This window comes from Pasteurella oralis (assembly GCF_042681465.1).
Taxonomy (GTDB): Bacteria; Pseudomonadota; Gammaproteobacteria; order Enterobacterales; family Pasteurellaceae; genus Pasteurella; species Pasteurella oralis.
Genome location: NZ_JBHUFP010000025.1, coordinates 212,952 through 270,622, shown reverse-complemented (window position 1 = coordinate 270,622; position 57,671 = coordinate 212,952). Strand labels below are relative to the sequence as shown.

General features: G+C 38.1%; 59 protein-coding genes (2 of these 59 cut by a window edge). 8 read left to right on the top strand and 51 right to left on the bottom strand.

Going from position 1 to position 57,671, the window contains the following annotated elements; translation table 11 throughout:
• The 7 genes from ACFSAV_RS10700 to ACFSAV_RS10670 form a co-directional block, all read right to left on the bottom strand.
• Window positions 1–111, bottom strand: the 5' portion of a protein-coding gene (locus ACFSAV_RS10700) for a DsbE family thiol:disulfide interchange protein (RefSeq protein WP_379099480.1). Its footprint begins 417 nt before the window's first position; only the first 111 of its 528 coding nucleotides appear in the window; its start codon is at window positions 109–111; its stop codon lies beyond the left edge, outside the window.
• A 49-nt stretch (window positions 112–160) separates the two neighbouring features.
• Window positions 161–2,065 carry a heme lyase NrfEFG subunit NrfE gene (gene nrfE, locus ACFSAV_RS10695; RefSeq protein ID WP_379099477.1) on the bottom strand — a complete coding sequence of 635 codons (1,905 nt, stop codon included), beginning with the start codon at window positions 2,063–2,065 and terminating at the stop codon, window positions 161–163.
• Window positions 2,066–2,175: 110 nt separating this feature from the next.
• Entirely contained in the window at window positions 2,176–3,135 is a 960-nt protein-coding gene (nrfD, locus tag ACFSAV_RS10690) for a cytochrome c nitrite reductase subunit NrfD (RefSeq protein ID WP_379099474.1), read from the bottom strand.
• The gene (nrfC, locus tag ACFSAV_RS10685) at window positions 3,132–3,812 is read right to left on the bottom strand and encodes a cytochrome c nitrite reductase Fe-S protein (RefSeq protein ID WP_101775353.1); all 681 of its coding nucleotides are present in this window, start codon (window positions 3,810–3,812) and stop codon (window positions 3,132–3,134) included. The genes nrfD and nrfC overlap by 4 nt, the downstream gene beginning before the upstream one ends.
• Entirely contained in the window at window positions 3,809–4,456 is a 648-nt protein-coding gene (gene nrfB / locus ACFSAV_RS10680) for a cytochrome c nitrite reductase pentaheme subunit (protein WP_379099471.1), read from the bottom strand. Before nrfB ends, nrfC begins: the two co-directional genes overlap by 4 nt.
• Before the next feature lie 85 nt (window positions 4,457–4,541).
• On the bottom strand, window positions 4,542–6,002 hold the full coding sequence (gene nrfA / locus ACFSAV_RS10675) for an ammonia-forming nitrite reductase cytochrome c552 subunit (RefSeq protein WP_379099468.1): 1,461 nt from the start codon (window positions 6,000–6,002) through the stop codon (window positions 4,542–4,544).
• A gap of 479 nt (window positions 6,003–6,481) precedes the next feature.
• Window positions 6,482–6,952, bottom strand: coding sequence for a surface-adhesin E family protein (locus ACFSAV_RS10670; protein WP_379099465.1), 471 nt, complete (start codon window positions 6,950–6,952; stop codon window positions 6,482–6,484).
• Between the two features lie 232 nt (window positions 6,953–7,184).
• Between ACFSAV_RS10670 and purM the strand changes: the two genes are divergently transcribed.
• The 5 genes from purM to hda all read left to right on the top strand — a co-directional run bounded on the left by purM (window position 7,185) and on the right by hda (window position 11,775).
• On the top strand, window positions 7,185–8,222 hold the full coding sequence (gene purM / locus ACFSAV_RS10665; protein ID WP_379099462.1) for a phosphoribosylformylglycinamidine cyclo-ligase: 1,038 nt from the start codon (window positions 7,185–7,187) through the stop codon (window positions 8,220–8,222).
• The gene (gene purN / locus ACFSAV_RS10660) at window positions 8,222–8,866 is read left to right on the top strand and encodes a phosphoribosylglycinamide formyltransferase (RefSeq protein WP_101775348.1); all 645 of its coding nucleotides are present in this window, start codon (window positions 8,222–8,224) and stop codon (window positions 8,864–8,866) included. The genes purM and purN overlap by 1 nt, the downstream gene beginning before the upstream one ends.
• A 145-nt stretch (window positions 8,867–9,011) precedes the next feature.
• On the top strand, window positions 9,012–9,638 hold the full coding sequence (gene upp / locus ACFSAV_RS10655; protein ID WP_101775347.1) for a uracil phosphoribosyltransferase: 627 nt from the start codon (window positions 9,012–9,014) through the stop codon (window positions 9,636–9,638).
• Window positions 9,639–9,733: 95 nt separating this feature from the next.
• Window positions 9,734–10,990 carry a nucleobase:cation symporter-2 family protein gene (locus ACFSAV_RS10650; protein ID WP_379099459.1) on the top strand — a complete coding sequence of 419 codons (1,257 nt, stop codon included), beginning with the start codon at window positions 9,734–9,736 and terminating at the stop codon, window positions 10,988–10,990.
• Window positions 10,991–11,073: 83 nt separating this feature from the next.
• On the top strand, window positions 11,074–11,775 hold the full coding sequence (hda, locus tag ACFSAV_RS10645; protein WP_379099457.1) for a DnaA inactivator Hda: 702 nt from the start codon (window positions 11,074–11,076) through the stop codon (window positions 11,773–11,775).
• Between the two features lie 45 nt (window positions 11,776–11,820).
• On the opposite strand, the gene ACFSAV_RS10640 is transcribed toward hda, so the two are convergent.
• The 18 genes from ACFSAV_RS10640 to rsuA all read right to left on the bottom strand — a co-directional run bounded on the left by ACFSAV_RS10640 (window position 11,821) and on the right by rsuA (window position 27,018).
• Window positions 11,821–12,108, bottom strand: a complete 288-nt coding sequence (locus ACFSAV_RS10640; protein WP_101775344.1) for a hypothetical protein — start codon at window positions 12,106–12,108, stop codon at window positions 11,821–11,823.
• 18 nt (window positions 12,109–12,126) lie between these two features.
• Window positions 12,127–12,732 (bottom strand): DUF8095 domain-containing protein, encoded by a 606-nt coding sequence (locus ACFSAV_RS10635; RefSeq protein ID WP_379099454.1) that lies wholly within the window; start codon window positions 12,730–12,732, stop codon window positions 12,127–12,129.
• An 8-nt stretch (window positions 12,733–12,740) separates the two neighbouring features.
• Entirely contained in the window at window positions 12,741–13,133 is a 393-nt protein-coding gene (gloA2, locus tag ACFSAV_RS10630) for an SMU1112c/YaeR family gloxylase I-like metalloprotein (RefSeq protein WP_379099452.1), read from the bottom strand.
• A 129-nt stretch (window positions 13,134–13,262) separates the two neighbouring features.
• Window positions 13,263–14,189 carry a c-type cytochrome biogenesis protein CcmI gene (ccmI, locus tag ACFSAV_RS10625; protein ID WP_101775341.1) on the bottom strand — a complete coding sequence of 309 codons (927 nt, stop codon included), beginning with the start codon at window positions 14,187–14,189 and terminating at the stop codon, window positions 13,263–13,265.
• On the bottom strand, window positions 14,186–14,650 hold the full coding sequence (locus ACFSAV_RS10620) for a cytochrome c-type biogenesis protein (protein WP_379099449.1): 465 nt from the start codon (window positions 14,648–14,650) through the stop codon (window positions 14,186–14,188). The genes ccmI and ACFSAV_RS10620 overlap by 4 nt, the downstream gene beginning before the upstream one ends.
• On the bottom strand, window positions 14,650–15,195 hold the full coding sequence (locus tag ACFSAV_RS10615) for a DsbE family thiol:disulfide interchange protein (protein ID WP_379099446.1): 546 nt from the start codon (window positions 15,193–15,195) through the stop codon (window positions 14,650–14,652). Before ACFSAV_RS10615 ends, ACFSAV_RS10620 begins: the two co-directional genes overlap by 1 nt.
• Window positions 15,195–17,147, bottom strand: coding sequence for a heme lyase CcmF/NrfE family subunit (locus tag ACFSAV_RS10610; RefSeq protein WP_379099443.1), 1,953 nt, complete (start codon window positions 17,145–17,147; stop codon window positions 15,195–15,197). The genes ACFSAV_RS10615 and ACFSAV_RS10610 overlap by 1 nt, the downstream gene beginning before the upstream one ends.
• Entirely contained in the window at window positions 17,144–17,683 is a 540-nt protein-coding gene (gene ccmE, locus ACFSAV_RS10605) for a cytochrome c maturation protein CcmE (protein ID WP_101775337.1), read from the bottom strand. The genes ACFSAV_RS10610 and ccmE overlap by 4 nt, the downstream gene beginning before the upstream one ends.
• Window positions 17,680–17,883 carry a heme exporter protein CcmD gene (ccmD, locus tag ACFSAV_RS10600; RefSeq protein ID WP_379099440.1) on the bottom strand — a complete coding sequence of 68 codons (204 nt, stop codon included), beginning with the start codon at window positions 17,881–17,883 and terminating at the stop codon, window positions 17,680–17,682. Before ccmD ends, ccmE begins: the two co-directional genes overlap by 4 nt.
• 15 nt (window positions 17,884–17,898) lie before the next feature.
• Window positions 17,899–18,639: a heme ABC transporter permease gene (locus ACFSAV_RS10595; protein WP_101775335.1), complete on the bottom strand. Its 741-nt coding sequence runs from the start codon at window positions 18,637–18,639 to the stop codon at window positions 17,899–17,901.
• A 12-nt stretch (window positions 18,640–18,651) separates the two neighbouring features.
• Window positions 18,652–19,317, bottom strand: coding sequence for a heme exporter protein CcmB (ccmB, locus tag ACFSAV_RS10590; protein WP_101775334.1), 666 nt, complete (start codon window positions 19,315–19,317; stop codon window positions 18,652–18,654).
• A gap of 45 nt (window positions 19,318–19,362) precedes the next feature.
• Entirely contained in the window at window positions 19,363–20,004 is a 642-nt protein-coding gene (ccmA, locus tag ACFSAV_RS10585) for a cytochrome c biogenesis heme-transporting ATPase CcmA (RefSeq protein WP_379099435.1), read from the bottom strand.
• Between the two features lie 477 nt (window positions 20,005–20,481).
• Complete coding sequence (treC, locus tag ACFSAV_RS10580) at window positions 20,482–22,122, bottom strand: alpha,alpha-phosphotrehalase (protein WP_379099432.1); 1,641 nt, start codon at window positions 22,120–22,122, stop codon at window positions 20,482–20,484.
• Window positions 22,123–22,249: 127 nt separating this feature from the next.
• The gene (locus tag ACFSAV_RS10570; RefSeq protein WP_379099426.1) at window positions 22,250–22,501 is read right to left on the bottom strand and encodes an MmcQ/YjbR family DNA-binding protein; all 252 of its coding nucleotides are present in this window, start codon (window positions 22,499–22,501) and stop codon (window positions 22,250–22,252) included.
• 93 nt (window positions 22,502–22,594) lie between these two features.
• Window positions 22,595–24,013 (bottom strand): PTS trehalose transporter subunit IIBC, encoded by a 1,419-nt coding sequence (gene treB / locus ACFSAV_RS10565; RefSeq protein ID WP_379099423.1) that lies wholly within the window; start codon window positions 24,011–24,013, stop codon window positions 22,595–22,597.
• A gap of 153 nt (window positions 24,014–24,166) precedes the next feature.
• Window positions 24,167–25,111 carry a trehalose operon repressor TreR gene (gene treR, locus ACFSAV_RS10560; RefSeq protein ID WP_379099420.1) on the bottom strand — a complete coding sequence of 315 codons (945 nt, stop codon included), beginning with the start codon at window positions 25,109–25,111 and terminating at the stop codon, window positions 24,167–24,169.
• Window position 25,112: 1 nt separating this feature from the next.
• Complete coding sequence (locus tag ACFSAV_RS10555; protein ID WP_379099417.1) at window positions 25,113–26,315, bottom strand: Bcr/CflA family multidrug efflux MFS transporter; 1,203 nt, start codon at window positions 26,313–26,315, stop codon at window positions 25,113–25,115.
• Between the two features lies 1 nt (window position 26,316).
• A complete protein-coding gene (rsuA, locus tag ACFSAV_RS10550) occupies window positions 26,317–27,018 on the bottom strand; it encodes a 16S rRNA pseudouridine(516) synthase RsuA (RefSeq protein ID WP_379099414.1) in 702 nt (233 codons plus the stop codon).
• A gap of 213 nt (window positions 27,019–27,231) precedes the next feature.
• Between rsuA and ACFSAV_RS10545 the strand changes: the two genes are divergently transcribed.
• From ACFSAV_RS10545 to cpdB, 3 genes are all read left to right on the top strand, one after another.
• Window positions 27,232–29,508 carry an NADP-dependent malic enzyme gene (locus ACFSAV_RS10545; RefSeq protein WP_379099411.1) on the top strand — a complete coding sequence of 759 codons (2,277 nt, stop codon included), beginning with the start codon at window positions 27,232–27,234 and terminating at the stop codon, window positions 29,506–29,508.
• 152 nt (window positions 29,509–29,660) lie between these two features.
• Entirely contained in the window at window positions 29,661–30,305 is a 645-nt protein-coding gene (gene sodA / locus ACFSAV_RS10540) for a superoxide dismutase [Mn] (protein ID WP_379099408.1), read from the top strand.
• Window positions 30,306–30,489: 184 nt separating this feature from the next.
• The gene (gene cpdB / locus ACFSAV_RS10535) at window positions 30,490–32,463 is read left to right on the top strand and encodes a 2',3'-cyclic-nucleotide 2'-phosphodiesterase (RefSeq protein WP_379099714.1); all 1,974 of its coding nucleotides are present in this window, start codon (window positions 30,490–30,492) and stop codon (window positions 32,461–32,463) included.
• A gap of 63 nt (window positions 32,464–32,526) precedes the next feature.
• On the opposite strand, the gene ACFSAV_RS10530 is transcribed toward cpdB, so the two are convergent.
• The 26 genes from ACFSAV_RS10530 to bamA all read right to left on the bottom strand — a co-directional run.
• Complete coding sequence (locus ACFSAV_RS10530; protein WP_379099405.1) at window positions 32,527–32,970, bottom strand: methyltransferase family protein; 444 nt, start codon at window positions 32,968–32,970, stop codon at window positions 32,527–32,529.
• A 9-nt stretch (window positions 32,971–32,979) separates the two neighbouring features.
• Entirely contained in the window at window positions 32,980–34,767 is a 1,788-nt protein-coding gene (locus ACFSAV_RS10525) for a hypothetical protein (RefSeq protein WP_379099402.1), read from the bottom strand.
• A 21-nt stretch (window positions 34,768–34,788) separates the two neighbouring features.
• Entirely contained in the window at window positions 34,789–36,495 is a 1,707-nt protein-coding gene (locus ACFSAV_RS10520; protein WP_379099399.1) for a molecular chaperone HscC, read from the bottom strand.
• Between the two features lie 65 nt (window positions 36,496–36,560).
• Complete coding sequence (locus ACFSAV_RS10515) at window positions 36,561–37,721, bottom strand: ATP-grasp domain-containing protein (RefSeq protein ID WP_101775321.1); 1,161 nt, start codon at window positions 37,719–37,721, stop codon at window positions 36,561–36,563.
• Between the two features lie 8 nt (window positions 37,722–37,729).
• A complete protein-coding gene (locus ACFSAV_RS10510; protein WP_379099396.1) occupies window positions 37,730–38,470 on the bottom strand; it encodes an esterase family protein in 741 nt (246 codons plus the stop codon).
• A 1-nt stretch (window position 38,471) separates the two neighbouring features.
• Complete coding sequence (locus ACFSAV_RS10505) at window positions 38,472–39,296, bottom strand: alpha/beta hydrolase (protein ID WP_379099393.1); 825 nt, start codon at window positions 39,294–39,296, stop codon at window positions 38,472–38,474.
• A 140-nt stretch (window positions 39,297–39,436) separates the two neighbouring features.
• Window positions 39,437–40,048: a YfgM family protein gene (locus ACFSAV_RS10500; protein ID WP_101775318.1), complete on the bottom strand. Its 612-nt coding sequence runs from the start codon at window positions 40,046–40,048 to the stop codon at window positions 39,437–39,439.
• A gap of 18 nt (window positions 40,049–40,066) precedes the next feature.
• Window positions 40,067–41,338: a histidine--tRNA ligase gene (gene hisS / locus ACFSAV_RS10495; protein WP_379099390.1), complete on the bottom strand. Its 1,272-nt coding sequence runs from the start codon at window positions 41,336–41,338 to the stop codon at window positions 40,067–40,069.
• A gap of 32 nt (window positions 41,339–41,370) precedes the next feature.
• Complete coding sequence (gene ispG, locus ACFSAV_RS10490; protein ID WP_379099387.1) at window positions 41,371–42,474, bottom strand: flavodoxin-dependent (E)-4-hydroxy-3-methylbut-2-enyl-diphosphate synthase; 1,104 nt, start codon at window positions 42,472–42,474, stop codon at window positions 41,371–41,373.
• Between the two features lie 26 nt (window positions 42,475–42,500).
• Window positions 42,501–43,448, bottom strand: a complete 948-nt coding sequence (locus ACFSAV_RS10485; RefSeq protein ID WP_379099384.1) for a RodZ domain-containing protein — start codon at window positions 43,446–43,448, stop codon at window positions 42,501–42,503.
• Window positions 43,449–43,562: 114 nt separating this feature from the next.
• Window positions 43,563–44,114, bottom strand: coding sequence for a type IV pilus biogenesis/stability protein PilW (gene pilW, locus ACFSAV_RS10480; protein ID WP_379099381.1), 552 nt, complete (start codon window positions 44,112–44,114; stop codon window positions 43,563–43,565).
• Between the two features lie 23 nt (window positions 44,115–44,137).
• Complete coding sequence (gene rlmN / locus ACFSAV_RS10475) at window positions 44,138–45,313, bottom strand: dual-specificity RNA methyltransferase RlmN (protein WP_379099378.1); 1,176 nt, start codon at window positions 45,311–45,313, stop codon at window positions 44,138–44,140.
• A gap of 175 nt (window positions 45,314–45,488) precedes the next feature.
• Window positions 45,489–46,562, bottom strand: coding sequence for an AI-2E family transporter (locus ACFSAV_RS10470; protein ID WP_379099375.1), 1,074 nt, complete (start codon window positions 46,560–46,562; stop codon window positions 45,489–45,491).
• A 2-nt stretch (window positions 46,563–46,564) separates the two neighbouring features.
• The gene (gene glnB / locus ACFSAV_RS10465; RefSeq protein ID WP_101775311.1) at window positions 46,565–46,903 is read right to left on the bottom strand and encodes a nitrogen regulatory protein P-II; all 339 of its coding nucleotides are present in this window, start codon (window positions 46,901–46,903) and stop codon (window positions 46,565–46,567) included.
• 26 nt (window positions 46,904–46,929) lie between these two features.
• Window positions 46,930–47,517, bottom strand: coding sequence for a molybdopterin adenylyltransferase (mog, locus tag ACFSAV_RS10460; protein WP_101775310.1), 588 nt, complete (start codon window positions 47,515–47,517; stop codon window positions 46,930–46,932).
• 23 nt (window positions 47,518–47,540) lie between these two features.
• Window positions 47,541–48,470: a phosphatidate cytidylyltransferase gene (locus ACFSAV_RS10455; RefSeq protein WP_379099371.1), complete on the bottom strand. Its 930-nt coding sequence runs from the start codon at window positions 48,468–48,470 to the stop codon at window positions 47,541–47,543.
• Window positions 48,471–48,472: 2 nt separating this feature from the next.
• Entirely contained in the window at window positions 48,473–49,102 is a 630-nt protein-coding gene (locus ACFSAV_RS10450) for a lysophospholipid acyltransferase family protein (protein ID WP_101775308.1), read from the bottom strand.
• Window positions 49,092–49,778, bottom strand: a complete 687-nt coding sequence (locus ACFSAV_RS10445; RefSeq protein ID WP_379099368.1) for a CDP-alcohol phosphatidyltransferase family protein — start codon at window positions 49,776–49,778, stop codon at window positions 49,092–49,094. The genes ACFSAV_RS10450 and ACFSAV_RS10445 overlap by 11 nt, the downstream gene beginning before the upstream one ends.
• A gap of 14 nt (window positions 49,779–49,792) precedes the next feature.
• Window positions 49,793–51,649, bottom strand: coding sequence for an SLC13 family permease (locus tag ACFSAV_RS10440; RefSeq protein WP_379099366.1), 1,857 nt, complete (start codon window positions 51,647–51,649; stop codon window positions 49,793–49,795).
• 31 nt (window positions 51,650–51,680) lie between these two features.
• On the bottom strand, window positions 51,681–52,274 hold the full coding sequence (gene rnhB, locus ACFSAV_RS10435; protein ID WP_379099363.1) for a ribonuclease HII: 594 nt from the start codon (window positions 52,272–52,274) through the stop codon (window positions 51,681–51,683).
• A 9-nt stretch (window positions 52,275–52,283) separates the two neighbouring features.
• The gene (gene lpxB / locus ACFSAV_RS10430; protein WP_379099360.1) at window positions 52,284–53,453 is read right to left on the bottom strand and encodes a lipid-A-disaccharide synthase; all 1,170 of its coding nucleotides are present in this window, start codon (window positions 53,451–53,453) and stop codon (window positions 52,284–52,286) included.
• Between the two features lie 76 nt (window positions 53,454–53,529).
• A complete protein-coding gene (gene lpxA, locus ACFSAV_RS10425; RefSeq protein ID WP_101775303.1) occupies window positions 53,530–54,318 on the bottom strand; it encodes an acyl-ACP--UDP-N-acetylglucosamine O-acyltransferase in 789 nt (262 codons plus the stop codon).
• Window positions 54,319–54,335: 17 nt separating this feature from the next.
• Window positions 54,336–54,794 (bottom strand): 3-hydroxyacyl-ACP dehydratase FabZ, encoded by a 459-nt coding sequence (gene fabZ / locus ACFSAV_RS10420; protein WP_101775302.1) that lies wholly within the window; start codon window positions 54,792–54,794, stop codon window positions 54,336–54,338.
• Between the two features lie 108 nt (window positions 54,795–54,902).
• Window positions 54,903–55,931 (bottom strand): UDP-3-O-(3-hydroxymyristoyl)glucosamine N-acyltransferase, encoded by a 1,029-nt coding sequence (gene lpxD / locus ACFSAV_RS10415; RefSeq protein ID WP_379099356.1) that lies wholly within the window; start codon window positions 55,929–55,931, stop codon window positions 54,903–54,905.
• Window positions 55,931–56,512, bottom strand: a complete 582-nt coding sequence (locus ACFSAV_RS10410) for an OmpH/Skp family outer membrane protein (protein WP_101775300.1) — start codon at window positions 56,510–56,512, stop codon at window positions 55,931–55,933. The genes lpxD and ACFSAV_RS10410 overlap by 1 nt, the downstream gene beginning before the upstream one ends.
• Before the next feature lie 110 nt (window positions 56,513–56,622).
• Window positions 56,623–57,671 carry the 3' portion of an outer membrane protein assembly factor BamA gene (gene bamA, locus ACFSAV_RS10405; protein ID WP_379099353.1) on the bottom strand. The gene runs 1,324 nt beyond the window's last position, so the window shows 1,049 of its 2,373 coding nt (coding positions 1,325–2,373); its start codon lies beyond the right edge, outside the window; the stop codon is at window positions 56,623–56,625.

Below are 57,671 nucleotides of genomic sequence, written 5' to 3'. Positions count from 1 at the left end.
ATCAATCAACGCAGAAGCGATTTTTTTAGGATCTTGTTGTAAACCGATAAATAGCAATAAACAAACAGCTAAAATGACCAAAATAGGCAAAAATAAAAGTACTCTTTTCATATTATTATGCGGCATAAGGTTTCTCTTACTCTGTATTATTTTGCTTAGGCTACTCTGGTTTTGAGCGCCGTAATCCGAAGGTTGCTAATAATGCACCTAACGCCATTAAAATTCCACCAAACCATAACCAGCGAATGAAGGGTTTATATTGTAAACGGAAAGTGAATTCCCCCTCACCAAGCTTATCTCCCATGACAATATACACATCACCAAACCAGCCCCAATCAATGCCTACTTCACTCATATTCATCGTACGTACAGCGTAATGACGGCGCTCTGGGTAAATGCTCGCATACTTTTGCTGATCTTTATAAACCACAAATTGGGCTTTTTCACTGGTGTAATTCGGACCAATTTCATTGTTAAAACCTAAGTAATGAAATTGATATTGTCCTAACTGTTGCTGTTGATTTGGGGCAAGCCGCACACCAATTTCACTACTATAATAGCTGCTCATAATAGCGCCTATAGCGGTGACAGCAACACCTAAATGTGCGAATACCATTGCCAATTGTCTGAGATACAATTTACGCCAATTTACACAAAGCGTTGCCAATAACAACCACAAACTTAAACTTAATAAAATATAAGCATTCAAATTAAAGTGTAGCCCTTCATCGGCTTCTACATATTGCTTGATCATTAAATAAGCAATAACTAAAGCAGGTATAAATAATAGGCTATGCTGCAACAAAAGACGTTTATGATAAGTTTTCCAGCGTAATGACAAGGCAATAATCATCGCCAGAACTGTAATGACAAACAGTGGTAAAAAAATCGTATTAAAATATGGCGCACCAACTGAAATTGACCCCCACTGAAAAGCCGTAAACAAAATAGGATAGAAAGTGCCAAGAAATACGCTTAATGTCGCAACAGTTAACAGAATATTCAGCAATAGCATTACGTTTTCTTTTGAAATTATGCCAAAACGAACCGCACTTTGCTGCAAATTCACTCGTAATGCAAACAACGTTAATGCACTGATTGTCAACAGAAAGAAGAAAATCAGTAAGGCAATCCCACGTTCACCATCAACGGCAAATGCATGAACAGAAGTTAATACGCCAGAGCGGACAATGAATGTGCCAAGTAAGCTAAAAGAAAAAGCAAGCAAAGAAAACAAAATAGTCCAATAATTAAAAATACCACGCTGCTCAGTAATAGATAAGCTATGCAACAAAGCTAATCCTAACAACCAAGGCATTAAAGAGGCATTCTCTACAGGATCCCAAAACCACCAGCCTCCCCAACCTAATTCGTAATATGCCCACCATGAACCGAGTACAATGCCTAAGGTGAGAAATAACCAAGAAACTAAGACCCAAGGACGCATTGTGCGAGCTAAGGCTGCATCTAAATGACCACTTAGTAAGGCAGAAACGGTAATAGCAAAATTCACCGCAAAACCGACATAACCCAGATACAATAATGGTGGATGAAAAATTAACCCCACATCCTGTAACATCGGGTTAAGATCACGTCCCTCAAAAGCTTGCGGGAAAACACGTTCAAATGGATTAGAGAAAAAGAGAATAAATAAACAAAAGCCTAAACAAATCAGTCCTAAAACAGACAAAGTTCGTGCAGCAATAATAGGATCCATCTTACGGCTAGCAAAAGCAAACAGCATAGTCCAAAATGCGAGGGCAAATAGCCAAAACAACATGGAACCTTCGTGTCCACCCCATGTTGCTGACAGTTTAAAAAATAAAGGTAATTGAGAGTTAGAATGATGGGCAACATATTGTACCGAGAAATCATCTACCGCAAAAGAATAAGCTAAACTGATTAAGGCAATTGAAGTAAAGATCCCGAGCAAATAGCTCAAATTCCATGCAAAACTAATCGTGGTTGGTTTACGCTGAACAATACCGACCTGCGGCACGACGGCAAGTAATAACGCAGTAAAAGTTGCAATAATCAGTGCATAAAAACCGAGTTCAGGGATCATATCATTCAACTCATGACTATAGATAAATTGAGTATTACATTCTTACTAATTAAAAAGGCGAATCCAATGTGATACAAAGAAATCCGCCTTTATCATTAACTATGACGACATTATGCCAATGTCATTTGTCCTGCATAGAGGATAAAGAAGCGCAAACATAGCACGCCAATTAATCCTAAGCAAGAAACCAATAACATAAAGCCTTTATTATGTTTTAAATTGTCGGTTGCAATCGTATTGAGGAAAAGCGGTAATAACAACCCAATTGCCACAACGCCAATCCAAAATACATTTGACCAGAAACCACCTAAAAGTGCGGTTTCAAATGCAACTGTTTTCTGTCCACCACCTAAATACAAACCAATAAAGAATGCCGCAAGTAAGAAGATTTCGATGCAAATCACTGGCAGTTCAAACTTATGTAAAAAACTAAGTGACTTAGAATGCGTATCTTCTTTGGTAAAGAGTAACGTACAGAAAATCAATGCAGCAATACCAGATGATGTACCAGAGGCTAAGAACAAAATTGGCAACACTGGATTATTCAGCATTGGATAGCTTATTAAAGCAGATAATAAAAAGCCAGTATAAGCGCCAAGTAATACAGATAAAACAATTAAAATAATCTCAATTAGACCTGTAAATTTTGCCGCAATCGCAATCAATTTGTTCACAAATGCTAATGGTTTTGCATATTTCTCAATTAAATTTGCTACCAATTTATGGAAAATAATCGCTAGCCAAACAATTAAGAACAGCATATATACTTGGAATAGCATTACCCCCATCGACATAATGGATGTTGTGCTGTAATTAAACATCAAATACCAGAATGTCCAAGGCTTAGTTAAGTGGAAAATCAAAATCACTAACCCAATAATAATGCTAATTGGTGCCAACAAGGCTGTACAACGAAGCACATTATTTTCAGCAGGATCATCACCAGCTAGACCAGCTCGCTTTAACAACACCGCTAACATCGCAGCACCTGCTGAAATGCCAAGTAAGAACAAGTAAACCGCAATGGTATGATCCCATACTAAAGACGGGAAATGAAATGGACTATTCATCGTCTTAGCTCCCCTCTTTTCGCTGGTACATGATAAAGATTCGGATCAGTACCTAACTCTACTTTTGTACGATACACTTGTTTTTCTTTCACTTTTTGCACAATTTCACTGTTTGGATCATTCATATCACCAAAGGTCAATGCTTTCGTCGGGCAAGATTCTACGCAAGCTGGTTGTTTACCTTGCGCAAGATTTGTATCACGACAGAAGTTACATTTATCCGCAGATTTATATACTGGATGAATGAAACGTACACGATATGGGCACACTGCAATACAATATTGGCAGCCTACACACAAGTCTTTATGAACGTCGACAATGCCAGTTTCTGGGTCAACAAAAGATGCGCCTGTTGGGCATACATGAACGCAAGGTGCATTACTACAATGTTGACAGGAATGGCGGAAAAACTCATATTCCGCATTTGGAAATTCGCCATAAGGTTCACTACGGATAATCTCCAAACGTGAAACACCTTCTGGAACTTGGTTTGTTTCGCGACAAGCGTCCATACAAGCAGTACACCCGATACAAGCAGTTTCGTCATGTAACATGGCGTAACGAATGGGCTTTTTCTCATCACTAACCTGTTGTCCCACTGATTTAATTGATGTTCCCGTCATGAGGATTAACGCTCCCATGCCGGAAACAAAGTTTCGGCGTGAGCAAGCTGTCATTTTTTATCCTTTTGTTCGGTCGCATAAATATGTGGCGATTTTAACGCCGCTTTACGTTTTTGCTGTTCACCATGGCAGTCAACACAAAGTTTCACTTGTTCTTTTTGTGGAATACCTGACATCTTATCATTTGCAGGATGTAACGTATGGCAACTCGCACAAGGCAATTTCATCGCGTGCACATCATGCACCCATAGTTTTTCCTGTAATTTTTTCGGTTGGTGACAAGCAAAACATACTTGATTTTGTTCTTGTACGGTATACATCGGCTGTTTATCACCGAAAATATCACCATGGAAACGCATCACATCTTTTGCTCCACGGCGGTGATCTTCTGAAATATTACCGTGACAATTCACACAAGTAATAAGTTTACCCGTATTTGGATTTTTTTCAGATAAATGTGATCCAAGGAATTTACCAAAATGGAGATCACCACCTGATTGGCTATCATTTGCCTCTAATTTATGGCACTTCGCACAATATTGGTTTGGATCACGTTGGTGTTCTAATTGTGGCTCATAAATTAGCGGACTGATTTCACCACTTTTTGCTGGTGCTGCATTTGCTACAGAAACAAGCCCCAAAGCAGTTATACCAATCACCACAGCAATTCCTTGTTTAAAAAGGGAATTTAAGCTCATTTTCATTACCTCAAAATTAGTGTTAAAAGCACCGCACTTTATCTTTTGCACATCAAAGTGCGGTCAATTTTTACAAAGTCTCTGTTTATTTCTCTGCTGGAAGTAAGCCTTTTTCACGAGCTTCTTTATCCCATTGAGGAACCACAGTTTTGAGGAATTCTGCTTTTGCTTTACGATCTTTTTCAATATCTACACCAGTCGCTTTCCATGCATTTTCAGCAGTGGAAATATCTGGTAATTTAACAGGATCAGTAATGCCATGTTTCGCAAGAACGCGCACGAGTTCCGTTCTCGCGTCAGTTGCACGATCTAATCCAGTACCAAGTACTTTAAGCAATACATCTGGTGCATGGATATGACCACCATGACCTGCCGCAGCATAGTCCCAGCGCCATTGTGCATGACGAATTGATTGTAACGCATCTTTCATTTCTTCTTTTGTTGCACCTGCTTCCCATGCTGCTTTTGCTTCAAAATGTGCTGCAACAAGTTGATCTTCAAGGCGTAACATCACATCTTTAATTTCTGTTTTACGTGATTTCACCATTTCTTTTAATTTTTCTTTGCTTTGATCATGGCAGTTTGCGCAGGTGCTTTCAAAGGCATTAAATGGATTACCGATTTGGTGGTCTGTATACACTTTACCATCAGCCCCTTGTACTTTTGGCATATGACAGTCAATACAAGTGACACCATTTTTGCCATGTACACCTAACATCCAAGTTTCATAATCTGGGTGCTGTGCTTTTAACATTGGAGCTTTTGAGACTGCATGGGTCCAATCGACGAAACCAATATCATCATAATATTTTTCCATCGCATCTACGGTAATTCCGTTATCCCAAGGGAAGGTGACTTGTTTTAAATCGCCGGCAAAATAGTATTCAACGTGACAGTTAGCACAAAGAGCCGCACGCTGATCCGTTTTATCTGCGGTTTCAAATTTGTGATCAATTTTTTCTAATGCACGTAATACATATGGACGTGCGATACGTAATGCTGGTTTTCCTTCGGCAAATTCTTTGGAAGTCGTGTCGTGACAGTCTGCACAGCCAATTGGATTCACCACTTCAGCGCCACCACTTGCCCAAGTTGCACCAAAATAACCTGCTTCACCACGTTCTGCAATTAAGCGTGGAACATCTGGACTCTTACAAGCCCAGCATGCCATCGGCATTGGACCTGCATCTGGTGTCATTGGTGCCCCCGTACGTAAAATATTGCGTACATCTGTCACTGCATAAAAGTGTCCACGTGGTTTATTGTAATCTTTAGCAAAAGCATAACCTGCCCATAAGACAACGACGCGAGGATCTTCGTAGTTAACAGAATCAAGATCAGTGGATTTAGCAGTATCAGCCCAACTTTGATACTGTTTAGGGTATTTATCTTTGAAGAGATCATTTCTAGATTCAATCTTCAAATTTGGATTTGCTGGTTCAACAGGCTGCGCAATAGGTTTATATTCAGCTATAGCACTTGGCACAACTGAGAAACCCCATGCTAGCGAAGCAGCAACAAGTAGGCTTTTTTTGAATGCGTTCACGATAATTACTCCATAAAACAGGTTTAACCTTAAGATGATTTGTGTATACAAATGCCAACAAAACTATCAATTATCACAATGTTGCTAATGAGAATTTTTATCATTAAAAACAATATGATAATTAATAAAAAAGAGATCTAAGTCAGCCTAAAAATAACAAATAAGCGTCAATTTTGCTTAGGTATTTAATAATTTATTGTTTTGGATCAAAATTTTGTATGGAACTAATTAGAAGGGTAGAATTTGTAGCATAAAAAATACCTCTAAATAAGTATAAAAAGTACTTTAAATGCCAGAAATTAAAGTGTTTTGACAAGATTTCTTTCAGAAAACACCAAGATAACCATTTTGAGGTATACAAAAACATATGCTACATAAAAATAAAATCTAATATAATTTATTCTTATAATTAAATTATATAAAAAAATGCAGTGTAAATTGACTGCATTTTTCTTTTATCACAATGAAAAAGATTCGATTTAATGCTGATAAATACCCGTACAGACCACTTGACCTAAGATTCGAAACGGAGAGTTTTTATACACTCTAGCTAAAGATCTATTTTGGATAGTCGCTGGCGATTGAATCCCCTTGCCCCAAAACTCAGTGTAGTAAGTGCTATTAAGTAAAGTTAATCCATGACTTTCACAGTTAACAAAAAAAGCTTTACGTAGTGACTTGGCATATTGTTGTGGTTGTTCAGGATAGGCGTATACACTTTGTGTCAGATTTTCAACAAGATCAAAAGAAACCAGATGTTCATTTCCCTGTTCTTTCTTTACACTATAAGTGTCAATAAATTGATTTTCTTCTAAACGCACAAAACCAGATTGAACTAATGAAGGTGGAGTAAAATTCACTTCTTCAGGTTTTATCTTTTCTGCTACTGGTCGCTGAGTACAGGCACTGAAACTCAGAATGCCCAATATAATAAACATTAATTTTTTCATGATTCACTCCTTGTAAAATCATTTCCGTTGAGAAAAAATCTCAACAATATGCAAATTTCTTATTCTAACGAGAGAATCCCACCGGTAAAAGCACTTTATCCACTTTTATGAAAATAACAAACAAATTTAAAAGCAAGAAAAAATTATAAAACAACTATCGCAAACGTTTGCTTAAGCGTGATACAATTCACGCGGTTGAAATTTATCGTCTATTACTTTATAGGAAATTATTGTGAGTAAACAATCATTAAGTTACAAAGATGCTGGTGTTGATATTAATGCAGGTAATGCACTCGTTGAAAAAATCAAAGCTGATGTAAAACGTACTACCCGCCCAGAAGTGATCGGCGGACTAGGCGGATTTGGTGCACTTTGTGCTATACCAAGTAAATATAAAGAACCTATTTTAGTTTCAGGTACAGATGGTGTTGGGACTAAATTACGTTTAGCCATCGACTTAAACCGCCATGAGAGCATCGGTATTGATTTAGTTGCAATGTGTGTAAATGATTTAGTCGTACAAGGTGCAGAACCATTGTTTTTCCTTGATTACTATGCCACAGGTAAATTAGATGTCGATATTGCAGCGAGCGTCATCAAAGGTATCGCTAATGGTTGTGAACAATCAGGTTGTGCGCTTGTTGGTGGTGAAACTGCAGAAATGCCAGGTATGTACCATGCTGGCGATTACGACCTAGCTGGTTTTTGTGTCGGTGTCGTTGAAAAATCTGAAATTATTGATGGCAGCAAAGTGAAAGCAGGTGATGCGCTTATTGCATTAGGTTCTAGCGGCCCACACTCTAATGGCTATTCCTTAATCCGTAAAGTCATTGAGGTAACAGGTATTAATCCCGCTGAAGAACAACTTGCAGGCAAACCTCTAGCAGATCAAGTACTGGCGCCTACCAAAATCTATGTCAAATCCATCCTACAATTAATTAAGCAAGTTGATGTGCATGCAATTTCACATTTAACCGGCGGTGGTTTCTGGGAAAATATTCCACGTGTACTACCAAATAATGTGAAAGCAGTGATTAATGAAGCAAGCTGGCAATGGCAACCTATCTTCAAATGGCTACAAGAAAAAGGCAATATTGATACACACGAAATGTATCGCACATTTAACTGTGGTGTGGGGATGATCATTGCTTTACCGCAACAAGATGTCGACACGGCTTTAGCTCTATTAAAGCAAATTGGTGAAAATGCATGGTTAATTGGTCAAGTTGAACCTGCTACACAAGATGAAGCACAAGTGATCATGCGCTAATGAAAAAGATCGTTGTTTTAATTTCAGGTCAAGGCACTAATTTACAGGCATTAATTGATGCCTGTAGATCAGGTGCAATTCCAGCACAAATCGTGGCAGTTATCAGTAATAAAGCAGATGCATTTGGCTTACAACGTGCTAAAAGTGCGGCTATTCCTAGCAAAGTTTTTCTACGCCAAGAATTTGATAGCCATCTTGCAATGGATCAGCAAATTGCCGATTACATTGAATCTGTCCAAGCGGATTTAATTGTTCTAGCTGGCTACATGAAAATCTTAAGTGCAGAATTCACTCAACGTTTTACTGGACGAATTCTGAATATCCATCCTTCTTTATTACCTAAATATCCAGGTCTACATACCTATCAACAAGCATTAGATGCTGGTGAGCAGGAGCATGGCACGACCGTTCACTTTGTTAATGAAGAAGTAGATAGTGGTGCAATTATCTTGCAAGCTAAAGTGCCTATTTTTGCTGATGATGAAATGACTGACATTGAAGAACGAGTAAAAGAACAAGAACTCCGTATCTATCCTTTAGTGGTTAAATGGTTCGTCGAAGATCGACTAAAACTGATTAATGGACAAGCCTTTCTTGATCATCAGTTGCTACCTGCACAAGGCTATGCCGCTGAAGAAGAATAATATCATAAAAAGAGCGGTCTGTTTTCAGACCGTTTTTTTATCTATAAAAAATATAAATTAATGCGCTTACTTACTATTAATTTTATTCATTCTGTTTTAGAATTTACCGATTTTATTTTTAACTTTGTGAATAAAGGAGCATACAATGAAATTAGTACAAGTACAGCATCCTCTGGTAAAGCATAAACTAGGTTTAATGCGTTCTGCTGATATTAATACTAAAAAATTTCGTGAGTTAGCCACGGAAGTCGGCAGTTTACTCACTTATGAAGCAACCTCAGATTTAGAAACAGAAAAAGTGATTATTGATGGTTGGTGTGGTCCTGTCGAAATCGATCAAATCAAAGGGAAAAAAGTAACCGTCGTACCTATTTTACGAGCAGGTTTAGGCATGATGGATGGTGTATTAGAGCACGTACCAAGTGCACGTATTAGTGTCGTGGGGATGTATCGTGATGAAAAAACACTTGAACCTGTCCCTTACTTCCAAAAATTAGCCAGCGACTTAGAAGAGCGTTTGGCTATTGTCGTTGATCCTATGTTAGCAACTGGTGGTTCTATGATCGCCACGATTAATCTATTAAAAGAAAAAGGTTGTAAGCATATCAAAGTATTAGTTCTGGTCGCCGCACCAGAAGGTATTAAAGCACTAGAAGCAGCTCACCCCGATATCGAGCTTTACACCGCTTCAATAGATAGCCACTTAAACGAACATGGCTACATCATTCCTGGTCTTGGTGATGCAGGTGATAAAATTTTTGGTACGAAATAATTTAAATGTAAGCAGCATTTCAAATGCTGCTTTTTTCCATGTAATTTACGTCGTTGTAAATTAAAAGTTAATTCAGACAGAGAGTTGAAACTTAAATGACAAATCAAAATCAAGCTATTCCAGCAATCGAAAAAAATCAAGCTAAACAAGCCTTCGTCGGTCTACAAATGCTTTTCGTTGCATTTGGTGCACTCGTGTTGGTTCCACTCATTACTGGGTTAAATACTAATACCGCATTATTAACAGCGGGTATTGGTACTTTATTATTCCAACTTTGCACAGGTAGACAAGTCCCTATTTTCCTTGCTTCTTCTTTTGCTTTTATTGCACCTATTCAATATGGCGTTGCCACTTGGGGAATCGCCACGACAATGGGCGGCTTAGTATTCACAGGTATGGTGTATTTTGCGCTTAGTACCTTAGTGAAATTAAAAGGTGCCGGCGCATTACAGCGCGTTTTTCCACCTGTAGTTGTAGGTCCCGTTATCATTATTATTGGAATGGGATTAGCCCCAGTCGCAGTAGATATGGCATTAGGGAAAAATAGCAATTATGAATATAATGATGCCGTTCTCGTTTCAATGGTCACACTACTCACGACATTATGTGTTGCTGTTTTTGCTAGAGGGATTATGAAGCTGGTTCCAATCATGTTTGGGATTACTGTTGGTTACGTTTTATGTTTATTCTTAGGTCTGATCAATTTCCAGCCAGTTTTAGAGGCACCTTGGTTTAGTATCCCTGAAATTACAACGCCAGAATTCAAACTTGAAGCGATTTTATATCTATTACCAATTGCAATTGCGCCAGCAGTTGAACATGTTGGCGGAATCATGGCAATTAGTTCAGTCACAGGCAAAGACTTCTTACAAAAACCGGGGCTACATCGCACGTTATTAGGTGATGGTGTGGCAACAAGTACTGCGGCATTCTTAGGTGGTCCACCAAATACAACGTATGCAGAAGTTACAGGTGCAGTCATGTTAACTCGTAATTTTAACCCAAACATTATGACTTGGGCTGCCGTTTGGGCAATTGCAATCTCATTCTGTGGGAAAGTTGGCGCCTTTTTATCAACCATTCCTACTATTGTGATGGGTGGGATTATGATGTTAGTGTTTGGTTCTATCGCAGTTGTAGGAATGAGTACACTTATTCGCGGTAAAGTAGATGTGACCGAAGCACGCAACCTCTGTATTATCTCAGTCGTCATGACATTTGGTATTGGCGGCATGTTTGTAAACTTTGGTGAGGTTTCATTAAAAGGAATTAGCTTATGTGCAGTGGTTGCGATCTTACTCAATTTAATTCTACCAAAAGCGAAAAACACTTTCGTCGAAGACAATCAATAAAGAAAATTAGGGTTAAGCCTTGCTTAACCCTTCCTTTTTCGTTTACTCTTAACACTCTTTGTCCGCATTAAATAGGCTATTTTTTGTTAGATAATTTTCAATTACCTTTACCTATTCATCAACTTGATGATGAAACGTTAGAGAATTTTTACCCTGACAACAATTTATTGTTGCTCAATTCATTGCGTAAAAATTTTGCCCAACCGGAACAACAATTCTTTTATATTTGGGGAGAACAAAGCAGTGGTAAAAGCCATTTATTAAAAGCAATTACTAATGAGTTTTTCATTCACCAGCGCCCTGCGATGTATGTGCCTTTAGAAAAATCGCAATATTTTTCTCCTGCCGTATTGGAAAATCTAGAATACCAACAATTAGTTTGTTTAGATAATTTGCATGCGGTTACAACAAATTTAGAATGGGAATTAGCTATTTTTGATCTATTTAATAGAATTAAAGCTGTTGGTAAAACAATTTTAGTGATTAGTGCTAACCAGTCACCAACTGCACTTAGGATGAAATTACCCGATCTGGCTTCGCGTTTACGTTGGGGCGAAAGCTATCAACTCAATCCATTAAATGATCAACAAAAAATTCACGTATTACAACAAAATGCACATCAACGTGGTATTGAGCTACCAGATGAAGTGGCTAGCTTTCTCCTCAAGCGTTTAGCACGCGATATGCAAACTTTATTTGATGCACTAAGAAAGCTAGATCATGCGTCATTGCAAGCACAACGCAAACTCACGATTCCTTTCGTTAAAGAAATTCTAAATTTGTAAAAAAAGACCGCACTTTAATGCAGTCTTAACAAGATATGAACGGCTTTAGTACCAACGACTATAATGATAACCTATGCTTGGCACCAATACTACCGATGGTTGTTGGTATCTTGGGCGAGATTCAGCTTTTGGACGATTGTCGCTGGCATTTAATGGATACTCAACTTCTTTTGAATAAGCCTGCTTTTTACTTACTGGCACTGTATCACCGCTTTTTACTCGCTGGTTATACTGTTCTAATGTTTTCAAATCCATTTGCACATTCGTTTGCTCAGCTTTTTGTGCACAACCAACTAACAACACGATAGCAAATAATAGGACTAACTTTTTCATAAATACTCCTCTCATCATTTAGCGACAAATTACACCAGATAACATATTCTTACGATGTTGAATGTTTTGATCTGCCAAATTCTTACCTTGCTTATTTTCCTCTGCTTGCACTTTTTTCGCCAACTTAGGATCTTGAATATAAAACACTGGTACATACTGCATATTTTTAGCATCTGCTTTTGATGAAACGGTTGCCGTCGAAATATTGGTATAATACTCTGCTTTATTAACTGGCACGACATAATAGGTAGTCGCATCAGTCACATCAACACCTACTCTTGAATTAAACCCCTTGCAAATACCCGCGCCTGATTCAAAAATAGTATGTGAGAATTTTGTTTCATTAATTTGGAATACTTCAAATTCAATACTTTTACCCAATGCTTCTGCATCTTGAATATCCATCCCTGGATTTAACTTACGTGTAGAACTACGATTGACATAAGCGATATGAGTCGGTTGTTCATTATGGATATCTAATAAAGAGCGTTCGTCGCTGTGCTGTGTTTCTGGTGAACCGTAAGTTTTCGTAAAAGAATTCTCAGAAATATGGATAAACCAAGACTCTGCAAAACTGACATTAGATAATAATAAACTTGCAAACAACAATACTTTAAAATGCATTTTTTCTCTCATATTTCATATAATTCTAAAGGTAAACCGTCTGGATCTCGAAAAAAAGTAAAACGCTTACTTGTGATAGGATCTATCCTAATTGGTTCACAAACAACGCTATTATGTTGTAAAAATACAACAGCCGCATTAAGATCTTTTACGCTGAAAGCTAAATGGCGTAACCCACAAGCCTCTGGATTTGTTACACGTAAAGGGGAATTTGGAAAAGAAAATAATTCAATTTGACTACCATCGCTCAACTTCAAATCAAGCTTATAGCTCCCTCGTTCAGTGCGATAAGTTTCTTTAATGATTTCTGCACCTAAAAGCTCGGTATAAAACTGCTTCGACTTATGATAATCAGATACAATAATCGCAATATGATGAAAGCCGATAATTGGCGATTTCATAGTTTTCCCTTTTAAAAAATACCATTGATTATACGCCTTTTATATTAAATGTAAAATAAGAGAGGAACTCCACTTTTACTTACAACGTAAATATCAAATTCCCCATTGATAGAAAAATCAGTAACTTAATTATTGTTTAGGCACAAGTTGTTCATGTTTCTCTGCGTCTTGTGCCTCTTGCGAAGCTCTTGCTGAATGGATACTACGCTCAATTAGCGCTTTTCTTGGATCATCATCACCAAGTAAACGTAACATCATTGACCAAGTCACTGCAGCCATTTTGTAATCTTCTACTTCAAAATAACGAAAAGCAAGCAAACCTAAAGCCTCAAGATTGCTATGATCTTGGCGAATGACTTCTTTTAACAAGTTATCTCCCTGTGATTTATCCGTTGGATCTTCAGAAAACATCAAGATACGTGCATAAGATAACTTATATTCATTATTGTCAGGTTCAAGTTTATTTGCTCTCGCATAGCTATCTAATGCCAATTGAGCTTTATCCGTATTCATTGCTACTTGCCCAAGTAACCACCAACTTTTAGCATCCTGAGGCGATTTTTGTAAATGTAAACGCAATGCCGTAGAAAATTGCTGTAATTCACTCTCTGTTAACGGGTTATTCTGTTCATCTTTCAAACGCTCATAAAAGTGCGGTAACTTTTGATAGGTTTTTTCTAACATTGCTTCGGCTTGCCATGAGCCAACGCTTAAATAAGTTATCGTTGATAAAATACCTAATGTCAGCAAGCCAGAAACAAACCATAGTCTGCCATAGCTTTTTTGTGCCATTGATTGCGGTTTAGTCGTAGCAGGAATATCTTCTAATAACGCTTGTTGCAATTCTGTTTTTAACTGTTCTGCGTTAACTAACAAACCTTGCGCTTCATCACGCTCAATTTCTGCTAAACGCTGAAAATACAGCGCTTTATTTAATTCATCACGTTTCACTGCATGCGCTGCTGTACGGATTGGTTTTACTGTTTTAAACAGCGGATAAAAACAAATTAATGCCACAACCAGTGTCAATACTGTTACACTTAACCAAAAACTCATGATGTTTTCTCTTTTAACAAATCTTGCAAACGTTGTTTCTCGTCATCACTCAACATTGACTCAGGATCCACCGCACTTTGTACAGCTTTGGGTTGGCGACGAAACAACACAACCACCCCTAAAATAACCAACATGGTAGGAATGACCCATAATGCAATGGTTGCCACCGTAAGTGGTGGATCATAAGTGACAAAATGACCATAACGCTCAACCATATAATTCACGACATCTTGCTTAGAATGCCCTTCTTGTAATAATTCAAGTACTTTATGCCGCATATCAACTGCAATAGTCGCATTTGAATCAGCAATATTATTATTTTGGCATTGTGGACAACGTAGTTCTTGTGTTAAAGCATGATAATCTTTTTCTTGTTCTACTGAACTAAAATTAAGCGCATCTATCACAGCAGTGCTTGAAAAGCTCAGCAATAATAAGAAAAGCGCGGTCAGTTTTTTCATTATTTTGCCTCCATTAGCTTTTGATAAATAGGCTGCAATTTCTCACGCCAGACTTTTTCATTTATATCACCAGCATGACGATAATGAATTACGCCTTTACCATCAATGATAAAGGTTTCAGGTGCCCCATACACTCCAAGATCGAGTCCCAATGCACCTTTTTCATCTTTCAACACAATTTGATAAGGATTACCTAACTCTTTCAACCATTTAATCGCTTTATCAGTTTTATCTTTATAATCTAAACCGATAATCGTCACCCCTTGCTGTGCCAAATAGTTCAAATACTGATGTTCCGCATAGCAAGTTGGACACCAAGTTGCCCAGACATTTAACAAAATCGGTTTACCTTGCTGAAAAATCTCTGCGTTATGTTGCTTATTTTCTAATAGATCAGGTGCCATTTTTATTGGCACAGCTTTGCCGACTAAAGCAGATTCCAATGCCTTAGGATCATCACCTTGTGCATTACGTTGCAATTGCACTGCAAATGTAATAACTAATACACAAAATAACATTAAGGGAAGATAAAGTTTTCTATTCATTATTCACCCTTTTTTAATAACTTAGAAAAACGATAGCGGCGATCAAACATGCAAAGTAATCCACCTAGCACCATAAATACACCACCAAACCAAATCCAACGGATAAATGGTTTATAATATAAGCGTAATGCCCAAGAACCATCTCCTAAACTTTCACCTAATGCGACATAAAGATCACGGCTGAATCCCCAATCGATAGCGGCTTCAGTCATCGTCATTTTACTGACTGTATAAAAACGTTTTTCAGCAAATAAAATCGCTTCGACCTTACCATTTTTAGCAATATCGACTTGTGCTTTACCACCTAAATAGTTAGGTCCATTCGCTTCAGTAATACCTTGGAAAGTAAAATGATAATCCGCAATTTGTACAGTATCACCTACATTCATGCGCACATCACGTTCCACACTATAGTTTTGGCTAAAAGCAATTCCCCATACAGACATCGCTACCCCTAAATGCGCTAATACCATACCCCAATGAGAACGAGAAAGCTTAGTTAACCCAACAAAGAAACTCGAGCGATGTGTTGCGCGTTGGTGTAATTCATATAAACTCAATATCACAATGAACACCGCCATCATGCAACCTAATACTGCGCTTACCGTAATACGATTATGTAAAAAATAAGGTAACACAACGCCTGCAATCAACATGACAAGCAAGCTAAGTAGTACAGGGGTTCGAATCGCTGAGAATTCATCACGACGCCACTTCACTAAAGGTCCAATACCGAGTAATAGTGAAAACGGGATCATAATAATTAAAAACATTTGGTCAAAGAATGGCGCACCAATAGAAATTGTACCTAACCCTAGTTGTTTATGCACTAAAGGCAGCAACGTGCCTAAAAACACGACGGAAAGCGCCGTCATTAATAAAATATTATTCAGTAACAACATGCTTTCACGCGAATAACGTTCTGCATTATCTCGTGAACGAATTTGACTCCCTTTATAAGCATATAAAGCCAACGACCCACCAATCACTACAATCAAATAAGCAAGAATATACAACCCACGTGTTGGATCAGAGGCAAAAGCGTGTACTGAAACTAAAATCCCTGAACGAACAAGGAAAGTCCCTAGTAAGCATAACGAAAAAGCTAAAATCGCCAGTAATACAGTCCATGCTTTAAAAGAACCGCGCTTTTCAGTCACAGCTAATGAATGTAATAATGCTGTTCCCGCAATCCAAGGCATGAACGAGGCATTTTCGACAGGATCCCAGAACCACCAGCCTCCCCAGCCAAGTTCGTAATATGCCCACCAAGAGCCTAACACAATACCTAAAGTTAAAAATACCCAAGCAGCCATTGTCCAAGGGCGGGACCATCTTGCCCATGCAGTATCAAGCTTACCCGTCATTAAGGAAGCAATAGAAAAAGCAAAAGCAACAGAAAAACCAACATAGCCCATGTAAAGTAATGGTGGGTGGAAAATTAATCCAACATCTTGTAATAGCGGGTTGAGTTCTTTGCCATCAACAGGAAAATCAGGAAAAGTACGATTAAATGGATTAGAGGTAAATAATACAAAAATCAGGAAACCAATACTAATGATCCCCATAATACCTAACACACGAGCAACTGCTTCTTGAGGCAATTGTTTACTAAACAAGGCAACCGCTGCCCCCCATAAAGTTAATAGCCAAATCCATAATAAAAGCGAGCCTTCATGAGAACCCCAAACCGCAGATAAACGATAATGTAAAGGTAAATTTGTGTTTGAATTATTTACCACATATTGAACAGAAAAATCATTTACGGCAAATAAATAAGATAGCGCAATAAAAGCGACAGTTAAACTAATGAATAAACCATAAGTCATTGGACGAGCTAATGACATTAACTGTACATTGCCTTTTTCAGCCCCCCATAAAGGAAAAATTGCCACCAGTATAGCGATGGCAAGACTTAACGCTAAAGCATAATTTCCTAATTCAGCGATCATTTTTGACCTTCTCGTTCGGTTTTATATTCATAAGCTTTTTCTTGGCGATCACGTTCACTTTCACCTTTGAGATCAGAGATTCCCATTGGCTTATGCACTTTTTGCATTTGTGCATCCAGTTCAGGCGGCACATAATTTTCATCATGTTTTGCCAAGACTTCGGTTGCGGCTAAAACAGTCGGTGCTTTCAACACCCCTTGAGCAACAATGCCCTGTCCTTCGCGAAATAAATCAGGCAAGATCCCCTCATATTCCACTGTAATAGAAGGACCAATATCATTAAGATCGAATTTGACTTTTAAACTCGTTGGATCGCGTTCAACAGTGCCTGCAACCACCATGCCACCAACACGCAGACGTTGACCAACTTGCGGTTTTTTATTGCCATCTTCTTCTTTGCCATACACAATTTCAGTTGGCGTATAAAACAAATCAATATTTTGGCGTAATGCATACAAAATTAAACCCGATGCAACAGAAACACCGAGTAAAACAAAAAGAACAATTGCCATTCTCGATTTACGTCTTGGGTTCATAGTGCACCTCTTGATTCATTTTTTTGTAAACGTGCTTGGCGTTGTTGTTCACGAATAACCTCTTTTAAGATCGATTTTCGTTCTTTTATACTTTGTACAATCAAAATCACGACAGCAACCAAACTAATACCATAAGCTAACCAGACATAAAAGCCGTAGCCACCCATACTAAAAAAATCATTCCAAGTTTCAAAAAACATCTTTTCCCCCAACACTTACTTCAGGTTATTCGCTAAAGCCTGTACCCAAGGACGTTTACTGTCCTCTCTCACTAAAGCAGTACGATAACGAATTAAAGTTAACCAAATATAAAGCATCATAAAGCCGAAAATACATAAAATTAATGGAATCAACATCGGTGTGGCTATAGATGGCTTTTCAAATTTAGTAATGCTTGCGCCTTGATGCAACGTATTCCACCACTCTACTGAGAAATGAATAATAGGTAGGTTAATCACCCCAACTAAGCATAAAATACCTGCGGCTTTCGCACCGACAGCACGATCTTGAAACGCAGAATATAATGCCATCACACCTAAATATAAGAAGAACAGAATCAATTCAGAAGTCAAGCGTGCATCCCAAACCCACCAAGTTCCCCACATAGGTTTACCCCAGACCGCCCCTGTCACTAAGGCTAAGAAAGTAAATAACGCACCAATAGGCGCCATTGCAATCATTGCCAAGTGCGCCTGTTTAATTTGCCAGACTAACGCAATAAATGCAGCAATAGCCATTGAACCATACACGCCCATTGACCAAATTGCTGTTGGTACATGAACATACATAATACGGAAACTATTACCTTGCTGGTAATCTGCTGGTGCAAAGGCCAAGCCCCAAATGATACCAGTGACGAGTAAAAGCGCGGTCAAAATAGCAGTAATTGGCAAAAATTTACCACACAAATGGTACTGAGTTTCTGATTTTGCATAAGGGTGTAACCACTTCCACATAAAGCAATCCTTTTATTGATCTAAACTAATTCGTAATGCAGCCGCAACAGCAAAAGGTGACAAGGTCATTGCACCCGCTAAAATTGCACCTAAAATAGCGAGTTGCCCATGATATGGCATACTCAAACTCGCCGCTTCAAGCGTTGAAGCAGAAAAAATTAAAACTGGAATAAATAAAGGTACAACTAATAAACTTAATAGCACACCACCTTTACGTAATCCGACAGTTAATGCAACGCCAATCGCGCCAAGACAGCTTAACACTGGTGTACCAATTAACAATGTGAGTACTAATGCCCACCAAATTTGAATATCTAATGAAAGCAACAAAGCTGCAATCGGTGATAATAAAATTAATGGCAATCCAGTTAATAGCCAATGCGCAATCACTTTAGCTAGGGCAGTTAATGCTAAAGGTTGTGCTGTCAACATTAGTTGTTCTAATGAGCCATCAACAAAATCATCTCGGAATAAACGTTCGAATGATAATAATGCCGATAAGAGTGCAGCAACCCATGCGATTCCTGGTGCAATCCGTGATAATAATGTTGGATCAGGTCCAATAACTAAAGGGAATAAAGTAATCACAATCAAAAAGAACCACAGTGGGTTTAAAATTTCCGCTTGTTTGCGCATGGCTATGCGCAGTTCTCGTTTGATGATTTGAGTAAATATCATATTATGACTTAATTGTTATGCTAACTTGCTCACTTCACTAACAAGTCAATCCGTAAATTTATAATTTTCTAACCGCACTTTAGTGAGTAAATGGCTTTGCACATCTTGATGACTAGTGAAAATCACAATTCCCCCTTGCTGAACATGTTGTTCAAAAAGTGCGGTCAATACTTGCACACCCTTTTTATCAATCGCCGTAAAAGGTTCATCTAAAATCCATAAGGGTGCGTTAGATAGCCATAAGCGTGCTAATGCAATGCGTCGTTGCTGCCCAGCGGAAAGCTGCGCAGCAGGAATATCTTCGCGCCCTAATAATCCAACGGTTTCTAACACTTGCCACAATCTCTCTTCATCCTGCTCACAAGCACTAATATGTTGGTAAAACTTCAAATTTTCCCAAGCCGTTAATTCGGGTTTAATCCCTGAATGATGACCTAAATAGAGCAAATCATATTGATACGCTTCACGCTGTTTTTGAATCAGCTCATCATTCCAAAACACATTGCCTTCAAGTTGCTGGGCTAATCCCACTAAAATACGTAATAAACTGGTTTTACCAATACCATTATGCCCTTCAATTTGTACAAAATCGCCACTATTCACTATTAAATTTAATTCCGTAAATAATATTTTGTCGCCACGCTGGCAAGCTAGCTTTTCTGTTTTTAATTGATAAGATTTTTGCATAATTAATCAATTCCACCTATTAATGGCTCGCATTCTATCATAAGCAATAAACTTGGCGTAGTGATCGAACTCGGAAAATGCTACCTCTTTAGAGGTGGATCATAGGGTTTATTGATTTAAAACAAAAGTTATGATTTCTAACAAAAAAATCGCCTATTTATTCAATAGACGATTTCATTCATTTAAATAAAACTAGCTAATTAATTAGATCATCACTCGTTTTATTTCGTTCTTCTTCCAATAATCGTTGTATCATTTCTGCCATTTTTTGATCTTACAATTTACCTTCTTCTAGTATCGCTTCATTAGCAAAAAGTGATAATTCAGGCTCATATCAACTTGCCATTTTCCCCATGCCATTACACTTTCCTAGTTATCTATCCACAGAAACACGGTTAAAGCAATAAATAAAAAAGTGCGAAAATCAACCGCACTTTAGTCAACACAATATTTTGCTATCACATGATTTGGAAAAAATCATTTATACAGATAGATGGCTTGATAAGGCTTTAATGTCATTCTGGCTTCAGGTATGACATCTTCATCATAGTTATTCATCAAACAAGTAACATGTTGATTACACCACATTTGTGGTAGCGCAACGACTTGTTCTACTTCGCTTAAATTAGCCAAAATGAGTAATTTTTCATGTGTTGTTTGGCGTTGGTAGCACCATAACGCTGGATGTTCAGGTGCTAGATCTTGATAATCTCCCTCAGTTAAAATAGGCAATTTTTTCCGTAATGCAATCAATGCCTGATAAGTATAAAACACGGAATTTTTATCCGCTAAAGCGGCTTTTGCGTTAATGTGTGGATAATTTTTTGCTACATCAATCCAAGCTGTGCCCGTAGTAAATCCCGCCTGTTCTGAGTCATCCCATTGCATTGGTGTACGACCGTTATCACGGGATTTTTGTGCCAAAATTTGCATGATTAATGCTTCATCAATCCCTTTCTCTCGCAATTCTGCATAGGCGTTCAGACTTTCTACATCACGATATTGTTCAATCGTAGTGAAGTTTGGATTTGTCATACCAAATTCTTCACCCTGATAAATATAAGGCGTTCCTTGCAAACCGTGTAAGATCATCGCCAGCATTTTGGCTGACTGTTGATGCCATTGCCCTTCATCACCAAAGCGCGACACAATACGTGGCTGGTCATGATTACACCAGAACAATGCATTCCATGCCTGACCATGCATACCTTGTTGCCAATAGTTAAAAATAGATTTTAATTGCACATAATCTGGTTTGGCATAGCTCCATTTTTCACCTTTTGGATAATCTACTTTTAAGTGATGGAAATTAAAAGTCATCGACAGCTCTGTGCCTGCTAAATTGGCATATTGTTGGCAATTTTCTAATGTGGTGGAAGACATTTCGCCAACAGTCATCAAGCCATAAGGCGTTAACGCACGTTGATTTAATAATTGTAAATACTGGTGAATTTTAGGTCCATCGGTATAAAAACGACGTCCATCACCTTCGTTATCATCTTCAAATTGTTCAGGTTTTGAAATCAAGTTCACCACATCTAAACGCAAACCATCAATGCCTTTTTCTGCCCAAAACTGACAAATCGCAAACAATTCTTCACGCAATCTTGGATTTTCCCAATTTAAATCTGCCTGTTCTGGAGCAAATAAATGTAAATAGTACTTCTGTGCTTTATCAGACCATTTCCATGCCGAACCACCAAACTTAGATTTCCAATTAGTTGGTTCTTCACGCCAAATATAATAATCATGGTAAGCACTATTTGGATCTTCGCCTTCAACAAACCACGGATGAAAAGTAGAACTATGGTTAAACACCATATCCATTACAATTTTGATACCACGTTGGTGTGCTTGTGCAATTAACTGCTCAAAATCAGCCATACTGCCATAACTTGGATCAATATCACGATAATTAGCAATATCATAACCATTATCAATTTGTGGCGAAACATACATTGGGGTAATCCAAAGCCCATCAACGCCTAATTCTTTTAAGTAATCTAATCGCTTGATAATGCCTTGAATATCCCCTGTACCACTCCCTGTCGTATCTTGGAAAGATTTCGGATAAATTTGGTAAATCACGCCGTTTTGCCACCAATTTTTACTACTCATCTTGTTCCCTTATAAAATTGTATTGATATCAACTAACGAGTTAAATCAAAACTCCAGTCGATTAAATGATAAGCTTGTTGTTGTGAAAAAGTACTATTTAGACGCAAGCTAAACCAATGTGTTTTGTTCATATGGTAGGCGGGAAAAATCGCTTCACTTTGACGTAAACTATCAGTTCACATTTCAAATTAACAATATCGATTTGCTCTGCATCTGATAATCCTAAACTGACTGCTGGTACAGTCAAAATCAGCGCAAACCATTTACGGTTATGTTGATGACGTAATACCGCGTAATCAGGTTTATCTTGCCAAGGATAATCGGGGCAAATAGCATATTTATTCGCGATATATTCTAAAATAACGTCACGCGTTAACATCTATCCCCCCCTTTGAACAATGCTTTTATCTAAATTCTGTAAAAACAGACCGCACTTTCCCTCCAACTGAGTAAAAAGAGAAAGTGGAAATGATTAGCTCAAAGTACCTGCTTTTTCTTTACGTTTGTAAACAATCGTAGTGAGGATAAATGGCACCACAATCGCTGTTGCCATTGCTAAGGCATAAACAGCCCAATACTGATGTTGGATAGACAGAATTCCCGGTAAGCCACCAACCCCAATACTACTTGCTAAGACGCCCGCTAAACCACAAATTAAACCAGCCGCCGCAGACCCCACCATTGCACACAACATTGGGAAACGATATTTCAAGTTGATCCCATACATTGCAGGCTCAGTTACGCCTAAATAGGCGGAAATTGCAGCGGGTACTGACACCTCACGCGATTCTGCTGTCTTATTCACATAGATAATCGCTAGTACTGCGGAAGCTTGTGCAATATTGGATAGTGCAATTAAAGGCCAAACAGGTGTACCACCAATACTACCAATCATTTGGAAGTCAATGGCTAACGTCGTTTGATGCACACCAGTCACGACTAATGGGGCATATAAGAAACCGAAGAGTGCTGCGCCAATTGGGGCAAAATCACCTGTCATCGCATGTTTCACGACAAAAGCAACGCCATTACCAATTTCGCGACCAATAGGACCAATAATAGAGTGTGCAAGGAAAACAGCTAAGATAATTGATACGACAGGCACAATAACTAAATTCAAATAACTTGGCACAATTTTGGTTAAATAGCGCTCAATAAAGGATAACGCTAATCCTGCCATAATCGCGGGAATGACCTGTGCTTGATAACCGACTTTTTCAATTGCCATGAAGCCAAAATCCCATGCTTCTGGTAGCTGTGAACCTAATGCATAAGAGTTCATTAATTGCGGCGAAACAAGCGTTACCCCCAATACGATACCTAAAATAGGCGATGTCCCCATTTTGCGTGCAATTGACCAACAAATACCAACTGGCAAGAAGTGGAAAATCGCTTCACCAATTAACCATAAGAAACTGTGCATACTTGCCCAAAATGCACTAATATCCACGAGTGTTTTAGTGCCATCTTCAAACATTTTGATGTCACCAATCACGTTACGGAAACCTAAAATCAAACCACCGCTAATCAATGCAGGCAATAATGGGATAAAAATATCGGCTAAATGAGAGATACTGCGCTCATACCATTTCTGATTCTGACGGGCAGCCGCTTTGATTTGCTCTTTATCTGCATTAGCAAGACCGGTTTTTTCAAGCAAAATCTTATAGTAATCACCCACTTCTTGCCCAATGACGACTTGATATTGACCGCCTGTGGCAAAACTGGCTTTTACCATTGGTAAACTTTTAAGCTTTTCCGCATTTGCTTTTGCATCGTCATTTAAAATGAAACGTAAACGAGTAATACAATGCGTTACCGCTGCAATGTTGTCACGACCACCAACATATTCAATGATTTTATCTACTGCATTTGGATCGATTTTTGCCATAAATAGCCTCTTTTTTCATAATCAAAGGGGGAAGAAATTAACTTATTGCGTATTATAAATATGTTGATTATTTAATCAATGGGAACGTTCCCAATTATAATCAAATAAATGCGATCAAGATCACAAATTTAATAAAAAGATCGAATCATCACATTAAAAAACTAATCGACAATCAAGACAGTGCTGTTGAATTGGCTGATTTTCCAGTAAAGCAACTAATTGTTTTACTGCAATTTCGCCGACTTGTGCGAAACCTAAATCAACACTTAACACATTAGGAAATAAGAAATGTAATAATGGGCTTTTACCCACTCCGCAAACTTGAATATGCGTTAATTGCTGTTCTTGCAAATATTTTAATGCGCCAATAGCTAAAGTATCAGTAGCACAAACCAGAGCAGAAACTTCTGGAAAAATGACCGCACTTGTATGCTGATAGGCCCACTCATAGCCCAATTCACCTTGTAAAGCGCAAGGTTGTAAATCATGCTGTTGGCAAAAATGCAAATAAGCTTGATGGCGGGCATAACCCGTTGTCATATCCCGATCATCCACACCTAAATAACTGATCTTGCGATGCCCTTGTGCATAAAGGTGTGTCATTAATAACTGCACCGCCTTCTGATCATCATAATAAACGGAAGAAAGTGAAGGATAATTTTTAGCAATGACAACCATTTTATGCTGCCAAGTTTGTAGGCTTTGTTCTTCTAATTCGCTGAAAGCAAATAAAATCACACCATCAACTCTGCGCTGATGAAAAAAAGCAAGATGCTCATCCACTAATTGTGGGTTAAATTGACTTTCGACAATGATAGGTTCACATTGTTGTGCATAAAGCAACGGTAAAATACTCGATAGTGCCTGATTTTCTGCTGTGGAAGATAAGCGAGTGACGATGATCCCAATCACACGATCGCTGACCCCTCGCATCGCACGTGCAGATTTAGAAGGTTGAAAACCATATTGCGCAATAATCTTTTGGACGCGCTCGCGGGTGTTATCACTGACATTAGGATCATTATTTAACACGCGTGAAACTGTCGATTTTCCTACCGCACTTAAACGCGCAATATCTTTAATAGTGAGCTTTGTCATTTTATTTCTGTAAATTCCGATAAGTTAACAAATAATAACAACTGACCGACACTACACTACAGCATGCCATAGTTAACAACATTGGTGCTGCGCTTTTCATCGGCATTAATGCGACTAACGAACCCACTATTGCCCCTGTACCAAAACGTACACTGCCTACCATAGAATTTGCTGTACCTGCCATTTTAGGAAATTTTTCTAAAATAGAAGCCATTGCATTAGAAGAAATTAATGGATTTTGCCCTGCAAAAATAGCTAAACAAAAAGTCATTGGCCAAAAGCCAAGATCAAAAAGCGAAACCAGTACTAAACCGATCGCTGCTATAAATTGAACCATTAAACCTGCTCTTAACATGACTTCCGTTCCCACTTTGTTGACAATTCGTCCATTAATAAAAGATCCAATAGTCATCACCGCAATATTAAACATAAAAAAATAGCCAAATTGATCGACAGGTATACCATAAAGCCCAACATAAACAATGGAACCAGCCGTAATTAAGGCAAATAAGCCACCAAAACCAAAAGCAGAAGCAAACATGTAACCAAGTACTTCTTTTTGCTGACAAAGCGTGAGAAAGTTTCGCCCAACAACACCTAATCTTAAAGGAATTCGTTGTGCTTTATGATGAGTTTCAGGAATAACTAGGAGCACCAATAGACAGGATACTACCCCCATAAAACCGATTACATAAAAAATAGCATGCCAATGTAGCCAAGAAACTAAATGCCCTCCTAAAATCGGTGCCAGTAAAGGAGCTAACATAAATACAAGCGTAATTGATGACATGATTTTTGATAACTCATTCTTATGAAATAAATCACGTAAAATCGCACCCACTAATACTACGGGTGCCGCACCAAAAAAGCCTTGTATGAAACGAAGCGCAGTAAAATTTCCGATCGAATTGATATGCGTTAAAACCAATGCAGCAATAGCACTGACTGTCACACCTAATAAAATAATAGGTTTACGCCCATAGCTATCCCCTACCGGTCCCCAAAAAAGTTGCCCAATTGCCATCCCAGCAGCAAAAAAAGTCAATGTATGTTGTACTTGCTCTGGTGTCACATTCAAATCTTGTGCAATTAGCAAAAACGCTGGCAAATACATATCTACGCCTAAAGGAGGTAACATAGATAAAATGCCCAATGTGACAATAAAAATAGCACCTGCTTTGCCAGATTTTTGTTCAGTCAACATATCATCCTTTATCAAAACACATTATTTCTTGTTCACAGAGGGTACGATATTCTCCCTCCGCTAAATTTTCGTCTAATTCAACATCCCCTATTTTCCAGCGATGTAAACCAACGACTTTATTACCTAACGCCGCAAACATCCGTTTAACCTGATGGTAACGCCCTTCACTAATCGTTAAATTTACGTTGTAATCATCAATAATTTCAAGTTTTGCAGGTTTGGTTGGTAATTTCTCACCACGTAATAAAATACCTTCAGCACAAGCTTGTTGATAGTGACTTTCTACAGGATCAGCAAGCGTCACTAAATAAGTTTTTTCACAATGATATTTTGGCGAAGTAATTCGGTGTGACCATTGCCCATCATCCGTTAGCAAAACTAAGCCTGTTGTATCCACATCCAAACGCCCCGCACTATGTAATTTGCTTGCCAGAGAATAGTCAATCAATTGATAAATCGTGGCATAATCACCATCATCATGAGAACAAACATAGCCTTGCGGTTTATACAACATAATATACTGTCCAGCTTCAATCCAAGACAATCGCTCACCATTAAAACAAATTTGATCTGCAGAATTCACTTTTAGTGCGCCACTTTTTTCGATTTTGCCATTTACTGTCACCACACTTTGCTTTAAGGCTTTATTTGCTTGTGAACGTGTTAATCCTGTATTCTCAGCTAAAAACTTATCTAATCGCATTTACAATCCTAACTTCTTATCCTAATACACCAAGTTATCTACTCAAGTATTCTACTACTTTTCCGCGACAAAGCGACATGTTGTCAAAAAATAAGCAATAACACTTTGTAACTAAAATATGAATACTGTGTTTCATATCACATTTTTTATTGTTATTTTATTTATAATGTTGAATCTCAATCTTTATTTATCTATCCACAAGAGGACTGTTTTATGGATGCACAATTACGCCAAGCTGCACTTGATTTTCATGAATATCCAACACCGGGGAAAATTGAAGTAACCCCAACTAAATCTCTCGCCACACAACGTGATCTTGCGTTAGCTTATTCACCGGGTGTTGCGGTTCCCTGTTTGGAAATTCAAGCTGATCCTGCTGCCTCTTATCGTTATACCTCACGTGGTAATTTAGTCGCAGTGATTTCTAATGGTAGTGCTGTATTAGGCTTAGGCAACATTGGGGCGCTCGCAGGCAAACCCGTCATGGAAGGAAAAGGTGTCCTTTTTAAAAAGTTTGCAGGGGTAAACGTATTTGATATCGAAATTGATGAAAGTGATCCAGATAAATTAGTTGATATTATCGCCTCACTTGAGCCTACTTTTGGTGGTATTAATTTAGAAGATATTAAAGCGCCTGAATGTTTTTATATTGAACAAAAACTACGTGAGCGCATGAAAATTCCAGTCTTCCATGATGACCAACATGGTACTGCGATTATTAGTGCTGCTGCAGTACTAAATGGTTTACGTATCGTAAAAAAAGATATTGCTAAAGTAAAATTAGTGGCTTCTGGTGCAGGTGCTGCATCTATCGCATGCTTAAACTTATTAGTGAGTCTTGGCTTACCACGTGAAAACATTGTGGTATGTGATTCCAAAGGGGTAATTTTCCATGGTCGTGATGAGCGAATGGATGAAACCAAAAAACGCTATGCCATTACAGATAATGGCAAACGTACACTCACTGAAGTGATTAATGACGCAGATATTTTTTTAGGCTGTTCTGCCGCGGGCACATTGACACAAGATATGGTCAAAACGATGGCTGCAAACCCATTAATTCTTGCGCTTGCTAATCCTGAGCCAGAAATTTTACCACCACTCGCGAAAGCAGTTCGCCCTGATGCAATTGTGTGTACTGGTCGTTCCGATTATCCAAATCAAGTCAATAATGTACTTTGCTTCCCATTTATTTTCCGTGGCGCACTAGATGTGAGTGCAACTGCGATTAATGAAGAAATGAAACTAGCGGCAGTCCATGCAATTGCTGATCTTGCCTTAGCAGAACAAAGCGAAGTAGTCACATCAGCTTACGGCGAAACTGAGCTGTCTTTTGGTCCAGAATATTTAATTCCAAAACCATTTGATCCACGTCTGATTGTCAAAATCGCACCAGCAGTAGCCAAAGCGGCAATGGATTCTGGTGTCGCCACGCGTCCAATTACGGATTTTGATGCTTATATCGAAAACCTGACACAGTTTGTATATAAAACAAACTTATTTATGAAACCTGTGTTTGCCCAAGCAAAACAAAATAAAAAACGCGTTTTACTGACTGACGGTGAAGAATCACGTGTGCTACATGCAGTACAAGAAATTGCTACGTTAGGTATCGCCAATCCTATTTTACTTGGACGCCCAACTGTCATTCAGCAAAAAATCAAACAACTTGGCTTGCAACTACAAGAAGGACGAGATTTTGAATTAATCGACATTGAAAATAATCCTTATTTTGAAGAATGTTGTCATGCTTATTACAACTTACTCAAACGTAAAGGTATTACGCCTGCTGGTGCCCAGCGCAAAATGTTACATAACCCAACGGTTATTGGTGCCACTTTATTAGAACTAGGTAAAGCAGATGCGATGTTATGTGGTCTGGTCGGTCCTTATGCTTCACATTTAAGCAACATTAAAGAAGTGATTGGTGTCCAACCTTGTGTACCGACGCCTGCCACCGTCAATGGATTAGTGTTATCAACGGGTAATTTGTTTATTACAGATACCTTTGTCAATCAAAATCCAACTGCACAAGAGCTTGCTGAAATTACAATTATGGCAGCAAATGAAGTGAGTCGTTTTGGTATTGAACCGCAAATTGCACTCGTGTCACATTCTAACTTTGGTACTTTTGATGATCCAAGTGCGGTCAAAATGCGCGAAGTTTTAACTCTAGTGAAGGAAAAAGCACCGCACTTAATCATTGATGGCGAAATGCATTGTGATGTCGCTTTAAATGAGAAATTGCGTCAGGACATCATGCCAGACAGTCCATTAAAAGGCGCGGCAAACCTATTGGTGATGCCAAATATGGAAGCCGCACGGATCAGTTTGAACCTATTACAGGGCACCGCCACTCCAATTACAGTCGGACCAATTTTAATGGGGATGAATAAACCAGTTCATATTCTCACCTCCGCGTCTTCTGTGCGCCGGATCATTAATATGGTCGCGATTGCGGCAGCCAATGTTGAGTCCACTTGTAAGTAGTGGATAGCAAAATCAGGGCAGAGGTAAAAATCTGCCCTGAGATTTTTTGTGTTAACTGCAGAGAAATAATGATCTCAATCAATTTTCCTGTTAAAATCTTGTTACTTTTTTGGCAATAATGCCCTTACTTTTATTCAATAAAGGAAATAATTATGTCTTATACTCTACCTGAATTAGGCTATGCCTACGATGCATTAGAACCCCATTTTGATGCAATGACGATGGAAATCCACCATTCTAAACATCACCAAGCTTACATTAATAATGCCAATGCGGCATTAGAAAACTTACCTGAGTTTGCAAGCGCTTGCCCAGGTGAATTATTAACCAAGTTAGCACAGGTACCAACTGATAAATTCACCGCATTACGCAACAATGTAGGTGGTCATTTAAACCATACTTTATTCTGGAAAAGCTTGAAGAAAGGAACAACTTTACAAGGTGAATTAAAAGATGCTATCGTGCGTGACTTTGGTTCAGTTGAAGCATTTCAAGCAGAATTTGAAAAAGCGGCAGCAACGCGTTTTGGTTCTGGCTGGGCATGGTTAGTTTTACAAGCTGATGGTAAATTAGCCGTAGTTTCGACTGCAAACCAAGATTCACCAATCATGGGTAAAGAAATCGCAGGCTGTGAAGGCTATCCATTATTAGGTTTAGATGTGTGGGAACACGCGTATTACTTAAAATTCCAAAACCGCCGTCCAGACTACATCAAAGAATTCTGGCATGTGGTAAACTGGGATTTCGTTGCAGAACGTTTTGCTAAAAAAACAGAACATTGCAACTGTTCAAACTAATTTCTACTCAATCCCCTCAAGCGAGGGGATTTTTTTATTACAAAATTTCACGAAAACAGACCGCACTTTTTCTCTATTTTATGAGAAAGATCACATTCTCTGAGCAGAAATCGCTAGAGAAGCAGCCACAATTTCTCTAGAATGAATACCCTCCTAATTTTTCTCATTTCTACATTAAGGAGTCATTATGGATAGAAGACGTTTTCTACAATTAGGTGCGTGCAGTATTTTAACGTTTACTGCATCTAAATATGTATCTGCTGCCGCGCAAAATGCCGTTTCATTACGTGTTATCGCAACAACAGATGTACACAGTTTCTTAACAGATTTTGATTATTACAAAGATGCACCAACGGAAAAGTTTGGCTTTACTCGTACAGCATCGTTAATCAAACAAGCACGCAATGAAGTACCAAATAGCGTGCTAGTCGATAATGGCGACTTAATTCAAGGCAATCCAATTGCAGATTATCAAGCAGCTAAAGGTTATAAAGAAAATAAATCAAACCCTGCTATTGATGCATTAAATGCCATGCAATATGACGTAGGAACGTTAGGTAACCATGAATTTAACTATGGATTAGACTATCTTGATGATTCCATCCGTCAAGCCAAATTCCCAATTATTAATGCTAATGTGGTCAAAGCAGATTCTGGCGAGCCGCGTTACCAACCTTATTTTATCCAAGACAAAGCAGTTGTTGATAGCAATGGTAAAAAACACATGATCAAAATTGGCTATATTGGTTTTGTGCCACCACAAGTTATGATTTGGGATAAAGCTAATCTTGATGGTAAAGTACTTGCGCATGATATCAAGAAAACCGCTGAAAAATACGTGCCAATTGTAAAACAGCAAGGTGCAGACATCATTGTTGCACTTGCTCACACTGGTCCATCAGACGAGCCATACCAAGAAGGCGAAGAAAATGCGGCATTCCATCTTGCTGATGTAAAAGGCTTAGATGCCATTATTTTTGGTCATGCGCACCGTTTATTCCCAAACAAAGAATTTGCGAAATCAGCCAATGTAGATATTGCAAAAGGAACTGTCAAAGGCGTACCAGAAAGTATGGCAGGTTATTGGGGTAATAACATTAGTGTCGTCGATTTAACTTTATCACAAGTCAATGGCAAATGGTTGGTCACAGATGGTAAAGCGGAATTACGTCCAATTTATGATGCGGAAAATAAAAAAGCGACCGTTGAAAATCATCCAGAAATCAGTGCACTTTTAGCACCTGTTCACCAAGCAACCCGTGAATTCGTTTCTCAACCAATTGGTAAAGCGGATGACAATATGTACAGCTATTTAGCCTTAGTACAAGATGATCCAACAGTACAAATTGTTAACCAAGCACAAAAAGCCTATGTTGAGAATGTCGTAAAAGGTTTACCAGACTTAGCAGGTTTACCTGTTTTAAGTGCTGGTGCCCCATTTAAAGCAGGCGGTCGTAAAAATGATCCAACGGGTTACACTGAAGTAGATAAAGGTGATCTCACTTTCCGTAATGCAGCAGATCTATATCTCTATCCAAACACATTGGTTGTTGTAAAAGTCACTGGTGCTGAATTAAAAGAATGGTTGGAATGTAGCGCGGGTATGTTTAAACAAATCGATCCAAATAATGAACAACCACAAAGTTTATTAGATTGGGAAGGTTTCCGTACTTACAATTTTGACGTGATTGACGGTGTAGAATATCAATTCGATATCACTCAACCGGCACGTTACGACGGCGATTGTAAATTGATTAACGATAAATCACATCGTGTTATCAACTTAACCTATCAAGGCAAACCAGTAGATCCAAAAGCGGAATTCTTAATTGCAACGAATAACTATCGTGCTTATGGCGCTAAATTCCCTGGCACAGGTGATAACCATATTGTCTTTGCTGCACCAGATGAAAACCGTCAAATTTTGGCTAATTACATTTCGGCAGAAAGTAAAGCACAAGGTCAAGTTCGCCCAAGTGCAGATAAAAACTGGCGTATTGCTCCAATTAACACAAAAGCAAAATTGGACATTCGTTTTGAAACATCACCAAGCGAAAAAGCAAAACAATTTATTCAAGACAAAGCACAATACCCAGTAAAACAAGTCGGAACGGATGAAGTCGGATTCGCAGTCTATCAAGTCGATTTAACCAAATAACTTATTGCCATTACATAAAAAAGCAAAGTGTTCACTCACTTTGCTTTTTTTATCGCACGCTCATTATAACCAGCGTCTCACTTTCTGTTTATAATCTAAATAAGTTTGCCCAAATAAACGCTCTAATACTTGTTCTTCTTGTTTAATTTGCCACTTTGTCATGACCGCAACAAAAATAATGAAAAAAATGACCGCACTTAAACTCCCCAACCAGAGCGCCCAAGCTAATAGCAACAATGCTAAACTTAAATACATAGGATTGCGACTGATTTGATAAATGCCAGTCACCACTAATGTGGAAGTTTGCTCTAATGCAAGTGGACTCACCGTTGTTCTCGCTTGTAAAAATTGCCACAAACTCATCCCTGCAATTAACATACTCACTAAAACTAAACTAACTATCAGCCACAGCCATTGCGGAAAACTAATTAAGGCAGGAATATACGCCATCGCTATCGCACAGCATATAAACACAACGGGAGGAGGCAGTTTAACTTTATTCATCATGTGTTTTCCTTATCTACGATCCCACAAATAAAAAACCACTTTCTTGATACTGAGCTGCAACAAGTAAATGCATAACAACACAGGATAAAATAAAAATAATGCATAATCCGTAAATTGACTCAAACTCGCTAATATAAATAGCGTCATTACCACGATCTCAAAAATACTGCCACGATCATGTGTTCTTGCTAACCAATGCCCCACTAACGATGGTAATAAATAAAACCACAATAACATGCTGATTAAGCTATTCAAAATTAACAAAGGCAGCTCAGTCACTTTTTTAGGTGATGGTACGAAAGGTGTATTCATTTTGTCATATAAGCTGGCATAAACAGCAGGATAATATTGTGTCAAAAATAAATTACTATTAATCCAAACTAACGCCAACATAATAAGAAACGCATCTAATCCTGCATTTACTTCCTTCAAACCACATAGCAAAAATAGTCCAAATGCTGCTAGGTTATAACCAAACTTTTGCCAACCTGTTTCATTATCTACACAGCCCCATAAAAAACAGACAATAACAAAACATAACAAAGGTTGCTGTACGATGAAGCTATCTAATTGTTGAAAATAGAGTGGGATAAGCAATACAACAGGCAATATTACCCCCACAATCAACCTAAACTTCTGATTTTTTGGTGCAAAAAGCAAGATCATCGGAGCAAAAATAGAAAAGAGTCCCATCATCAATAAAAATAAAAAACTCGTAGCAAGTACTTGCCCAGAAAACCCTGCTTCAGCTTGAATAGGTAAAAAACACAAAATATACATCAGATAAGCGCGCAACAGTATTCTTAAATACTTACTGCGCTGATGTATTTTTAAAAAAGTAAAATTATATTCATCAAATAAAAAGCGGTAACCCTTTGGCTGCTCATAAAGCAAGAATGGATAAACTAAGAAAGTATAAAAAACATTAAGTAAAAAGTGACGACCTTTCGCTATTTGGCTCATCAATTTCTTTGCAACTGGATATTCTTCAACACCAAATGAGCTATCACTGACTAAATCTGCAATAAACAAATGCTCTCTCAATTGTTCTTGTTCATCAAAAGATAAAAAAGTGTCGACTTGGTAATCATCATGCCAATGAAAATAATTTGACCATTGCGCCCATAAATAAGGGTTTCCAATTAAATTGTGTTTTAAAAATTGCAATAATGACCAAGATGCATAATCGCTATCTTCCAAAGGTAAAAGTGCTAATTGCGCCTGAATCAACCCCCAATCTGCAATCAATCCTTGAACACCCGCTTGATCAAAACGTTGTTGTATATCGGCTAACACTTGATCTACTGAAGTTAATGCAATATTCATATTTTGTTGACTTGCTGGCTCATCAGTAGACTCAACCGCTAACAAAGTTGGTGCAAATGCTGATTCATCTTGTGTTGAAGCTGACTGTTCATCAGTTTGCTCGATAGCATGAAGAGTCGGCTCATGCTCAAAGCTCAGTAAAACATCATCTTGATTCGGAACGTCATCCAATAGATTACTTACTGCTAAATCAACCGCAACGGGTGGTTGTTCAAGTTCGATAACTACAGATTGCTGTTGTACATCTAATACAGCAATATCTTCCGTTGTATCCTGCCATTCCCATTCTTCTTGCTCTTGTTCTTGATAATAAGGTGCAATAGATAAAGCCTCATCAAAAGCTGCGCGTAATTGTTGATATCCTTCAGCATCTTCGTCAGGGCGTGTTATTTTGAGTTGCTTGGCGTAGGCACGACGAATCGTTCGCTCATCACTCGTCGGCTCAATACTTAAAATATCCCAACAGTTCATAAAAAATCACCGCCCACTTGCTTATAATAACCAACCACCATCGTAACGAGATAAAAACTCGCTAAAATGTTTTTGTGCTCGACGAATTTGAATTTCATCTTGGCTATCAAGCGCGGTTAAAAAGTATCCCATATGTTCACTAATTATTTGACGATTCTCACCTAAATATTCTTCATATAAGCGTTTTGCTTTCTCTAACAAGTAAATGTTTTGCTCTTGATCACGTGGATGTACCTTAAGTGCGGTCAATTTTTGGCGAGATTGCTCAATTTCCTCTACTGTTAAACTTTGTGCATTTTGTTGGAAAACATCAGATACTTGTAACTTTAAATCTTGATTACTAATATCCACTTCCAATAGTCCATTAGAATCATAACTAAAACGTACATCCACTAAAACTTCTCCCGCAGGTTTTGCAGGAACTTGGATACTCATCTCACCTAACTGCAAATTTTCTTTTGCCAATGGCGATTCACCTTGCAAGATTTCAAAGCGGATCTGTGTTTGATTATCAAATACCGTGCTAAAAGTTTGTACACGAGAAACAGGAACTGGCATATTACGCTCAATAATAGGGGCAAATTGCCCTCCGATATTGCGTCCATCAAATTCTTTTACTGTATTAGTGCCTAATGAGAAAGGCATCACATCAGTGAGCACAACTTCTTCTACGCTTGCATGACGCGCAATTAAAGCGGCTTGTACTGCGGCACCACGAGCAATAGCTTCATCAGGATGAATACTGGCTTGCGGAATGCGTTGAAAAAGCTGCCCAATCATGTTACGAATCATCGGCATTCTGGTTGCACCGCCAACAAGAATAATGCCATCAATTTGACTCGGACGTAATTTAGCATCACGTAATGCCCTTTCTAAAGGTTTACGTAAACGTGCTAACAACCCTTGCGAAGCTTGATGAAATTCATCAAAAGTCACTCGGGCAGCGTGTTCTTTTCCATCAATAACTAAGGTAATATCAACAAATTTTTCCTGACTCAATGTACGCTTTGCACTTTCAAATATTTGCCAAAGTTCTTTATTTTCACTGATTTTAGCACGCTCTTTTTCTGTCAATGTTTTACAACGTTGCAGGAAACAATGATAAACCACTTGCACAAAATCTTCGCCGCCAAGATGATTATCACCTGCACTGGCAGACACCTGCACCACACCATCAAAGTAATCTAGAATTGAAACATCAAATGTCCCGCCTCCTAAGTCATAAATCATAAAGCGAGTATCATCTGGTTTTTCTTGTAAATTATAAGCTAGTCCTGCTGCAGTGGGTTCATTAAGCAAACGTAGTACATTTAACCCAGCCATTTGTGCAGCAGCTTTCGTCGCTTGACGTTGAATTGCATTAAAATAGGCTGGTACAGTAATCACGACATCAGTGACTTCTTCGTCTAAAAACGCCTCCGCATCTTCCTTCAAACTTTTTAAAATAAGTGCAGATAATTCTTCTGCACGAAACTGCTTTTGTCCTAAATAAAATACTTTATCCGTGCCCATAAAACGCTTAAAAGCAGCCGCACTTAAATGAGGTTTAGTCGATAAACGCTCACGAGCAGGCAAGCCAACTAAAAGAGAATCATCATCACCGACACTAATCACTGAAGGAGTTAAATAATGACCTAATCGATTAGGAATTAAACGTGTTTCTCCATCTATAAATTGCGCAATTAAACTATTTGTCGTACCTAAATCAATACCAATTTGCAATGCCATATTAAAAACCTTAAAACCATTCAATCAAAACAACAAAAATGCCCAAAATAGTTGGGCATTTTATCCTAAGCACGAAGATAGACTGCTTGCATGATTTCATGCGCTAAGTCTTCATTATCCGTTTTTATTATATACACAACATCCCCTTGCAAATCGGCAAATGCGCGTGGAGTTTCTAATCTTGCAATAATATATTGTCCGTATTTCTGATAGATATCCGCTTCAGAATAACAATATGTAATATCATAACGTCTTGATTGTGCTACACAAATCATCTCATCAAATACGCTAACTTTTTCACGATTACCAAGTACTGCACGACCATATTCTTTATATAAATCAATTTGATATGCCATATTGTAGATATCTAAAATATAAGAGCCAGGTGGACGATTATTATATTCAATCACCACATATTCATCATTAGGTAAGCGAAAAAATTCTAAATGGAAAAAGCGCTCTTTCATACCAAAAGCTTGAGTAATTGCTCGTCCATATTGCTTTAATTTTTCGTCGGCATTTTTGATAACATAATAACCAATATCATGTGTTCTCTTAAACAATTCCATTGGGCTAATGGTGTAGACCAAACTGGTTTCAAACAAAATATTCCCATTTTGATCCAATAATCCATCATAAGTGATAATGTCTCCCTCAACAAATGGCTCTAAAAAATAATCAAGTCCTTGCCATTGTTGTTTAAAATCAGCCACATCTTGTTTTGATGCTAATTTAAATGTACCACCAGCTCCCACACCAATATCAGGTTTTGCAATCAAAGGTAAGCCCAATTTTTTCACTGCACTATCAAGTTCTTTTTCTGTTCTAATTAATGCACCTTCAACAACAGGGACTGGAATAGACTGGAAAATCTTTTTCATTTCTGATTTACGTTTGGTTTTTAGCAAATCACTTGATTTCAAACCAAATACATTAAATTGTTCTCTCAATAATACGTCATTATTAAGCCAATATTCATTTTGTGATTCAATACGATCAATCGGTCCATGTTTATAAAATAGAAAAGCAACCGCTCTTTTTACTTCATCAATATCTTCAAGATTATTGACTCTAAAATATTCAGTTAAAGAAACACGTAAGTTTTCAGGTAGTTGCTCGTAAGGTTCTTGCCCTATGCCTAATACATTGATGCCTAATTCATGCATTTTTATGGAAAATGTTTGGAAATTTGCAGGGTAATAAGGTGAAATCACAATGTAATTCATAGGACCTCCTAAAAATTCAATTTATTTAAAAAATAAGGCATTTGGATCCGCCACCAATCCCAATCATGCGCGACATCATGTCCCCAAGTATCAAACCATGCGGGGATCTGTTTTGCAGCAAACGCTTGTTGTAATTGATAAAATGAAGGTAAGCCATCCTGTTCCCAAGCACCAAGGCCTGTACAAATAACAATATCAGCTTCACGATATTTATTTAAAAACCACTCATCTTGTTGCAGCCATAAATTCTGGCTTGGCGAGTTACGATAGACTAATGGATCATCACCATACTCACCAACAAAATAACGCACATCATAAACACCACTTAATGCAATAACTTTGTTAAACACATCTGGATGTTGTAAAAACACATTGACGGCATGAAACCCACCCATACTACAGCCAGTAACCATCATAGGTGCAAAATATTGAGTATGATGTTTAATAAAAGGAATCGCTTCTTCAATTAAGTAATTATCATAGGCTGTATGCATTTGGGCGCGATCATGAGGGTGCTTCCAATTCGCTAACCAACTCTCGCTATCAACACTTGATAACGTAAAAAACTGTACCGTTCCTTGATGAATAAATTGCTGGCAGGCGTCAATCATACCAAAATCAGCATATTCATTATGCGTACCACCTGAACTTGGGAAAACTAAAATAGGCAGTCCTGTATGACCATAACGATTTAATTTCATTTCTCGCTGAAGATGACCACTGTAGTGGCTTAAACGTTCAAAATGCATATTACCAATCCTGACTTAAAAAATATAAACAATTCGGAAGATGTTGTGCCCACTGTGTTTCTGAATGAATACCATTAGCAATAATTTCGAGTTTTATTTGATTTATCGGCATTCCTTTTTGTAATAAAGTTTGATAATAACTTAACGATGCATCAATATACAATTGCTGTATATTACCTGTCGTAAACTGGCTATCTGTATCATCACCTTCTTGCGTTCCCACTTGAATATAAACTTTTTGATTCAAATCTAAATCATGATTCTCAAAATAGCGTTGGAAATCATTTGGTGTCAACCAACTGGCTGATGAAAAAACACCTAAACAACCGATATAATTTGCATATTCTATCCCCATAAACTGAGTAATATTGCCACCCAATGAACTACCAATCATCGCTGTATATTCTTTCTGAGACTTAGTACGATAAGTGCTATTCACAAAAGGCATGACAACATGAATAATGAAATCCGCATATTCCCTACCTTTTCCACCAATATTTTCTCTTCCCAAATATACATTTGCATCAAATTGCCAAGCTGAATATTCATTGACACGATTAGCACCATCATTATCAATACCCACAATGATCATATCCGCCAACGCAACATTATTTTTAATCAAAGGAATCGTTTTCCAAGAATGTGCGCTAAAAGATTCTTTGCTGTAAAACACATTTTGCCCATCATGCATATAAACAACGGGGTAAAATTTATTTGGATTTACCGCATAATCTTTTGGTAACAAAACGCGAATGCGTCTAGACATAGTTTGATAAGGAACGGGTAATTGGTGGCTCTCAAGAGGTAAATAAAATTGTGTATCCATTTTTTTATTAATTCATTATTACAGTACAACAAAAGTGGCAATATAGCATAAAAATAATACAAAATGTGAAGATGATTTTAACAATTCTAGTCATAAAAAAATCCCCAAGTTTTTTGGGGATTTTTTCAATTCAATGAAAACTATAAATTATTTAACCGCACTTGCAACCATTGAGCTTCTAGAGCAGAGGCATTTTGCAGCGCTTGCTCATAACTGGCTTTAGCCGCAATTTTATCGCCTTTAGCAAGTAAAATATCGCCTGTTAATAAACTCTTACGACTATCCCAACTTGCTTCCTTAACCAATTGTAAACTTTCTAACGCAGCATCAAATGCTTGTTGTTGAAATTGCACAGAGGCTAAACGTAATGCGCTAATTGAAGATAGCGTTTGATCTGATGATTGTGCTAATGCCTGTTTTAATGACTGTTCTGCTTGAGCAAACTCTTCCTTTTCAACTTCTAATTTTGCTTTTTCTAATAACGCTAAAACAGCATAACTCGTTTTGTTATGTGCTTGTACAAACTGATCAATTTGTGCACTTTTAGTGGCAAAATCTTGTGAGCTATAAATTGCTTGCTCATAAAATACTGATGTTTGCTGAATCTTATTAGCTTGGTAACTCTGCCAATAATTCCAACCAAACACACCTGCAAATGCCACCACAATCGAAGCGATTAAGACTTTATAATTTTCTTTCCACCACGCTTTAATTTCATTTAGTTCTTGTTCTTCTTCTGGAGTATAAGCCATATTACTCTTTCCTCTTGCTTAAAAATGATTCTTAATGTAATCAACAACATCAGTCAATGCAAGTGTTTGTTGTTCCGCACCACCAAGTAAATGCTTCACCACAACCTGTTGATTTTGCACTTCGCTTTCGCCAATCACTAATGCTAACGTCGCTCCACTTTTATCTGCGCGTTTAAATTGCTTTTTAAAGTTACCACCACTGCAATGTAACATAGTACGTAAGTGCGGTAAGGTAGTACGAAGTTTTTCTGCTAATTGGAAAGCAGCAAGCGTTGTTCCTTCTCCTTGATAAACAAGATAAATATCGACGGCATTAGGCAAGCTAATTTCAGCATTCACCTCTTGTACCAACAACACTAAACGCTCTAGCCCCATTGCAAAACCAACTCCACAAGCAGCATGACCACCAAGCTGCTCAACTAAACCATCATAGCGTCCACCGCCGCAAACTGTGCCTTGTGCACCTAGTGCAGAAGTGACCCACTCAAATACGGTTTTATTATAATAATCTAAACCACGTACTAATTTAGGATTAATTTCATACGGAATACCTACCGCATCAAGTAACTCGCAAAGCTGGGTAAAATGCTCACGACTGTCATCATCTAAATAATCTAATAGTTTAGGTGCATCGTTTAACACCTCTTGTAATGCTTGATTTTTCGTATCCAAAATCCGTAACGGATTTTTCTCTAAACGTTCTTTTTCTTCCTCGCTTAATAACGCTACATGCTGCTGTAAAAATGCCACTAATGCAGAGCGATAATTTTTACGCGCTTCTAAAGAACCAATTGAATTCAGCTGTAAAGTCACATGCTGATCAATACCGAGTTCTTTCCATAAGCGTGCTGTCAAAATGATTAATTCAGCATCAATTTCTGGGTTAGCAATACCAAATACTTCGACACCAGCTTGATGGAATTGACGATAACGCCCTTTTTGTGGACGTTCATGACGGAACATAGGTCCCATATACCATAAACGTTGTTCATTATTATAAATCCAGCCATGTTCAATCGCTGCTCGCACGCAGCCGGCTGTTCCTTCTGGACGTAAAGTTAGCTGTTCATCATTATCCCAAAAAGTGTACATTTCTTTAGAAACAACATCAGTTACTTCACCAATCGCACGCGCAAATAAAGGGGTACTTTCCACGATAGGCATACGGACTTCAGAATAACCATAATTTTGTAAAACTGACCGCACTTTGCCTTCTACCCACTGCCATAATAGACTTTCAGTCGGCGAGCAGTCATTCATACCACGAATTGCTTGAATTGTTTTTGCCACAATAATATGTCCTACTTCTTTCTCTTGTTATTTTAAATAATTCTATTTTTTGGATCTTGTGTTGCCACACGCGCACGGATTTTGGCTTCTAATTGATTAATCAAATCATCATTATCAAAACGCTCTTTTTGACGTTCACCATCTAAATAGTAACCACTTTTCTTATTACCACCCGTCACGCCTAAATCTGAAACTAGCGCTTCTCCAGGTCCATTCACAACACAACCAATAATTGAAACATCCATTGGTGTAATAATATCTTCTAAACGTTGTTCAAGTGCGTTTACTGTACCAATAACATCAAATTCTTGGCGTGAGCAGGTTGGGCAGGCAATAAAGTTAATGCCACGTGAACGAATTCGCAGTGATTTTAAAATATCAAAACCCACTTTAATCTCTTCGACTGGATCAGCAGCTAATGATACACGTAAGGTATCGCCAATACCTTCAGCTAAAAGCATGCCTAAACCGACCGCACTTTTCACCGCGCCAGCACGCGCTCCCCCTGCCTCAGTAATCCCTAAATGTAATGGTTGTTTAATCGCTTTTGCTAATAAACGATAAGATTCAACGGCTAAAAATACATCTGAGGCTTTTACACTGACTTTAAACTGATCGAAATTCAAACGATCTAAAATCTCAACATGACGTAATGCAGACTCTAATAATGCTTCTGGTGTTGGCTCACCATATTTCTCTTGCAAATCCTTCTCAAGCGAGCCTGCATTCACTCCAATACGAATTGGAATATTGTTATCTCTCGCACAATCCACTACCGCACGAATACGATCTTCACGTCCGATATTACCTGGATTAATACGTAAACAATCTACACCATATTCAGCCACTTTTAATGCAATACGATAATCAAAATGAATATCAGCAACCAAAGGGACATTTACTTGCTGCTTAATTAATTTAAATGCCTCTGCCGCATCCATCGTTGGCACAGAAACACGCACAATATCGGCACCAACACGTTCTAGTGCTTTAATTTGCGCGACCGTTGCTTCTACATCGGTTGTACGAGTGTTTGTCATCGATTGCACAGCAATAGGGGCATCATCGCCAACAGGTACATTACCGACATAAATTTTGCTTGATTCTCTGCGTTTAATTGTTGGTTTTGCTAACATTTTGCTTTGTTATCCCATATTCCACATTATTGTGGTAATTTAAATCTTGCGACACGACCATCTACTTTTAATGGATAATCTTCACCTTTATAAGTAATTTTTACATTACCAGGTACACCAATAATAAGCGAGTAACTCCCCTCTTCATCAAAGCTCAATGTATCACCTTGCTTATATTCTTTTTGTGCAAGAATTTTACCTTGTTCATTTTGCACACTAATCCAGCAAGTTCCTGTGAATTCAATATCAAGCACATTTGATTCTGTCAAAACAGGCATATTATCAGTGATAGGCTTATCTGTTTTTTCATCTAATTTGTCCATTTCTGCTTTTAATACACCCGCAGAAGTAATTGGTTGATTATCTTGTGGATTAATCACCACTGGAATATCAACTGAATTAATATTTGTCTCTATAGGAAATGTTGCTGCGGTTCTTGGTGTAGTAATCTCGACAGGGTTACTCACAATAATAGTCGGAGGCGTACTATTTTCAATTGGTGACGTTTTTGGCACAGTTTCTACATAACTTTGAACTAAACTATCACGCTCAGCATTAGATTGTTTGTAATTTTCCCACCACCAAAGACCTGTCATGCCGGCGACAATGAATACGACTAATAAGCTTAGCCAACCAATCCAATGGTTATGTGAAGAATAGTGATTAACCGCCCTAGTCGCACGCGCATTTTTACCCAAATCATTTTTGTGGTCTTCGCCAAAACTTGCATGTACCCAAACTGATTCAGGTAACTTCAAAAATTTTGCATAATTACGCACATAACCTTTCATGAAAGCAGCAGGAATAGTACTTTGGACTAATTCATTATTTTCAATCAATTGTAAAATCGAGGGTCTAAGTGCGATTTTTTTAGAAACATCTTCAAGAGATAGATTGAGTGCCTCGCGAGCTTGGCGAAATTGCTCGCCGAGGGTCAAGGCGTTAGATTCAAGATTATTTGTCGCATTATTCATTTAGCACCATCGATTCATACAAAATTCAAAGGGTAAAGTTTAAAGTTGTAAGGTGGCTTTTGCAATAGTAATTACATAGATAACTGAGCCTAATTCTCGTTTTTCGATAATTTACTAATTTAACGCGAATAAACGAAGAAGTTTTTGCGCTCGAGAAGCATCGATTTGAGCTAACAATTGCAAATTCTGCTGATAACGTTCGCTATCTTTTGCCGAAAATGCACAAAGAATTATATTTTCATAAGTATCAGCTTGCTGATAATAATTAGCAGTAGCTAAAGCATGATTAAATTGGGTATAAGCTTGTTCAAACTTCGCTTGCTTACACAAAAAAACACCATAATTATTCAGAACATCACTTTGCTGGGGAGCGAGATTAAGTGCTGCTAAATAAGCTTGGTTAGCTAATTGAAATGCACCTTGCTCCTGATAAAAATAAGCTAATGCGGAATGTACTAAATAATAATTAGGGGCATAAGCAAGGGCTTTATCAAAATTCAGTTTAGCTTGTGTAAATTGACGCTGTGCTAAATAACCTAAGCCTAATTCGACTCGCGCTTTCGCCGCCTGTTGCTTATTAAATGTCGCAGTATCCACTTGTGATACACAAGCTGAAAGTAAAAGAGAAAAAATATTAAGCCAAATCAGTATTAAAGTGCCGTTCATTTTTTCTCCTTTTTACTTAATTTTTATTGATTATGCACTGAAATTGGCTCACCAAATTGCTTTTTCTGTGCAGTACGTTTAGTTCGATCAATCACATCGCCTGCGAGCTGTCCACAAGCCGCGTCAATATCATCGCCACGTGTTTTACGTACAATTACAGTAAAACCATATTCCATTAAGGTTTTTTGGAAGCGATCAATACGTGTATTTGAGCTTTTGGCATAAGGCGCTGCTGGGAAAGGGTTCCATGGAATCAAATTAATTTTACATGGTGTATTCTTCAACACTTGCGCTAATTGATGTGCGTGCTCAATGCTATCATTCACATGATCTAACATCACATACTCAATCGTCACTTTACCATGATTAGCATTAGATACTGTCAAATAACGATTGACTGAATCTATTAACATTTTGATGTTATATTTTTTATTAATTGGCACAATCTCATCACGTAGCTCATCATTAGGAGCATGTAATGAAATCGCTAAAGCAACATCAATCATTTCACTGAGCTTATCTAATGCAGGCACGACGCCAGAAGTCGATAGAGTGACACGACGTTTTGACAAACCATAAGCAAAATCATCTAACATGATCTCCATAGCTGGCACCACGTTCGCCACATTCAATAAGGGTTCCCCCATCCCCATCATCACTACATTCGTAATTGGACGTACACCAGTAACACCAAAGTTGCCAATAATTTTGGATGCTCGCCATACCTGACCAATAATTTCAGATACAGTTAAGTTACGGTTGAATCCTTGTTGTGCAGTTGAGCAAAAAGTACAAGCTAAAGCGCAGCCTACTTGAGAAGAAACACATAAGGTGGCACGATCCGCCTCTGGAATATACACTGTCTCTACTTGCTGATCGCCTACTTGCATTGCCCATTTAATCGTACCATCAGCAGAACGCTGTTCTACTGCAACTTCTGGCGCGCGAATTTCAGCGACTTGTTTTAATTTATCTCTTAACTTTTTATTAATATTGGTCATGTTGTCGAAATTATCTTCGCCAAAATGATAAATCCATTTCACTAATTGATCAGCACGAAATGGCTTTTCGCCTAATTCTTTGAAAAACTCACGCATTTGTTGACGCGTTAAGTTCATTAAATTGATTTTTTTCACTGTTTCTACTGATACATCCACAGATTTCAATGGGTTTTCAGCACAAGTTTGTTTGTCTAACATAAAGCCTCGTTATTACACATTGCGGCATAGATAATCGCCTGTAAAAATGAGTTGCGATTGTACAGAGTTACTGCGTATTAATCTAGCAATTTCCCCAAATGCTATAAAAACGCACCGCACTTTTTTACGATCTGGATCGCAGAAAGCAAAAAGTGCGGTGCGTTTTTTCGTAATTTTAAACTTGTTCTTCTGAAGGTGGGATAATGTCCTCTTCTTCGACTTCACCTAATAATAGCGCGTATTTTAAAGTTGTTGGGCTAGCTTCGAGGGCAATTTTAAGTGCCATCGTAAGTGGAACAGAAAGTAACATTCCCACAGTACCAAGTAACCATCCCCAAAAAAGCAATGAAAGAAAAACAACTAAAGTGGATAAACCTAAGGTTCTGCCCATCATACGTGGCTCCAGAATATTACCGACAACCATATTAATCACTGTAATACCAATAGCCACACCAATACCAGTCGGAAATCCATTAAGTAGTAAAGCTTGAACAACAATGGGTATTGCCGCAATGATCGAACCTATATTCGGGATGTAGTTTAGCAAAAAGCCTAACGTTGCCCATAGAATCGCATATTGAACATTCGACGCTTCCAGTAATAGATAAATACAAAAACCTGTTAATAAACTTGTCAGTGTTTTAACGCCAAGATAGCTAATTACTCCTTGTAATACACGATTGATATAACGTTCTTCTTTCGCAATATCTTGTGAATTTGAACTAAACACAACGGCTAATTTATGTTTAGCAAATGGCGCTTCACTTAACATGAAAATCACAACCAGCATTAATACAAAAATATTAGTCACTACACCCGAAAAGCTTAAAAATACCCGGCTGACAAAGTTCATGATAATGCTTGGGTCAAAATGCTCCATTATTCGTTCTTGTGAAATACTCAATGGAATATTCCATTTTTGCGCTAACGCCATTACGCTCGCAACACGTTCTGATAGTAAAAGACGGTATTGTGGAATCGACTGAGTAAATTCACGAATCGTACTATTTATTAAACCGAGTAAGAAAAACACAATCACAAAAATAATCACTAGCAAGATCGCAATTGCTAACCAATGAGGTACTTTGCGATCTGTCATGAATTTAATCACTGGCGCGCAAATAATCGCGATAAATAAAGCAAGCAAAAAAGGAACAGCAATTTCAGTTGCGGCTTTCACTCCTGCAAGAATAATGACTATCGCAGCTAATGCCAGTAATACCTGTAAAATCGAAGATTGATTTTGCATACCTAAATCGCATCCTCATTTTCTTCGCCAGTACGAATGCGGATGACACGTTCTACATCATAGATAAAAATCTTACCATCACCAATTTTGCCAGTTTGCGCGGTTTCGATAATAGCTTCAATACATTGTTCTACTTGTTCGTCTGTCACGACGATTTCCATTTTCACTTTGGGTAAAAAATCCACCATATATTCTGCACCACGATATAATTCAGTATGCCCTTTTTGACGACCGAAACCACGCACTTCAGTAACTGTCATGCCAGTAATTCCAATATCTGACAAACTTTCACGCACATCATCGAGCTTAAACGGTTTAATAATTGCTTCGATCTTTTTCATAAAATTTTCCTATTTTTGACCGCACGTTAGTAGGTTTCTCGACGGGCTGATTTTGGTCGAAAACTTTCAATCACTTCGGGTTTAGTATCAATATAAATGCCATCAATCAATTGTAAACAATAAGGCACAGCGCTAAAAATGCCTTTCACTATCACATTGCCCTGTTCATCTTTTACGCCCTCTAACGTTTCTTTAATTGCCTTAGGCTGACCCGGTAAATTTAAAATCAAACTATTTTTACGAATGACACCGACTTGGCGCGATAAAATTGCCGTTGGCACAAAATGCAAACTGACTTGACGCATTTGCTCACCAAAGCCTGGCATTTCACGATCAGCAATTGCTAAAGTAGCATCAGGAGTGACATCACGTTTCGCTGGTCCTGTCCCACCTGTCGTTAATACTAAATGACAATGGTAATCGTCTACTAACTCACATAATGCTTTTTCAATTTGTGCTTGTTCATCTGGAATTAAACGGGTTTCAACTTCAAATGGCTCACATAATGCATTTGTTAACCATGCTTGTAATTCTGGAATGCCTTGATCTTGATAAACTCCCTGTGAAGCACGATCAGACACTGAAACTAAACCAATCTTTAAAAGTGCGGTCATGTTTTCCTCTTTTTTATCTACGACTAAACCCAATAATACCTAACAACATGGAAGAAGATTGGGGCAGCAAAGCAAAGGCTATCCATCCGATCTAACATTCCTCCATGTCCACTAATCATGTTACCCCAATCTTTCACGCCCATACTGCGTTTGATTGCAGACATCACTAATCCACCTAAGAAACCCATTAAGCAAATTAGCAAACTCATTAATATAGCTTGAATGGGTGTAAATGGCGTTAGCCAATATAATAATCCGCCTAAAATTGATGCACTAATCACACCGCCCACAAACCCTTCCACTGTTTTTGATGGCGATAATGTAGGTGCAATTTTATGTTTACCAAACAGTTTACCCCAAACATATTGCAGCACATCACTTGCTTGTACGACTAAAATTAAAAAAATCATCAACAATAAATGCTTACCTTCGAAACCATCAATATCTAGCGTTAAAATAGCTGGAATATGTGAAATACAAAATACGGAAATCATAATCGCCCACTGGACTTTAGTTGAGCGATCTAAGAAATGAGAAGCATCACCTAACAACGCAGACAAAATAGGTAAAAATAAGAAAGCATAGACAGGAATGAAGATGGTAAACATGCTAAACCAATCAATCGCCACAAAATAATATTGCACAGGTAAAATGACATAAAAACAAGCCGCCAACGCAAGGTGATCACCACGACGAATATAAATTAAGGAGAGAAACTCACGTAATGCCATAAACGAAATGAGGAAAAATAAAGCAATGACACCATAAAAACCCATAAATGCAGCGACAAAGATGATCAAAATCATGACCCACCATGCGTTAATACGCGCATTGAGGTTATCAATTACTGCATGTGGTGTTGCAAAACCGACTTTCCATTTAAGTGCATAACCAATAGATGAAGCGATAACAAGGGTAAAAATTAATCCCCAAAAGAGTTGCCATATTTCCATTTTTATTCTCCCTTATACTTTGGATTTAAACTTAATAATGCATTTTCAGCACGTACTAAGAAATCTGCTTTGTCTTCATTATGTTGATAGCTCAACGGCTCGCCTAGATATAAGTCGCATAACAATGGGATTGGCAGCATAAAGCCTTTTGGTAACACATTATGCATATTGCTAATCCAAACAGGGACAAGTTCTAAATCGGGATTCTGTTTTGCCACATGATATAAACCACTTTTAAATGGCTGTAATTGTACATCGTCATCGATTTTGCGCGTACCTTCTGGAAAAATAATTAATGAACTTTCCTGTAGTACTTCACTGATCTTATCGGTGATCACTTTAGGATCATCACTACCACGTTCAATCAATAACATATTGAATACTTTCTCAGCTAAAAAGCGGCGTACTTTCCCTTTTTTCCAATAATCTGCACCAGCAACTGGACGTGTATTTTTGCGTACTTCATAAGGTAATGACACCCACAATAAAATAAAATCACCATGACTATTATGGTTTGCATAATACAAACGATGTTTGTCAGTTGCTTGTTGTGCAATATTTTTTTGTGCGCGAACACCTGTAATAAAAGAAGTAAAACGACAGAGGATAAAATCTACCAATTTAGCGAGCATTGTCTTCTCCTTGTTGAACATCAGTTGGGATATCAAGTGCGGTCTGTTTTTGGAAAGTTTCCGCAGCCTTTAATGTTGGTTCTTCAGCTAATCCGCCTCGAACACGTTTCACACAAGTCAGTACTAATAATAAAATCACTGCCCATGCAAACCAATATAGCCAATCAGGTAACTGTGGTACAAAAACATAAACTAAACCAAGTAAACTAAATAAAAAGGCGCGATCACTTTTACCTAAAGGACCATCATAACGACGGGTTTGCCCTTGTACTTGCCCTAATACACCACAAAATTCAGTGAGTGCTGCCAACCAAATAATCAAACCAATCAATAAGGGATCGAAAGGTGTAACTAAAGCAAACGGCAAATATAATGCTGCATCGGAAACCACATCGGTCACTTCATTTAAATAACCACCCAAACGTGATTTTTGGTTAAATTCACGAGCAAGCATGCCATCAATAGCATTTAATGCCATACGCACAAATAACCAAATTGGAATCAAAATAAACAACCAATGTACCCAAGCAAGCATACTCAATACAATGCCCAAAACCACTGAAATAACGCAAGCAAGTAACGTCACTTGATTTGCTGTCACGCCACGTGTAGCGAGTTTAACTGCTATAGGACGTAATAGATTCTGAAATTTTGGTTTTAAATCATAAATACTCATTTTCCCTCCTCAATTTAGAACGGAAACAATAGGGGAATTAAAAATACGCTTACTACCATGACTAATAACGTAAAAGGCACACCAACTTTGACAAAATCAGCAAACTTATAGCCACCTGGTCCAAGTACCATAGTATTTACAGGTGAAGAAACGGGCGTCATAAAGGCAGCGGAAGCCGCTACGGCAATAATCATCGCAAACGGCATTGGTGAAACTTGTAATTGATGGGCAATCGTAATTGCAATAGGTGCCATTAAAATTGCAGTTGCAGTATTAGAGATAAATAAACTCACGGCTGCACAAAGTAAGAATAAGCTCATTAACACAGCATGCAATCCAAGTCCACCAACTGCATCTAGCATTAATTTTACAGCCAAATCGACACCACCTGTTTTTTGTAATGCAATAGAAAATGGCATCATGCCGACAATGAGTACCAAGCTAGACCAGTGAATGGATTCATAGGCACTTTTACCATCAACACAACGAAAATAACCTAACATTAAACAAGCAATAAGTGCAGCAATCACATTAGGTACAGCGCCAGTGACCATCAATACTACCATCGTTAAAATTGATAACACAGCATGTGGCGCTTGACTTGCTGCAGGGACAGCGCGTTCTATTTCTAACGGATAATTTAAAACATAAAAATCTTTAGTATGATGCTGCATTTGCTCAATCGCTTTCCAGTCACCGACGACTAAAATTAAATCCCCTAAAGAATAACTTACCTCAGAAAAATTACCTGCCAACACTTCACCATCGCGCTTGACGCCAACTATGTTTAAACCAAATTGTGAACGGAAGCGCAGTTCTGCAGTAGTCTTACCAATACAATCTGAATCAGGGACTAAAGTGATCTCAGCCATACCAATAGATTTTGCTTGTTGCGAAAAGTTTTGCGTTCTAATTTCGGCAATTTCTAACTGATTTTCCTGACAAAATTGTTCTAGATCGAATGCGGGATTACTAATATCCATCAGTAAAATGTCTTTTTCACGAATTTCTGAGGTACCTAATGCGGCAATAAAGTTTGGTCTGAAACGTTTCCAACGCTCAATTGCTAATACATTCAAGCCATAACTGGAACGCAAATGCAATTCATCTAGATTTTTGCCAATAAACAAAGAGCCTTTCTTAACCACTAATCGTTTAGTCCGTTCACGTAAACCATATTCATTAATCAAGTCATTCATAGAACGACGACTGGTCTCTTTCGTTGTTTGTTCGTTAGGATCTGTCAGCCAACGGCGAGCCACTAACATGTACAAAATGCCCATAGTCAATACCACTAAACCAATAGGCGTGAAGTCAAAAAACTTAAAGCGAAACTCAGTATTACGGATTAACTCAGCATTCACGACAAGATTAGGCGCTGTAGCAATTAATGTCATCATGCCACTAATAAGACCAGCCACACTCAGTGGCATCATAAGACGTTTTGGTGAAATATTCATTTGTTGGCAAATCACTAATACCACAGGAATAAAAATTGCTACTATCCCTGTTGAACTCATAAATGAACCTAAACTAGCAACGGCTAACATTAATAAAATGAGTACTTTGGTTTCATTATTATTAGACGCCTTCAGTAACCATTCACTAACTTGATAAGCAATACCTGTACGGACAATCCCTTCACCAACAATAAACAACAAAGCGATTAAAATCACGTTCGGATCACTAAAGCCTGCCAGTACATCATTAACTGTCAAAATCCCACTTAATGAAAATGCGACCATCACCAATAATGCAATCACATCCATGCGGATTTTATTACGTACAAATAACACAATTGCACTAAATAACAGTGCTAAAACCCAAAACAATGGGCTAGCCCATAATCCATTTTGCAAGTCGAGATCCACGATGAACTCCCAAAGTTAACTTGTTGATTAATTATACATTATCGAATAGTTTTCGCACAGGAGAAAAACTTCGTCTATGTTGTGGTAAAGGTCCAAATTCAGCTAACTTTTGTAAATGCAATTGAGTTGGATAGCCTTTATGCTGCGCAAAAGCATATTGTGGATATTGTAGATCGAGTTCTTTCATTTCTTGATCTCGAGCGACTTTGGCTAAAATTGAAGCAGCACTAATTTCAGCGACTAAGCCATCACCTTTCACAATCGCTTGTGCTGCCATTGATAAGTTAGGCACACGATTCCCATCAATTAACACTAAGTGCGGTTGAATTTTTAAATTTTCTACCGCTCTTTGCATGGCTAACATCGTGGCATGTAAAATATTTAATTCATCAATCTCTTCGGGTTCTGCTCGTCCTAAACTCCAAGCAAGTGCTTTTTGTTTAATTTCTTCTGCGAGTAATAAACGTTTTTTCTCAGATAATTTTTTAGAATCCTTTAATCCTTCAATTGGCTTATTCGGATCTAAAATAACAGCCGCTGTCACTACAGCACCCACAAGTGGACCACGTCCCACTTCATCTACACCAGCAATTAACTCAATACCTGCAGGATATTTAAATTCCATGTTATTTCCTTATTCTGCTAATAAATCCACGACTGCTTGCGCCGCCTTTTGATCGGCATCACACTGAATCAACTTATGTAAATCAATAAAGCGCTGAATCAGCTGATGACGTTGTTGTAATGCACTCTCCTCTTGACTTAAATAAACTGAAAGCTTTTCTGCTAATTTCTCTGCTGTGCAATCGTCTTGAATCAATTCGGGCACTAACATTTCATTGGCTAATAAGTTAGGCAGCGATACGTATTCCGTTTTGACCAAATGTTTGGCAAGAAAATAAGTTGTGCTCTTCATACGATAGCCAACCACCATTGGTGATTTACATAACATCGCTTCTAAAGCGGCAGTACCCGAAGCAAGTAAGGTTGCCTCTGCGGTAATCATGGCATGGCGCGCCTTACCCTCTAATAAAATCAATTCGAGTTCTGGTGCAACTTGTGCCTTAATTTGCTCAAACTGCTGACGACGTTTTTCATTTACTAATGGCACTAAAAATTGTAAATCAGGGTATTGTTGTTTTAACAGCTGTGCTGCTTGTAAGAAAGGAGGGGTTAAAAACTCAACTTCTGCGCTGCGACTCCCCACTAAAATAGCGACATAACGTTGTTTTTCATCAAGTTGTAAAAACGCGCAAGCCTCTCGACGGCTCGGTTTCAATGCAATCGCATCCGCCATAGTGTGACCAATAAAGCGGCAAGGCACATCAAAACGATCGTAAAATGCTTTTTCAAAAGGTAAAAAAGCCAATACTAAATTAGTTGCTTTAGCAATTTTATAAATACGATTTTGCCGCCATGCCCAAACTGATGGACTAACATAATGAATAGTTTTAATTCCCTGCTGTTTTAATTTTAACTCTACATCAATATTAAAATCGGGAGCATCAATCCCAATAAAAATATCAGGCTTTTCTACTAACATGGTTTGAATCAGCTGGCGACGAATAGTTAATAAGCGAGGCAAATGTTTTACCACCTCAGCTAATCCCATTACCGAAAGCGCTTCCATATCAACTAAAGTTTCACAACCTTCTGCCAGCATATGTTGCCCAGCGATACCAATAAAACGTGCATTGGGATAACGAATTTTTAAACTACGAATTAGCCCCGCACCAAGAATATCACCTGACACTTCGCCAGCAACAATCGCAATAGTGGGATTTGATTTTGTCTGTTGTTCCATATTCAGATCCTAAATAAAAAACAACCGCACTTTTAAACAGAAAAAGTGCGGTCGATTTTTACAAAATTTTAATGAGTTAACGAATGATTCCACGTGTTGAACGTTTGAAAAATTCAACAAAGAAACTAATCGCTGATTCTTTCGCCGCAACTTGTTCAATTTCAGGCATGACTTCTTCTAATGTTTTGCCACTGCGGTAAATTAGTTTATATACATTACGTACAGCATGTAGTGTTGGTTTATCAAAGCCACGGCGTTTTAGCCCTTCAATATTCACACCAAATGGTTTTGCATGGTTACCTTGTGCCATCACATAAGGTGGAACATCCTGACTCACCATAGAACCACCACCCAGCATCACATGCGCCCCTACAATGACAAATTGATGAATTGCAGACATACCACCTACAATCACAAAATCATCCAATTCAACATGACCAGCAAGCGTTGCGTTGTTAGCTAAAATACAACGATTTTTAATACGGCAATCATGTGCTACATGCACATTGACCATCAATAAATTGTCATCACCAATAACAGTCACACCACCACCTTGAGTTGTCCCACGATGAATGGTCACGCTTTCACGAATACGATTACGATTACCAATGACCGTTCTCGTTGGTTCACCTTGATATTTTAAATCTTGGTTAGTATCACCAATACTTGCAAATTGAAAAATTTGGTTATCGCAACCAATTTTAGTAATACCCTTAACAACCACGTGAGAATGTAAAACTGTTCCGCGACCAATTTCAACCTCTGCACCAACGATACAGAAAGGACCGATAACAACATTTTCACCAATTTTAGCGCCATCTTCGATAATGGCAGTTGGATGAATTTGCGCTGTTGAGTGGATCATTCTTGACTCCTTAATTATTATGCAGGACGGCGAGCACACATTAATTCAGCTTCACAGACAACTTGTCCATCCACTGTCGCAACACCCGTGAAACGCGTTACACCACGACGTTCTTTCACAAAGTGAACCTCCAAAATCATTTGATCGCCAGGCAACACTGGGCGTTTAAAACGCGCATTATCAATTGCAGCAAAGTAATATAGCTCATTCTCTAATTTACGGTGTGTAATACAAGCTAAAACCCCTGTCGCTTGTGCCATTGCCTCTAAAATAAGTACGCCAGGAAAAATAGGCTGTTCAGGGAAATGACCTGTAAAACAAGGCTCATTTACACTGATATTTTTTACTGCTTTTAACCACTTACCTGCTTCATAATCCGTTACACGATCCACAAGTAAGAACGGATAACGATGTGGCAGTAAGGTCATAATTTCATTTGCTTCAATGGTTTTTACTACAGTATTTTCAGTTGTCACAATAGTACCTTTCAATTAAAAATAAAAATGATAAAACTAGCCAAATTATACGGTATTTAACCGTTGAATACAAAACGAACCGCGAAAAAGTGCGGCTCGTTTTTTACGTTACTTCTTCTCAAATTGCTTCTCTAAGGCTTTCAGTCGTTTGTTCATACTATCTATGCCTAAGGTCAGTGCAGCCGTTTTACGCCACTCTTTATTGGTTTGCAACGGAATACCAGAAGAATAAACACCAGGTTCTGTAATTGGACGCATCACCATGCCCATTCCAGTAATCGTCACTTGATCACAAATCTCCATATGACCATTGATCACACTTGCCCCACCAATTAAGCAATAGCGACCAACAGTTAAACTGCCAGCCATGATCACACCACCAGCAACTGCAGTACCTGTTCCAATATGTACGTTATGTGCAATTTGGCATAAATTATCAATAATCACATTATCTTCAATTACCGTTGCATCAAGCGCGCCACGATCGATACAAGTACAAGCACCGATTTCAACATGATTACCAATAATCACTTGCCCGACCTGAGGAATTTTAATCCAGCGACCACGATCATTAGCATAACCAAAACCATCACTACCAATTACAGCACCTGATTGAATCAAACAATGTTGTCCAATTTCAACATCATGATAAACGCTGACATTAGCCCAAAGCTGTGTATTTGCACCAATTTTAGTCTTCTTACCAATAAAACAGTTCGCCCCGATAACAACGTTATCACCCAGTTGAACTTCATCTTCAATCACTGCATTGGCACCAATTGATACATTATTACCTAGTATTGCACTTTCAGAAATAACCGCGCTTGGCGCAATGCCTGAAGCCGCTTTTGGCGTGTTATCCATATATTGTGCTAAAACAGCATAAGCGACGTAAGGATCTTTAACGATTAATAAATTGCTGTGTGCTGCACAGAATTCTACATCCGCTTCCGAAACAATCAAGATAGCGGCTTTTGATTCTGGTAATAATGTGCGAAATTTAGCATTGGAAATAAAAGTAAGCTGCTTGTCATTTGCCTTATCTAAAGGCGCGATACTTTCAACAACAACATCGGCGTTACCACGAATGGTAGCGCCGATTTGTTGTGCTAATTCTTGTAGAGAATAGACTTGCATTATTTCGCCTGTGTTGCAGGAATCGCTTTTAATACGTCTTCAGTAATATTTTTTGCATCATCTGCAAATACCACTGCGCTTTCATTCAAGACTAAAGTAAACTTCTTCTCTTTAGCTACGTTATTCACTGCAGTTTGAATGCTGTTAACTAATTTTGTTGTTTCCTCACGTTCACGTTTTGCATAATCTTCTTGATATTTATTCACTTCTTCATCGTGTGCAACAACCAGTTTGTTAATCGCTTCTTGTTCTGCATTACCTAACTTGTTAATTTCTTCTTCACGTTTTTTGATATCTGCGCTACGTAATTTCGGCGCTTCTTTTTGTAATGCAGCAATTTTTGCTTCCACTTTTTTCTGCGAGGCTGCGATTTTCTCATCTACTTGCTTTTTATTTTCTGCAAGTTTCTCAACTCTTGATTTAAACTCAGCTTCTAACTTTTCAGCAACCATTTTGCGATCTGGATGATTTTGGAATAAATAATCTCCACTTACAAATGCAATATTCTCAGCAGCCATAGCTAAAGAAGATGTGAATGCTAATGCTAAAGAAAGTGCGGTTACTTTTAATGCTTTTTTCATTGGTTCATTTTCCTATTAAGTAAATAATATTAAATTATATTCTGTGCCTTTACTATCAGGCACAGATACGCGTTTAGACTACGAATTTTGTCATAAGTTCCAACATGTTACTAGAATGTGCCACCAATACTGAACTGGAATTGCTCAATCTCATCACCTTGATACTTTTTAATTGGTTTCGCATAAGAGAATACTAGCGGTCCAATTGGTGATTGCCATTGTAATGCCACCCCAGCTGATGCACGAACACGACTTGGGTCACTATAATCTGGAAGTTTTAAACTCGCGAATTTGGCTTTGTCTTCAGCTTTCCAACGTGTATTCCATACACTCGCTGCATCAACGAATAATGATGTTCTCACTGAATTTTGGTTTTTATCCGCTACAAATGGCGTTGGTACAATGAGTTCGGCGCTTGCAGTTAACATTGCGTTACCGCCGATAATATCAGTGCTGGCTAAACAGTAGTCATTAGGGCAGTTCTTAGTACGATAAATTGCATTAGGTCCAATTGCACCATAAGCAAAGCCACGTAAGCTTCCAATACCACCCGCGCTATAATTTTGATAGAACGGTAAACGTTTACCGCTAAATCCATCAGCAAAGGACGCATTAATACGACTAGAAATCACCCAACCATGCTCGCGGTCAAGTGGGTAAAAACCTTGTGCTTCCGCATTTAACTTATAATATTTATTGTCCGAGCCTGGAATCGTAACACGTCCACCTACATTTGCTCTAATCCCTTTAGTTGGGAAATAACCGCGGTTTAAACTGTTATAATTCCAACCGAAAGAAAGATCAACGTCATGCGCTTTAAATGTCCAACTGTCATACTTCATTGCCGCTAAATAAAGCTCACGATTGTATTCAGGCACAACATTTTTCAACTTATTGAAAGTGTAGCCAACACCTAAATAATAAGAGTTATTTTCGTTTACTGGAAAACCTAATGTTAAGTTTCCACCATAAGTAGTACGACCATAAGAAGCAGAAGTGCTACTTTTTGAGCTATCATATTCTTCAAAAAAGACATTGCCACCAAGACTGACACCGTCTTTCGTAAAATAAGGCTCGTTATAACCTAAGTTAATTGTTGTACCATAATCATTACGTGAACCAGCCAAACTAATTGATGATCCCATTCCTAAGAAATTGT

What these genes read in the sequence shown, in the direction of transcription:
- nrfE (WP_379099477.1), bottom strand. Translation starts at nt 2,065, where the DNA reads ATGATCCCTGAACTCGGTTTTTATGCACTGATTATTGCAACTTTTACT.
- nrfD (WP_379099474.1), bottom strand. Translation starts at nt 3,135, where the DNA reads ATGAATAGTCCATTTCATTTCCCGTCTTTAGTATGGGATCATACCATT.
- nrfC (WP_101775353.1), bottom strand. Translation starts at nt 3,812, where the DNA reads ATGACAGCTTGCTCACGCCGAAACTTTGTTTCCGGCATGGGAGCGTTA.
- nrfB (WP_379099471.1), bottom strand. Translation starts at nt 4,456, where the DNA reads ATGAGCTTAAATTCCCTTTTTAAACAAGGAATTGCTGTGGTGATTGGT.
- ACFSAV_RS10670 (WP_379099465.1), bottom strand. Translation starts at nt 6,952, where the DNA reads ATGAAAAAATTAATGTTTATTATATTGGGCATTCTGAGTTTCAGTGCC.
- purN (WP_101775348.1), top strand. Translation starts at nt 8,222, where the DNA reads ATGAAAAAGATCGTTGTTTTAATTTCAGGTCAAGGCACTAATTTACAG.
- upp (WP_101775347.1), top strand. Translation starts at nt 9,012, where the DNA reads ATGAAATTAGTACAAGTACAGCATCCTCTGGTAAAGCATAAACTAGGT.
- ACFSAV_RS10650 (WP_379099459.1), top strand. Translation starts at nt 9,734, where the DNA reads ATGACAAATCAAAATCAAGCTATTCCAGCAATCGAAAAAAATCAAGCT.
- ACFSAV_RS10640 (WP_101775344.1), bottom strand. Translation starts at nt 12,108, where the DNA reads ATGAAAAAGTTAGTCCTATTATTTGCTATCGTGTTGTTAGTTGGTTGT.
- ACFSAV_RS10635 (WP_379099454.1), bottom strand. Translation starts at nt 12,732, where the DNA reads ATGCATTTTAAAGTATTGTTGTTTGCAAGTTTATTATTATCTAATGTC.
- gloA2 (WP_379099452.1), bottom strand. Translation starts at nt 13,133, where the DNA reads ATGAAATCGCCAATTATCGGCTTTCATCATATTGCGATTATTGTATCT.
- ccmI (WP_101775341.1), bottom strand. Translation starts at nt 14,189, where the DNA reads ATGAGTTTTTGGTTAAGTGTAACAGTATTGACACTGGTTGTGGCATTA.
- ACFSAV_RS10620 (WP_379099449.1), bottom strand. Translation starts at nt 14,650, where the DNA reads ATGAAAAAACTGACCGCGCTTTTCTTATTATTGCTGAGCTTTTCAAGC.
- ACFSAV_RS10615 (WP_379099446.1), bottom strand. Translation starts at nt 15,195, where the DNA reads ATGAATAGAAAACTTTATCTTCCCTTAATGTTATTTTGTGTATTAGTT.
- ACFSAV_RS10610 (WP_379099443.1), bottom strand. Translation starts at nt 17,147, where the DNA reads ATGATCGCTGAATTAGGAAATTATGCTTTAGCGTTAAGTCTTGCCATC.
- ccmE (WP_101775337.1), bottom strand. Translation starts at nt 17,683, where the DNA reads ATGAACCCAAGACGTAAATCGAGAATGGCAATTGTTCTTTTTGTTTTA.
- ccmD (WP_379099440.1), bottom strand. Translation starts at nt 17,883, where the DNA reads ATGTTTTTTGAAACTTGGAATGATTTTTTTAGTATGGGTGGCTACGGC.
- ACFSAV_RS10595 (WP_101775335.1), bottom strand. Translation starts at nt 18,639, where the DNA reads ATGTGGAAGTGGTTACACCCTTATGCAAAATCAGAAACTCAGTACCAT.
- ccmB (WP_101775334.1), bottom strand. Translation starts at nt 19,317, where the DNA reads ATGATATTTACTCAAATCATCAAACGAGAACTGCGCATAGCCATGCGC.
- ccmA (WP_379099435.1), bottom strand. Translation starts at nt 20,004, where the DNA reads ATGCAAAAATCTTATCAATTAAAAACAGAAAAGCTAGCTTGCCAGCGT.
- treC (WP_379099432.1), bottom strand. Translation starts at nt 22,122, where the DNA reads ATGAGTAGTAAAAATTGGTGGCAAAACGGCGTGATTTACCAAATTTAT.
- ACFSAV_RS10570 (WP_379099426.1), bottom strand. Translation starts at nt 22,501, where the DNA reads ATGTTAACGCGTGACGTTATTTTAGAATATATCGCGAATAAATATGCT.
- treB (WP_379099423.1), bottom strand. Translation starts at nt 24,013, where the DNA reads ATGGCAAAAATCGATCCAAATGCAGTAGATAAAATCATTGAATATGTT.
- treR (WP_379099420.1), bottom strand. Translation starts at nt 25,111, where the DNA reads ATGACAAAGCTCACTATTAAAGATATTGCGCGTTTAAGTGCGGTAGGA.
- ACFSAV_RS10555 (WP_379099417.1), bottom strand. Translation starts at nt 26,315, where the DNA reads ATGTTGACTGAACAAAAATCTGGCAAAGCAGGTGCTATTTTTATTGTC.
- rsuA (WP_379099414.1), bottom strand. Translation starts at nt 27,018, where the DNA reads ATGCGATTAGATAAGTTTTTAGCTGAGAATACAGGATTAACACGTTCA.
- ACFSAV_RS10545 (WP_379099411.1), top strand. Translation starts at nt 27,232, where the DNA reads ATGGATGCACAATTACGCCAAGCTGCACTTGATTTTCATGAATATCCA.
- sodA (WP_379099408.1), top strand. Translation starts at nt 29,661, where the DNA reads ATGTCTTATACTCTACCTGAATTAGGCTATGCCTACGATGCATTAGAA.
- ACFSAV_RS10530 (WP_379099405.1), bottom strand. Translation starts at nt 32,970, where the DNA reads ATGATGAATAAAGTTAAACTGCCTCCTCCCGTTGTGTTTATATGCTGT.
- ACFSAV_RS10525 (WP_379099402.1), bottom strand. Translation starts at nt 34,767, where the DNA reads ATGAACTGTTGGGATATTTTAAGTATTGAGCCGACGAGTGATGAGCGA.
- ACFSAV_RS10520 (WP_379099399.1), bottom strand. Translation starts at nt 36,495, where the DNA reads ATGGCATTGCAAATTGGTATTGATTTAGGTACGACAAATAGTTTAATT.
- ACFSAV_RS10515 (WP_101775321.1), bottom strand. Translation starts at nt 37,721, where the DNA reads ATGAATTACATTGTGATTTCACCTTATTACCCTGCAAATTTCCAAACA.
- ACFSAV_RS10510 (WP_379099396.1), bottom strand. Translation starts at nt 38,470, where the DNA reads ATGCATTTTGAACGTTTAAGCCACTACAGTGGTCATCTTCAGCGAGAA.
- ACFSAV_RS10505 (WP_379099393.1), bottom strand. Translation starts at nt 39,296, where the DNA reads ATGGATACACAATTTTATTTACCTCTTGAGAGCCACCAATTACCCGTT.
- ACFSAV_RS10500 (WP_101775318.1), bottom strand. Translation starts at nt 40,048, where the DNA reads ATGGCTTATACTCCAGAAGAAGAACAAGAACTAAATGAAATTAAAGCG.
- ispG (WP_379099387.1), bottom strand. Translation starts at nt 42,474, where the DNA reads ATGTTAGCAAAACCAACAATTAAACGCAGAGAATCAAGCAAAATTTAT.
- ACFSAV_RS10485 (WP_379099384.1), bottom strand. Translation starts at nt 43,448, where the DNA reads ATGAATAATGCGACAAATAATCTTGAATCTAACGCCTTGACCCTCGGC.
- pilW (WP_379099381.1), bottom strand. Translation starts at nt 44,114, where the DNA reads ATGAACGGCACTTTAATACTGATTTGGCTTAATATTTTTTCTCTTTTA.
- rlmN (WP_379099378.1), bottom strand. Translation starts at nt 45,313, where the DNA reads ATGTTAGACAAACAAACTTGTGCTGAAAACCCATTGAAATCTGTGGAT.
- ACFSAV_RS10470 (WP_379099375.1), bottom strand. Translation starts at nt 46,562, where the DNA reads ATGCAAAATCAATCTTCGATTTTACAGGTATTACTGGCATTAGCTGCG.
- glnB (WP_101775311.1), bottom strand. Translation starts at nt 46,903, where the DNA reads ATGAAAAAGATCGAAGCAATTATTAAACCGTTTAAGCTCGATGATGTG.
- mog (WP_101775310.1), bottom strand. Translation starts at nt 47,517, where the DNA reads ATGACCGCACTTTTAAAGATTGGTTTAGTTTCAGTGTCTGATCGTGCT.
- ACFSAV_RS10455 (WP_379099371.1), bottom strand. Translation starts at nt 48,470, where the DNA reads ATGGAAATATGGCAACTCTTTTGGGGATTAATTTTTACCCTTGTTATC.
- ACFSAV_RS10450 (WP_101775308.1), bottom strand. Translation starts at nt 49,102, where the DNA reads ATGCTCGCTAAATTGGTAGATTTTATCCTCTGTCGTTTTACTTCTTTT.
- ACFSAV_RS10445 (WP_379099368.1), bottom strand. Translation starts at nt 49,778, where the DNA reads ATGAGTATTTATGATTTAAAACCAAAATTTCAGAATCTATTACGTCCT.
- rnhB (WP_379099363.1), bottom strand. Translation starts at nt 52,274, where the DNA reads ATGGAATTTAAATATCCTGCAGGTATTGAGTTAATTGCTGGTGTAGAT.
- lpxB (WP_379099360.1), bottom strand. Translation starts at nt 53,453, where the DNA reads ATGGAACAACAGACAAAATCAAATCCCACTATTGCGATTGTTGCTGGC.
- lpxA (WP_101775303.1), bottom strand. Translation starts at nt 54,318, where the DNA reads ATGATCCACTCAACAGCGCAAATTCATCCAACTGCCATTATCGAAGAT.
- lpxD (WP_379099356.1), bottom strand. Translation starts at nt 55,931, where the DNA reads ATGCAAGTCTATTCTCTACAAGAATTAGCACAACAAATCGGCGCTACC.
- ACFSAV_RS10410 (WP_101775300.1), bottom strand. Translation starts at nt 56,512, where the DNA reads ATGAAAAAAGCATTAAAAGTAACCGCACTTTCTTTAGCATTAGCATTC.